42 protein-coding genes, 1 tRNA gene and 3 pseudogenes are annotated in these 57,671 nt (G+C 71.7%); 21 read left to right on the forward strand and 25 right to left on the reverse strand.

Annotation, left to right across the window (positions count from 1 at the left end):
* Positions 1-95: 95 nt before the first annotated feature.
* A complete protein-coding gene (locus tag IF67_RS0133905) occupies positions 96-866 on the reverse strand; it encodes a PaaX family transcriptional regulator C-terminal domain-containing protein (RefSeq protein WP_030992252.1) in 771 nt (256 codons plus the stop codon).
* 80 nt (positions 867-946) lie between these two features.
* Between IF67_RS0133905 and IF67_RS0133910 the strand changes: the two genes are divergently transcribed.
* The 4 genes from IF67_RS0133910 (at position 947) to IF67_RS0133925 (ending at position 6,693) form a co-directional block, all read left to right on the forward strand.
* Positions 947-2,611 carry an acyl-CoA dehydrogenase family protein gene (locus tag IF67_RS0133910; RefSeq protein ID WP_030992254.1) on the forward strand — a complete coding sequence of 555 codons (1,665 nt, stop codon included), beginning with the start codon at positions 947-949 and terminating at the stop codon, positions 2,609-2,611.
* Positions 2,611-3,387, forward strand: coding sequence for a crotonase/enoyl-CoA hydratase family protein (locus IF67_RS0133915; protein WP_030992256.1), 777 nt, complete (start codon positions 2,611-2,613; stop codon positions 3,385-3,387). Before IF67_RS0133910 ends, IF67_RS0133915 begins: the two co-directional genes overlap by 1 nt.
* Positions 3,388-3,607: 220 nt before the next feature.
* Positions 3,608-5,161 carry an AbgT family transporter gene (locus tag IF67_RS0133920; RefSeq protein ID WP_030992257.1) on the forward strand — a complete coding sequence of 518 codons (1,554 nt, stop codon included), beginning with the start codon at positions 3,608-3,610 and terminating at the stop codon, positions 5,159-5,161.
* 47 nt (positions 5,162-5,208) lie between these two features.
* Positions 5,209-6,693: an amidase gene (locus tag IF67_RS0133925; protein WP_051818899.1), complete on the forward strand. Its 1,485-nt coding sequence runs from the start codon at positions 5,209-5,211 to the stop codon at positions 6,691-6,693.
* Here IF67_RS0133925 and IF67_RS0133930 read toward each other — a convergent pair.
* Positions 6,683-7,735, reverse strand: coding sequence for an Lrp/AsnC family transcriptional regulator (locus IF67_RS0133930; protein ID WP_051818901.1), 1,053 nt, complete (start codon positions 7,733-7,735; stop codon positions 6,683-6,685). The genes IF67_RS0133925 and IF67_RS0133930 overlap by 11 nt on opposite strands.
* A 150-nt stretch (positions 7,736-7,885) precedes the next feature.
* The gene (locus tag IF67_RS0133935) at positions 7,886-8,242 is read right to left on the reverse strand and encodes a YciI family protein (RefSeq protein WP_051818903.1); all 357 of its coding nucleotides are present in this window, start codon (positions 8,240-8,242) and stop codon (positions 7,886-7,888) included.
* A 137-nt stretch (positions 8,243-8,379) separates the two neighbouring features.
* Between IF67_RS0133935 and IF67_RS0133940 the strand changes: the two genes are divergently transcribed.
* Together IF67_RS0133940 and IF67_RS0133945 are read left to right on the forward strand one after the other, a co-directional pair.
* Positions 8,380-8,886, forward strand: a complete 507-nt coding sequence (locus IF67_RS0133940) for a DUF1990 family protein (protein WP_030992265.1) — start codon at positions 8,380-8,382, stop codon at positions 8,884-8,886.
* Between the two features lie 168 nt (positions 8,887-9,054).
* On the forward strand, positions 9,055-10,278 hold the full coding sequence (locus IF67_RS0133945) for a metallophosphoesterase (RefSeq protein WP_030992267.1): 1,224 nt from the start codon (positions 9,055-9,057) through the stop codon (positions 10,276-10,278).
* A gap of 67 nt (positions 10,279-10,345) precedes the next feature.
* Here IF67_RS0133945 and IF67_RS0133950 read toward each other — a convergent pair.
* A pseudogene (locus IF67_RS0133950) lies at positions 10,346-11,800 on the reverse strand (glycoside hydrolase family 30 protein); the annotation flags it as partial.
* 469 nt (positions 11,801-12,269) lie between these two features.
* Between IF67_RS0133950 and IF67_RS0133955 the strand changes: the two are divergent.
* The gene (locus IF67_RS0133955) at positions 12,270-14,414 is read left to right on the forward strand and encodes a SpoIIE family protein phosphatase (RefSeq protein ID WP_030992271.1); all 2,145 of its coding nucleotides are present in this window, start codon (positions 12,270-12,272) and stop codon (positions 14,412-14,414) included.
* A 205-nt stretch (positions 14,415-14,619) separates the two neighbouring features.
* Here IF67_RS0133955 and IF67_RS0133960 read toward each other — a convergent pair whose 3' ends face one another.
* Positions 14,620-16,017: an NADP-dependent succinic semialdehyde dehydrogenase gene (locus IF67_RS0133960; protein WP_030992273.1), complete on the reverse strand. Its 1,398-nt coding sequence runs from the start codon at positions 16,015-16,017 to the stop codon at positions 14,620-14,622.
* A 477-nt stretch (positions 16,018-16,494) separates the two neighbouring features.
* On the opposite strand from IF67_RS0133960, the gene IF67_RS0133965 reads away from it, so the two are divergent.
* Positions 16,495-17,307, forward strand: coding sequence for a L,D-transpeptidase family protein (locus IF67_RS0133965; protein ID WP_234341509.1), 813 nt, complete (start codon positions 16,495-16,497; stop codon positions 17,305-17,307).
* On the opposite strand, the gene IF67_RS0133970 is transcribed toward IF67_RS0133965, so the two are convergent.
* Genes IF67_RS0133970 through IF67_RS0133985 form a run of 4 tightly spaced genes read right to left on the reverse strand, consistent with a single transcriptional unit; the run spans position 17,294 to position 23,066 of the window.
* Positions 17,294-19,390, reverse strand: a complete 2,097-nt coding sequence (locus tag IF67_RS0133970) for an ABC transporter ATP-binding protein (RefSeq protein WP_030992283.1) — start codon at positions 19,388-19,390, stop codon at positions 17,294-17,296. The genes IF67_RS0133965 and IF67_RS0133970 overlap by 14 nt on opposite strands.
* A gap of 36 nt (positions 19,391-19,426) precedes the next feature.
* Positions 19,427-20,323 carry an ABC transporter permease gene (locus IF67_RS0133975; RefSeq protein ID WP_030992286.1) on the reverse strand — a complete coding sequence of 299 codons (897 nt, stop codon included), beginning with the start codon at positions 20,321-20,323 and terminating at the stop codon, positions 19,427-19,429.
* Entirely contained in the window at positions 20,320-21,270 is a 951-nt protein-coding gene (locus IF67_RS0133980) for an ABC transporter permease (protein WP_030992288.1), read from the reverse strand. The genes IF67_RS0133975 and IF67_RS0133980 overlap by 4 nt, the downstream gene beginning before the upstream one ends.
* Complete coding sequence (locus IF67_RS0133985; RefSeq protein WP_030992289.1) at positions 21,267-23,066, reverse strand: peptide ABC transporter substrate-binding protein; 1,800 nt, start codon at positions 23,064-23,066, stop codon at positions 21,267-21,269. Before IF67_RS0133985 ends, IF67_RS0133980 begins: the two co-directional genes overlap by 4 nt.
* A 282-nt stretch (positions 23,067-23,348) precedes the next feature.
* Here IF67_RS0133985 and IF67_RS0133990 point away from each other — a divergent pair, with 282 nt between their 5' ends.
* The 3 genes from IF67_RS0133990 (at position 23,349) to IF67_RS0134000 (ending at position 27,711) form a co-directional block, all read left to right on the forward strand.
* Positions 23,349-24,527: an ROK family transcriptional regulator gene (locus IF67_RS0133990; RefSeq protein WP_030992292.1), complete on the forward strand. Its 1,179-nt coding sequence runs from the start codon at positions 23,349-23,351 to the stop codon at positions 24,525-24,527.
* Between the two features lie 65 nt (positions 24,528-24,592).
* On the forward strand, positions 24,593-26,116 hold the full coding sequence (locus IF67_RS0133995) for a M81 family metallopeptidase (protein WP_030992293.1): 1,524 nt from the start codon (positions 24,593-24,595) through the stop codon (positions 26,114-26,116).
* A gap of 245 nt (positions 26,117-26,361) precedes the next feature.
* Entirely contained in the window at positions 26,362-27,711 is a 1,350-nt protein-coding gene (locus tag IF67_RS0134000) for an alpha/beta fold hydrolase (RefSeq protein WP_051818905.1), read from the forward strand.
* Between the two features lie 28 nt (positions 27,712-27,739).
* On the opposite strand, the gene IF67_RS0134005 is transcribed toward IF67_RS0134000, so the two are convergent.
* From IF67_RS0134005 to IF67_RS0134020, 4 genes are all read right to left on the reverse strand, one after another.
* Positions 27,740-29,014: an MFS transporter gene (locus tag IF67_RS0134005; RefSeq protein ID WP_234341510.1), complete on the reverse strand. Its 1,275-nt coding sequence runs from the start codon at positions 29,012-29,014 to the stop codon at positions 27,740-27,742.
* A 162-nt stretch (positions 29,015-29,176) separates the two neighbouring features.
* A complete protein-coding gene (locus IF67_RS0134010) occupies positions 29,177-30,340 on the reverse strand; it encodes an amidohydrolase family protein (RefSeq protein ID WP_051818909.1) in 1,164 nt (387 codons plus the stop codon).
* Positions 30,340-31,737, reverse strand: coding sequence for a glutamine synthetase family protein (locus IF67_RS0134015; RefSeq protein WP_030992300.1), 1,398 nt, complete (start codon positions 31,735-31,737; stop codon positions 30,340-30,342). Before IF67_RS0134015 ends, IF67_RS0134010 begins: the two co-directional genes overlap by 1 nt.
* Positions 31,738-31,840: 103 nt before the next feature.
* Positions 31,841-33,904, reverse strand: coding sequence for a SpoIIE family protein phosphatase (locus IF67_RS0134020; protein WP_030992303.1), 2,064 nt, complete (start codon positions 33,902-33,904; stop codon positions 31,841-31,843).
* A gap of 205 nt (positions 33,905-34,109) precedes the next feature.
* Between IF67_RS0134020 and IF67_RS0134025 the strand changes: the two genes are divergently transcribed.
* The 6 genes from IF67_RS0134025 to IF67_RS40585 all read left to right on the forward strand — a co-directional run bounded on the left by IF67_RS0134025 (position 34,110) and on the right by IF67_RS40585 (position 38,897).
* On the forward strand, positions 34,110-34,979 hold the full coding sequence (locus IF67_RS0134025) for a TetR/AcrR family transcriptional regulator (RefSeq protein ID WP_030992305.1): 870 nt from the start codon (positions 34,110-34,112) through the stop codon (positions 34,977-34,979).
* 82 nt (positions 34,980-35,061) lie between these two features.
* Complete coding sequence (locus IF67_RS0134030; protein ID WP_030992307.1) at positions 35,062-35,949, forward strand: 3-keto-5-aminohexanoate cleavage protein; 888 nt, start codon at positions 35,062-35,064, stop codon at positions 35,947-35,949.
* 59 nt (positions 35,950-36,008) lie between these two features.
* Positions 36,009-36,980 carry a 3-hydroxyacyl-CoA dehydrogenase NAD-binding domain-containing protein gene (locus IF67_RS0134035; protein WP_030992309.1) on the forward strand — a complete coding sequence of 324 codons (972 nt, stop codon included), beginning with the start codon at positions 36,009-36,011 and terminating at the stop codon, positions 36,978-36,980.
* Positions 36,977-37,447 (forward strand): thioesterase family protein, encoded by a 471-nt coding sequence (locus IF67_RS0134040; protein ID WP_030992311.1) that lies wholly within the window; start codon positions 36,977-36,979, stop codon positions 37,445-37,447. The genes IF67_RS0134035 and IF67_RS0134040 overlap by 4 nt, the downstream gene beginning before the upstream one ends.
* A gap of 156 nt (positions 37,448-37,603) precedes the next feature.
* Positions 37,604-37,936, forward strand: a complete 333-nt coding sequence (locus IF67_RS0134045; RefSeq protein WP_030992312.1) for a DUF427 domain-containing protein — start codon at positions 37,604-37,606, stop codon at positions 37,934-37,936.
* 301 nt (positions 37,937-38,237) lie between these two features.
* On the forward strand, positions 38,238-38,897 hold the full coding sequence (locus IF67_RS40585) for a DUF309 domain-containing protein (RefSeq protein WP_078889790.1): 660 nt from the start codon (positions 38,238-38,240) through the stop codon (positions 38,895-38,897).
* A gap of 81 nt (positions 38,898-38,978) precedes the next feature.
* Here the strand turns inward: IF67_RS40585 and IF67_RS0134055 are convergent, their stop codons facing one another.
* The 6 genes from IF67_RS0134055 to IF67_RS0134080 all read right to left on the reverse strand — a co-directional run bounded on the left by IF67_RS0134055 (position 38,979) and on the right by IF67_RS0134080 (position 45,154).
* Positions 38,979-40,151: a D-alanyl-D-alanine carboxypeptidase family protein gene (locus IF67_RS0134055; protein WP_107050346.1), complete on the reverse strand. Its 1,173-nt coding sequence runs from the start codon at positions 40,149-40,151 to the stop codon at positions 38,979-38,981.
* Between the two features lie 209 nt (positions 40,152-40,360).
* Positions 40,361-41,596: a cytochrome P450 family protein gene (locus tag IF67_RS0134060; RefSeq protein ID WP_030992315.1), complete on the reverse strand. Its 1,236-nt coding sequence runs from the start codon at positions 41,594-41,596 to the stop codon at positions 40,361-40,363.
* Positions 41,597-41,755: 159 nt separating this feature from the next.
* Positions 41,756-42,976: an MAB_1171c family putative transporter gene (locus IF67_RS0134065; protein ID WP_030992316.1), complete on the reverse strand. Its 1,221-nt coding sequence runs from the start codon at positions 42,974-42,976 to the stop codon at positions 41,756-41,758.
* On the reverse strand, positions 42,969-43,655 hold the full coding sequence (locus tag IF67_RS0134070) for a hypothetical protein (RefSeq protein ID WP_030992318.1): 687 nt from the start codon (positions 43,653-43,655) through the stop codon (positions 42,969-42,971). Before IF67_RS0134070 ends, IF67_RS0134065 begins: the two co-directional genes overlap by 8 nt.
* Positions 43,656-43,659: 4 nt before the next feature.
* Positions 43,660-44,148, reverse strand: coding sequence for a helix-turn-helix domain-containing protein (locus IF67_RS0134075; RefSeq protein WP_030992320.1), 489 nt, complete (start codon positions 44,146-44,148; stop codon positions 43,660-43,662).
* A gap of 259 nt (positions 44,149-44,407) precedes the next feature.
* A complete protein-coding gene (locus tag IF67_RS0134080) occupies positions 44,408-45,154 on the reverse strand; it encodes an AraC family transcriptional regulator (protein ID WP_030992321.1) in 747 nt (248 codons plus the stop codon).
* A 53-nt stretch (positions 45,155-45,207) separates the two neighbouring features.
* Between IF67_RS0134080 and IF67_RS0134085 the strand changes: the two genes are divergently transcribed.
* Both IF67_RS0134085 and IF67_RS44030 read left to right on the forward strand, forming a co-directional pair.
* Positions 45,208-46,440 (forward strand): MFS transporter, encoded by a 1,233-nt coding sequence (locus IF67_RS0134085; RefSeq protein ID WP_030992322.1) that lies wholly within the window; start codon positions 45,208-45,210, stop codon positions 46,438-46,440.
* A gap of 290 nt (positions 46,441-46,730) precedes the next feature.
* Positions 46,731-47,054: a hypothetical protein gene (locus IF67_RS44030; protein WP_158713208.1), complete on the forward strand. Its 324-nt coding sequence runs from the start codon at positions 46,731-46,733 to the stop codon at positions 47,052-47,054.
* Between the two features lie 88 nt (positions 47,055-47,142).
* Here IF67_RS44030 and IF67_RS45395 read toward each other — a convergent pair.
* From IF67_RS45395 to IF67_RS0134115, 6 genes and pseudogenes are all read right to left on the reverse strand, one after another.
* A pseudogene (locus IF67_RS45395) lies at positions 47,143-48,354 on the reverse strand (DUF2075 domain-containing protein); the annotation flags it as partial.
* Between the two features lie 1,338 nt (positions 48,355-49,692).
* Positions 49,693-51,831 (reverse strand): annotated as a pseudogene (locus tag IF67_RS45865) (SAV_2336 N-terminal domain-related protein); the annotation flags it as partial.
* A 49-nt stretch (positions 51,832-51,880) separates the two neighbouring features.
* Positions 51,881-52,810, reverse strand: a complete 930-nt coding sequence (locus IF67_RS0134100) for an AAA family ATPase (protein ID WP_030992324.1) — start codon at positions 52,808-52,810, stop codon at positions 51,881-51,883.
* A complete protein-coding gene (locus IF67_RS0134105) occupies positions 52,807-54,879 on the reverse strand; it encodes a hypothetical protein (RefSeq protein WP_030992325.1) in 2,073 nt (690 codons plus the stop codon). The genes IF67_RS0134100 and IF67_RS0134105 overlap by 4 nt, the downstream gene beginning before the upstream one ends.
* On the reverse strand, positions 54,876-55,838 hold the full coding sequence (locus IF67_RS0134110) for a glycosyltransferase (protein WP_030992327.1): 963 nt from the start codon (positions 55,836-55,838) through the stop codon (positions 54,876-54,878). The genes IF67_RS0134105 and IF67_RS0134110 overlap by 4 nt, the downstream gene beginning before the upstream one ends.
* 446 nt (positions 55,839-56,284) lie before the next feature.
* Positions 56,285-56,358, reverse strand: a tRNA-Pro gene (locus tag IF67_RS0134115).
* A gap of 164 nt (positions 56,359-56,522) precedes the next feature.
* On the opposite strand from IF67_RS0134115, the gene IF67_RS0134120 reads away from it, so the two are divergent.
* Positions 56,523-56,816 (forward strand): YiaA/YiaB family inner membrane protein, encoded by a 294-nt coding sequence (locus IF67_RS0134120; RefSeq protein ID WP_030078864.1) that lies wholly within the window; start codon positions 56,523-56,525, stop codon positions 56,814-56,816.
* An 83-nt stretch (positions 56,817-56,899) separates the two neighbouring features.
* Positions 56,900-57,667 (forward strand): transketolase, encoded by a 768-nt coding sequence (locus IF67_RS0134125; protein ID WP_030992329.1) that lies wholly within the window; start codon positions 56,900-56,902, stop codon positions 57,665-57,667.
* The last annotated feature ends 4 nt before the right edge of the window (positions 57,668-57,671 follow it).

A 57,671-nucleotide genomic window follows, 5' to 3' on the forward strand; every position in this document is an offset into this window, starting at 1 on the left:
TCCGCCCAGGCCGGAGACTCCCCGCGTGACCCTGATCGGGCCGACCAAGACCAGGCCAACCCGCCGAAAAACAACCTAAATCACCGGTATTGCATCTAGTCGGTCAGGTACTGCCGCAGCAGATTTCGCAGTTCGGCCTCGAACTCGGCGTAGTGGGTGCGGAGTTGGGCGCCGGGCCAGTCCCCGGGGAGCAGTTCGGCGGGCAGCAGTGGATCGGAGAGGAGATGACGGAGGGCGGCGGCGGCGACCGTGAAGCGGTCGGCGGGGGTGTCGGCGCGGTCCAGGGCGGAGGTCAGGGCGCGGGCCCGGCGTGCCCAGCCGGTCAGGTCCCACAGCCGGGCGGCGAGTGCGGCCGGATCGCCTTCCGGGGTGCCGGTGAGCCAGGTGCACTGCTCGGTGACGACGGTGGGGCGGGTCCGGTCGAGGTTGGCGGGGCGCAGCCAGCTGCCCTCGCGGAGCTCGGCCAGTCGCAGCGCCGCCATGGCCTGGCGCAGCGCGGTGCGCTCGGCGGCGGGCCGGCGTTCGGCGGTGGCGACGACGGCGATCTCCCAGTCCCCGTCCCAGGGCCGTGTTGCGGGTGAGCGGCTCTCGTCCTGCCGGGCCTGGCGCGCCAGCAAGCGGGTGGTGAGCGCGTACGAGCCGTCGGCCTGCCGCAGGTCGTCGGCGGCCACCATGCGGGAGAGCGCGACCCGGACCGTTCCCTCGGCGATGCCGAACAGCTCGCCGACCCGCACCAGGACGCGTGCGGGCAGCCGGGGCGGGTGATGGCCGAGGAGGGTGCTCAGCACGATGGAGCGCGCGGTGAGCGGCCGCAACGCGAGGGCGGCGGCTTCGGTGTCGTCGGGGGTGGCGGTGTCGTCGTTCATATGTGCACGAAATTCTAGCGATGCCGACCTGCGGCATTACAGTCTTCCCACGGCTGTTCGGATTCTGTAACGTCGATGCCATGACCGTCACCCATGAAGTCGTGAATCAGGCCCCGCCGCTGACCGGGTTCAGCACGGCGGACGAGCCGGCCCTGCTGGAGGCACTGCGCCGGGACGGCGCCGAGTGGGGCACCCGGGAAGTGTCCGAGCTCGGCGCGCTGGCGGGTTCCGCCGCGGTGCAGGACCAGGCCCGCTGCGCGGAGGAGCAGCCGCCCCGGCTGCACACCCATGACCGGTTCGGACACCGCATCGACGAGGTCGAGTTCCACCCGGCCTGGCATCAGCTGATGACCGTCGCGGTGGAGCACGGTCTGCATGCCGCGCCCTGGGCCGACGACCGCGCCGGGGCGCATCTGGTGCGTGCCGCGAAGTTCTACGTCTGGTCGCAGGCCGAGGCGGGACACGGCTGCCCGATCTCGATGACGTACGCCGCCGTCCCCGCCCTGCGCGCCGCACCGGAACTCGCCACGCAGTACGAGCCGCTGCTCGCCTCCCGCAGCTACGACTTCGGGCTGCGGGCGCCACTGACCAAGTCGGGTCTGATCGCGGGCATGTCGATGACGGAGAAGCAGGGCGGCTCCGACGTACGGGCCAACACCTCCCGCGCGGTTCCGGCCGGCGACGGCAGCTACCTCCTCACCGGCCACAAGTGGTTCACCTCGGCGCCGATGAGCGATGTGTTCCTGGCGCTGGCGCAGACCGAGGAGGGCCTCGGCTGCTTCCTGGTGCCGAGGGTGCTGCCGGACGGCACGCTCAACGGGATGCGGCTGATGCGGCTCAAGGACAAGCTGGGCAACCGCTCCAACGCGTCCTCCGAGATCGAGTACGACGAGGCGGTGGCCTGGCCGGTCGGTGAGCCGGGCCGCGGGGTGCGGACCATCGTCGAGATGGTGAACATGACCCGGCTGGACTGTGTGCTGGGGTCGGCGGCCGGGATGCGGGCGGGGCTGCGGCAGGCGCTGCACCACACCGCGCACCGGCAGGCCTTCGGGCGGGAGTTGGGCCGCCAGCCGCTGATGCGCTCGGTGCTCGCCGATCTGGCGGTCGAGTCGGAGGCGGCGACGCTGCTGGGGATGCGGCTGGCGACGGCGGTGGACCGGTCGCAGGCCGGCGACGCCGGGGAGGCCGCGCTGCGCCGGCTGGCACTGGCGGCCGGGAAGTACTGGGTGTGCAAGCGGGGCAGCACCCATGCGGCGGAGGCCCTGGAGTGCCTGGGCGGCAACGGCTACGTCGAGGATTCCGGCATGCCGCGGCTCTACCGGGAGGCACCGCTGCTGTCCATCTGGGAGGGCTCGGGGAACGTCGCCGCGCTCGATGTGCTGCGGGCGCTGGGCAAGGAGCCGGCCGCACTGGACGCGTTCCTCGCGGAGGTGGAGACCGCGGCGGGTGCCGACCACCGGCTGGACGCGGCGGTGGCCGGGGTCCGCAAGATGCTCGGCGGGCTCGCCGATCCGGAGCGGGCGCAGCTGATGGCGCGGTCGCTGGCGGAGCGGCTGGCGTTGGTGCTCCAGGGTTCGCTGCTGGTGCGGTACAGCCACCCGGCGGTCGCCGACGCGTTCTGCGCCTCGCGGCTCGACGGGGAGTGGGGCAATGCCTTCGGCACCCTGCCGGCCGGGGCCGATCTGGCCTCGATCCTGGAGCGCGCCCGTCCGGCGACGGCGGATGCGGCCGGAGGCGTGGCCTGATGTCGGTACGGGTCGAGCGCGCCGGGCCGGTGACGACGGTGGTGCTGTCCCGGCCGGCGTCCCGTAACGCCGTGGACGGCGCGACGGCCGCGCAACTGGCCGCTGCCTTCCGGGAGTTCGACGAGGACGACGGCGCGCGGGTCGCGGTGCTGTGGGGCGAGGGCGGGACGTTCTGCTCCGGCGCCGACCTCAAGGCGATCGGCACCGAGCGCGGTAACCGCGTGGCCTCGGACGGGGACGGGCCGATGGGGCCGACCCGGATGCGGCTCGGCAAGCCGGTGATCGCGGCGGTCGCCGGTCATGCGGTGGCCGGCGGTCTGGAGCTGGCGCTCTGGTGCGATCTCCGGGTGGCGGAGGAGGACGCGGTCTTCGGGGTGTTCTGCCGGCGCTGGGGGGTGCCGCTCATCGACGGCGGTACGGTCCGGCTGCCGCGGCTGATCGGCGCGAGCCGGGCGATGGACCTGGTGCTGACGGGGCGGCCGGTCCCGGCCGCGGAGGCGCTGGACATCGGTCTCGTCCATCGTGTGGTGCCGGCCGGGACGGCCCGTGCGGAGGCGGAGCTGCTGGCTGCGGAGATCGCCCGCTTCCCGCAGGCGTGCCTGCGCAGCGACCGCGCCTCCCTGCTGGACCAGGAGGGCAGGGACGAACGGTCCGCGATGGCGGAGGAACTCCGTTACGGGCAGGCGGTGTTGGCCGAGTCGATGGAGGGCGCGGCGCGGTTCGCCGCGGGGGCGGGGCGGCACGGGGCGCCGGACGGGGGCGGCGGACCGGAGTGAAGGGCGGCCGCCGGATGACCGGCGGCGCGGAGGCGGCCGGCCGCGGCTCGGCGGGCGCTGCCCGTCATGGAGGTGCGCTCGACCCGGGCCGATGGCCGTTTTTCTGCGATTTACAGCCTCGGATGGACATTCCTCTTTACCTCTCCGGAGTTTTGCGCCGGGCCCCCCGATAGTGGCGCGCACGCACACCGCGCCACGCTCCGGGACGAGGTAGGTATCGATGAAGCTATGGGAACGGAACTCCCCACCGCTGGATGGATTGCTGGGACGAGTCGAGCGATGGGTCAACCGGCTCCCCCATCCGTTCGTGCTCTTCGCCGGCATCTTCTGTTTCGTCGCCGTGCTGTCGACGGTGATCGCCGGCTTCGACGGGTCGGTCCAGGTACCGGGTGAGAAGAACCCGACACCCGTGCTCGGCGCGCTGACGCCGGAGGGCCTCAGCCATCTCCTGGGCACGGCCATCGATTCCTTCATGGCCTTCCCCGCGCTCGGCCCCGTGCTGGTGATCGCCATGGGCATAGGTGTCGCGCAGGGAACCGGCGCCCTGGAATGTCTGATGCGGGTCGTTTTCCTGCGGGTGTCGAGACGCTGGGTTCCCTACCTCGTCGCCTTTGTCGCCTGCCAGGGACACGTACTGGCCGATTCCGCCTACATCCTGCTGCCGTCACTCGCCGCGATCGTCTTCAAGGCGGTGGGACGACACCCGGTGGCGGGCCTGCTCGGCGCCTTCGTCTGTGTGGGGAGCGGCTACGACGGCGGCATTCTGCTCGGCACCCTCGATGTGACCACGACCGGCATCACGCACAGCGCGGCAGATCTGCTGCCGGGCATCGACGGCTATCACATCCACATCGCCATGAACTGGTTCTTCACCGCGGCGACGGGCCTGCTCCTGCCCCTGATCGGCGGCTTCCTCATCGACCGGGTACTCGAACCCCGGCTGGCGCCCTGGAACCCGGAGCACGACCCCGCCCATTCCGCTCCGGAGGGCGAGGCCACCGGGACGACCGCGACTCCGGCACAGCGCCGGGCGCTGCTGATCAGCGGCGCGGTGACGCTGGCGGTCGCCGCTGCCGTGGTCACCGCCTGGCTGCTGCCGGGAAGCCCGCTGCGCGGAGAGGGCGGGGTGCTGGCGCCCTCCCCGTTCGTCGACAGCCTCGCCCTCGTGCTGTCCGGGCTGTTCTTCCTCTTCGGCCTCGTCTACGCCCGCTGTGGCGGGGTCGGGAAGGAAGCGCGTGCCGTCTACCCGCACATCATCGGCGCGGTGCGGGACATGTCCGGGTTCGTGGTGCTCGTCTTCGCCATCGCGCAGACCATCAATCTGCTGACGTGGAGCAACTTGGGCAAGTTCTTCGCCATCGGCCTCGCGGACGGAGCGAAGTCCGTGGGGCTCGGCGGCTTCGGGATTCTGCTCGCCGTCGTCCTGGTGACCTCGCTGCTCAACCTGGTCATCACCTCGGGCTCCGCCCTGTGGTCCATCCTGGGCACGGTCATGGTGCCGGCCGGGATGCTGCTCGGCCTCTCCCCCGCCGCCATGCATGCGGCCTTCCGAATAGGCGACTCCGTGACCGGGGCCATCACGCCCATGCAGGTCTTCCTGTACTTCGCCCTGGTCTCGGCGCAGAAGTACCAGCCCGAGCTGAGACTCGGCACGGTCATCTCCCGGCTGGTGCCGTTCGCCCTGGCCTTCGCCACGGTGTGGACCGTCATCCTCACCGGTTTCTACTTCCTCGACCTGCCGCTGGGGCCCGGCGCTCCCATCCACCTGCCGTGAGCCCGTCATCCGACACCCGACACCCGAGACAAGGACTGCTGATCTTCGTGACCGAGAATGACCTCCTGTGGCTGCCGGCCCGGGAACTGGTGGAGCTCCAGCGGCGCCGTGAGGTGTCCGCGCGCGAGATCCTCGACGCGCACCTCGCCCAGATCGACGCGGTGAACCCGAAGGTCAACGCGATCATCACGCTCGCCGAGGACCGTGCCCGTGAGCTCGCCGCCCGCGCCGACGCCGTCGCCGCACGAGGCGAACTGCTCGGCCCCCTGCACGGCCTCCCGGTCGCGCACAAGGACCTCGCCCCGACCAAGGGCATCCGTACGACCTACGGTTCGAAGCTCTACGCCGACCATGTGCCGGATCACGATGCGCTGGTCGTGGAGCAGTTGGTGCACGCGGGTGCCGTGACGGTGGGCAAGACCAATGTGCCCGAGTTCGGAGCGGGCATCCAGAGCACCAACGAACTGTTCGGCCCCACCCGCAATCCGTACGACCTGAAGCTGACGGCCGGCGGCAGCAGCGGCGGGGCGGCGGCCGCGGTCGCGACCGGCATGGTGGTCATCGCCGACGGCGGCGACACCGGAGGATCGCTGCGCAACCCGGCGACCTTCTGCAACGTCGTGGGGCTGCGGCCCTCGGTGGGCTCGATTCCGATGTGGCCGGCGAACGACCCGTTCGCGCCGCTGAGCATCCAGGGCCCGATCGGCCGTACCGTCGACGACGTCGCCCTTCAGATGAGCGTGCTGACCCGGGCCGATCCGCGGTCCCCCTGGGGCCTCGGCGACCCGTCCCGGTTCCGTGCCGGTCTGGAGTACGACTTCTCCGATGTGCCCGTGGCGTGGAGTCCGGACCTCGGCGGCCAGCTCGCGGTCGACGACGCCGTACGCACCGCGATGGGCCCGGTGTTCGACGCCCTGACCGGGATCTCCGGCAAGGTCGGCGTGGCGGCCCCTGACATGACCGGGGCCGACGAGGCGTTCCGCACCCTGCGCGGCTGGTACCGGGCGCTCAACTACGGCGACCGGTACGCCGCGCATCCGGAGTCCTTCGGCACCAGGGTCAGCCAGGACATCGAGCACGGGCTGGCGACGACCTCGGCCGGCCTCATGCGCGCGCACAGGCTCCGGGGACAGCTCTTCCAGCGGTTCGCCGCCTTCACCGGCACCTACCGCTATCTGGTGACGGTCACCACCCAGGTGCTGCCGTGGAGCGCGGATCAGCTGTGGCCGGAGCGCATCGGAGCCACCAGGAGCGAGAACTATCTCGACTGCATGCGCTCCATGTACTGGTTCACCGTGCTCGGCGTACCCGCCCTGTCGGTTCCGGCAGGGTTCACCCAGGACGGGCTTCCCGTAGGGGTGCAGATCGTCGGGCGCAGCGGCGACGACATCGGCGTACTGCGACTGGCCCGGCAGATCGAGCGGACGCTCGGCGCGGGCCTGCGGCGCCCGCCCGTCGCGGTCCCCCTTCGTGGCGGTGATACCGGCGGTATGCGTTGCGGTGGTACCGGCGGTATCCGCCTCACCGGCTGAGGCCGCTCGGACGCCAGATGTCGAGGGGGACGACGCCACGGCTTCGTCCCCACCCGTCCAGCAGATGACCGCACAGCTTGTCCTGTCGCAGCACCACGGAACGGTCCGCGATCTCCGCGTACGGGAGCGCCTGCCGTAGTTGCACCGCCCAGTCGTGCAGCGCGTCCACCGAGTGCAGGGTGACGGTGACCAGCAGGTTGCTGGCGCCGGACAGCGCCGCGCAGCTGCGGGTCTCCGGGAAGGCGCCGAGCGTACGGCCGGCTTCCTCCAGCAGTTCGTCCGGGACGTTGAGCCACAGCAGCGCCCCGGTCGGCCAGCCGGCGAGAGGCCGCGCGACATCGCAGCGCAGCAGCAGGTCGCGGTTGCCCAGCAGCCGGTTCAGCCGGCGCTGCGCGGTCCGGGGCGTGACACCGAGCCGGGTGGCGATATCGGTGTAGCGGAGCCGGCCGTCGTCGCTCAGCGCGACGATCAGGTCGCGTTCCCAGTTGCTGTACGCCACGGTCTCCGCGCCGTGCGGTTCCGGCCGGGTGCTGCGCAGGGCCCGCTCCTGGTGCTGGTTGAGCACGCCCAGGCGCCACTGCGATCCCGTACGGAAGTTGCGGGTGACCAGGTGGGAACGGACGCGGACCACCCCCTCGTGCCGAGGCAGGCCGGTGAGCAGGTAGTCGGACATCGAAGGGAAGTCCGGAGTGAAGGCGATCGCGAACAGATCGTAGGTGCCGGCGACATGCTGAATGGTGAGCAGGTGGGGCTCACGGGACAGCTCGGCCGCCACCTGCGCGGCGCCGCCCGGCTCGCAGTGGATCTCGACGAAGGCGCGGCACGTGCGGTACAGGAGGCCGGGCCCCAGCGCGGGTGTCACCCAGGCCAGCCCTTTGCTCTGGAGGCGCTCCCACCGGCGGGCCAGCGTCACCGCGTCCGGCCCGAGCACATGTCCCAGCTCGCTCCAGGTCGCGCGGGACGTGGCTTGCAGTGCGTTGGCCAGCAGCAGGTCGTCCTCGTCCAGCTGCCCGGGCCGCGGCACCTCGGGATCGATGCTCACCCGAGGAGTCTATAGAGGAGGTACTCCCCCCTCCAGGGAGGAGGCGCCTCCCTGGCCGGCCGGCGTCGGAGGAAAGGACCCGCAGCACAAGCGCCCCTTCCGCGTCGGCAACGGGATGATCCGCGTGCCGGCCCGCTGCCTGCGGGCCGGTCAGATTTCGCCCATGCCGAACGAATCGTGGACGTGCCGCACCTCGACCGCTACGACATGGCCATCGACGACGCGTTCGGCGATCGCCCGCGCCCGCTCCGGGCCCGTACAGTCGATCACGAAGTAGGCGGTCAGCTGTTCGGGGCTTCCCGTGAGCGGCCCGTCCGTCGCCGTCGGTCCCTCCCGGCGCCACCGGAGGGTCGTCGTGTCCTTCGGGTAGGCAAGCCCGGCTCCGTTGAGCATCTCGCCGGTGCCCGCCAAGTCTTGATGGAGCGCTTCGTGTCGGCGGAACACCTCGGCGCGGTCCGCGGCGGACATCGCTCCGGTCGCTGCGGGATCGGCGTACATCAGCACCATGTACTTCACGCCACCACCCTGGCACCGAACCCCGTGCGTATGCGGTCACCGCACCGGGCGAGCGTCGTTGATCGCCGGTGGTTCACCCCGTACCGTCGCCCTCCCGCGCCCCGCCCGCCCCCGAGGAGCCGCACCGCATGAGCGATCTGAACTACTCCGAGGAGGGCGGCACTCGGCGCACCCCGCTGCCGCCGGGCTACCGCCACCTCCGCGAGGAGCTGCCGATCGGCCACGGACGGGCGGTGCTGACCGCGGCGGGCGAGGCGATCACCACCTTCCGGATGCATCGCGCGGCCGGCACCCGTATCCGGGCCGACGCCCCGCGGGCCGCGCCGGGCGTGGGCGTCGAGGTCTCGCTGGGCCTCGGACCGCTGCGGCTGCGGGCGCCGTGCACGGTGGTGTGGACGGTGGCCGAGGAGGACCGCATCGGCTTCGGATACGGGGCCAGGAAGGGGCATCCGCAGTGCGGCGAGGAGGCGTTCGTCGCCGAGCTGCGTGCCGACGGCTCGGTGTGGTTCACGGTGACCGCCTTCAGCCGCCCCGCCCGGGCGGTCACCCGCCTTGGCGGCCCGCTGGTGCCCGTCTTCCAGCGGCAGTACGTCCGCCATCTCGGCCGGACCCTCCGCCGCCTCGCGAACCGGTGATCCAGCACACTCCCACCGCCTCGTCCGGCGATCCGCTCACCCCCTGATGGCCCCTGGAACACGCTTTGTTACCGACGCGTAGCGAAGCGGCCCGTGATCGCCATACGTCCACCCCCGCTTCATCATTTCGTCACCATCACCTCTGCCGACCGTGAAAGAAAACCAGTCATGTGTGAAGACGAACTGATCCCGCCGCAGGCGGACATGACCGAGCAGGAGTGGCTGCGGGCCGGCTCGGCAGCGACGGCCGGGGGGCCGCCGACGCGTACGACGGGGCGCGTTCCGCAGTGGGTGAACCGGCGGACGCTGCTGGGTGGCGCGATGGCGGGCGCGGCGCTCGCGGTGCTGCCTTCGCCGGCCCAGTCGCCCGCGTCCGCCGCGCCCCGCCTCGGGAGCCCGGGAGCCTTTCCGTTCCCGGAACACCCCAATGGCAAGGGAGAGTTCGCCGTTCTGGTCACCGGGGACGCGGGGACGGGGGACGAGGCGCAGTACGCGGTGGCGGCCGCCGCGCGCGATGTCTGCCGGGCCGAGCACATCGGCCTCGCCGTCGGTCTCGGCGACAACATTTACGAGAACGGGCCGGAGTCCGACGACGACTCGGAGTTCCAGGACAAGTTCGAGAGGCCGAACAGCGGCATCGACGTGCCCTGGCTGATGGTGCTGGGCAATCACGACTGCTCGGGCCTGATCCCCGGCAGCGGCGGCGACCCCTCGCGCGGTGACCGCGAGGTCTCCTATGCCGCCACCTCGCGGCGCTGGTACATGCCGAGCCGCTACTACAGCGTGCCGCTGCCGGCCGCCGATCCGCTGGTGGAGTTCTTCGCGATCGACACCATTCCCTGGTCGTCGTACGTCGCCCAGCTCGACCCGCACTACCGGTGGGACGGGCCGTACATGCGCGAGCAGCGGAGCTGGCTGGACGGTGCGCTCCGTGCCTCGCGGGCCCGCTGGAAGGTGGTGATCGGACACCACCCGTACCTCAACAACGGCAAGCACGGCAGCGCCGGATCCTATGACGGTTTCGAGATCGGGAACTACACCAGCGGGGTCCACCTCAAGGACATGTACGAGAAGGTGGTGTGCGGACGGGCCGATCTGATCCTGTCCGGCCACGACCACACGCTTCAGATCCTGGAGCCGACGGCCCGTACGGGCGGCACCCGGCAGGTGGTGTGCGGTGCGTCGGCCAAGACGGAGGACGGCACGGCGCACTTCGGGCACCCGGCGGCCTGGCAGAACTTCTCCGACCACGGGTTCATGGTGCTGAAGGTGTCCGGCGCACGGCTGACCATCGATGCATACACCGTCGATGTGGCGACGCGGAAGGCCACCCTGCGGCACCGGGCCCACCAGGCCCGGCCGGTCGCGGCGCCGTCGCGGGTGCACGCCTGACGGCAGGAGCCGTCCCGGAGCGGCGGCCCCGGGACGGCTCACCGGCGGCGCGGTGCTGCCGGAGCTACCACGTGAAGGTGGCCGCGGCGCCGGCCGGCAGGTCGTAGGTGACATGCCGGCCGCCCCAGTTGACGGCGGTCCGCCGGGTGCTGCCGGTGTCGTTGTAGGCGATCAGCGCCCTGGATCCGTCGGGGTTGCGCCAGGCGACGTTGGGGACGGTGGCCGAGGCGGTGGAGCCGATACGGTGGGCGCCGGGCCGCACGAACTTGGTGAGGTGGCCCATCGTGTAGTACTCGACGGTGTAATCGACCGTGCCGTGCCCTCGTCCGGCCCCGTGGTGCACGGTGATCAGTCCGGTGCAGTTGCCGCAACCGCCGTGGTGCGGGCCGCCGTTCCGGTCGACGGCGAGCGACCACTTGACCCAGCTGCGGCCCCAATTGCGGGTGTAGTCGATGAGGTTGTGCATGTCCTCCCGCTGCTGGTTGCCGATCCACCGTCCGCCGGAGTGCTCGGTGTCGTAGGCGGGCATGCCCGGGTAGCGGTCGTGCGTCCGGGTCTGCTGCCCGACGTCACCGCCGTAGCCGTGCCAGGCGATACCGCCGAAGTTGGGGTGGCGGCGGATCGCCGGGTCGTCGACGGTCTCCCGGGCGAAGGCGTCGTAGCGGTCCCAGTTCCAGTCCAGCGCGAGGACCTTGGTGGTCAGCCCGGCCTGCCGCAGGGCGGGGAGCAGGTCGTTCCTGGTGAAGTAGGCGAGCCCGGAGGCGTTCCACCGCATGGACGGATAGCCGGAGCAGCAGGTGGGCTCGTTCTGGACGGAGACATAGTCGACCGGCACCCCCCGGTCCCGGTACGCCTGGAGGTACTTCACGAAGTACCGGGCGTAGGTGGCGTAATACCTCGACCGGAGATGCCCCTGCTCCAGCTTCTCGTTGTCCTTCATCCAGGCGGGCGCGCTCCAGGGCGAGGCCATCACCTTGACGGCCGGATTGAGCCTGCGGGCCCGTGCGGTCAGCGGCAGGACGCCGGCGAGGTCGTGCGCCAGGGAGAAGTTCCTGAGGTCCGGGTCGGTCCGCCCGGCGGGCATGTCGTCGAAGGTGTAGCCGAACCGGGCGAGGTCGGAGGTGCCCATGGGGTTGCGGATGAAGCCGAGGCCGATACCCGTGGCGGGGTCGAAGAGCTTCTTCAGCGTGGCGTCGCGGGTGGCCCCGCTCAGCGCGCCGCTGCTCTTCAGCAGCCAGGCGGCGGTGTCGGTGAAGGACGCGCCGCCGCCCTCGAACCGCTGGTAGGTCTTCGACTCGTCGACGGTGATGCCGGTCGTGCCGCCCTGGATGAAGGGAAGGGGAGCCTGCTTCTCCAGCCCCTTGACGACCCGACGGCCCGCGGGGTCGGAGGTGGTGGTGAGGTAGACCTGCATCCGCTCCGGGCCGGCGGGGTAGGGGGCGGCCTCCCACAGCGGTACGAGGATGACCGCGGCGGCCCCGACCGCGGCGGTCAGGGCTCGCCGGGCTGTTCGGGATCTCATGCTGGGGGGTGCCTTCCAGTAGCAAGGGCAGGCGGACACCCACCGGACGGGCCCTGGGCCTCGGGCCCTGCGGTTCGGGTGGTGTGACTCGCGTCTTGAACGTACCGCGTCAAGAGCCCCGCCCGACGGGCGAGTTACCGGGACGCAACACCCGCACCGGGAACGTCGTCCGCCCCGCGGGCCCTCATGGGGCGGCGCGGGACAGGAGCCCGGTGCCACCGCCGGCCCTTCACCCGTCCTCCGTACCCCCGAAAGGCATCCGGAGCACCGGACATGCGGGGTGTCCGGCCCGCGCCTAGGGTGAGCGCATGGCCGCGTTCCGGTGGATATCGGCCCCGGTCAACGGCCCGCGACCGTGGGCACGAGGCAGGCTCGGCCCGGTGTCGACGGCCGCCGCCCCGATGCACCGCTGCCGTCGGCGCATGCCTGCGCACGTCCGGTGCCACGGGGCGACGAGGTGTGCGACGCCATGAGCAGCGGCCCCCTCGACCCGTTCGGCGAGGACTACGACCCCCGGCCCGGCCGGGACCGGCGCCTCGTCGAGGAGGACGCGCCCGGGGTGTCGCACCGCGAGCCCATCGGGCTGCGCGAGCGGCTCTCGCTCAACCGGATGGGCACCTTCGACTGGGATCTGGACCGCGGGTCCATGGACCTGGACTCCGGTGCCCTGGACGTCTTCGATCTGCGCCCCGACGAATACGACGGCACGCCGATGTCCCTGGTCACGCGGGTGCCGCGGGAGGAGGGCCGCCGGCTGGACGAGGCGCTCTCCCAGGCCCTGCTGGACGGCCACTCGTCCTACGGCGCCTACTTCCGGGTCCAGTGCCGCGACGGGACCCAGCGCTGGACGCATTCCCAGGGGCGGATTCTGCACACCGCGGACGGGGTGCCGTACCGGGTCATCGGCATCGTCCGGGAGGCCACCACCGAACTGGCGGACTCCGCGCTGCTGCGCTCGCTCCAGCAGGAGCGGCAGCGGCAGACCCTGATGGTGCAGCAGACCACCGCCGCGCTGGCGCGTGCCCTGTCCGTCAAGGACGTGACCCGGGTGCTCACCGGGGCCGGCGGCGCCCGGCGGTTCGGCGCGGACGGGCTGATCCTCGGCCTGGTCGAGAACGACCGGTTCGAGGTCATCGCCACCGCAGGGCTGGAGGGCGAGGTGCCCGACGACATGATGACCTCACGGCTGGACGACACCCTGCCGCTGGCCGACACGGCGCGCTCGCGCCGGCCCGTCTTCCTCAGCACCCGCGGTGAGCTGATCGCCCGCTATCCCCGGCTGCGCCCGTATACCGAGGTGCTGCCTGCGGGCAGCGCGGCGTTCCTGCCGCTGGTCGCGCAGGACACCGTCATCGGGGCGCTGGGGCTGCTCAACGCCGAGCCGTCGGTGCATTCACCGGAGGCCAGGAACCTGGCGCTGGCGCTGGCCGGTGTCGTCGCGCAGTCGGTCCAGCGGGCGACCCTCTTCGACCAGGAGCGGGAGTTCGCGACCGGCCTCCAGGCGACCATGCTGCCGCGCCGGCTGCCGCCCATCACGGGCGGGGCGGTCACCGTCCGCTATCACCCGGCGAGCGTCGGGCGGGACATCGGCGGCGACTGGTACGACGTGATCGCACTGCCCCAGGGACGGACCGGGCTGGTGGTGGGCGACGTACAGGGCCATGACACCCATGCGGCCGCCGTGATGGGTCAGCTGCGCATCGCCCTGCGCGCCTACGCCGGCGAGGGGCACTCGCCGGAGACCGTGCTGGTGCGGGCGTCCCGTTTTCTGGCGGAGCTGGACACCGAGCGGTTCGCGACGTGTACGTACATCCAGGCCGATATGGAGTCCGGGGCGCTGCACATCGCACGGGCCGGTCACCTCGGCCCGCTGATCAGCAACAGCTCCCGGCACATCGACTGGCCCGTGGTCCGCGGCGGGCTGCCGCTCGGTCTGGCCACGCACTTCGGGCACGACCACTTCCCGGAGACCCAGCTGTTCCTGGAGCCCGGCTCGACACTGCTGCTGTGCACCGACGGCCTGGTCGAACAGCCCGGCCAGGACATCTCCCTGGGCATCGACGCGTTGTCCGCCGCGGTCCGTGCCGGGCCCACGGACCTGGAGGCGCTCGCCGACCGGCTCTCGGACCATCTGTGGGCGGACCCAGGCTCGGAGGACGACATGGCCCTCCTGCTGCTGCACCGGCTGCCCGGCCCCGGGGCCGCCACCATTCCGAGGCTGCGGCTGCACGTCCATCAGGCCGACCCGTCGGGCACCGCGGAGGTCCGCTCCGCGGTGCGCCGCACGCTGGACCAGTGGCGGGCGGGCGCCGTCGTGGACAACATCGAGGTCGCCGCCTCGGAGCTGATCGCCAACGCGCTGACCCACACCGAGAGCGGCGCCCTGGTCGCCATGGAGCTGCTGCCCGGCCCCCCGCGCCGGATCCGGCTGGAGGTCGAGGACCGCTCCAGCCGGTGGCCGCGGCGGCGCAGCCCCGGCGAGACCGCCACCTCCGGCCGCGGGCTGATGCTGGTCGAGGCGCTCGCCGACGAATGGGGCGCCGAGCCGCGCGGGGCGGGCAAGGCGCTGTGGTGTGAGTTCGCGGTGCCGGACGGGCAGGACGCGGCGCATTGAATGCCTGACGGAACAGCGATAATGACGCTACGCCAACTCATGGGCCGGGCCTGACAATTGCCTCCCGCCGCTCGGCGGAAAGTGGCCGGGCCGACCAACCTGGCCGTTGGCCGGCCCGACCTGACCGGAACGTACACCCTCGCGTCCGCGACGGAAACTGCTCCGGCGCATGCGCCCACCGGGGCGGCTGTTCTCGGCGCTCGGTTCAGTCCTCCGGCCCGTACCAGAGCGTCGTCATATTGCAGAACTCCCGGATGCCGTGCCCGGAGAGCTCCCGTCCGTAGCCGGAACGCTTGGCCCCGCCGAAGGGGAGGCCCGGGTGGGAGGCGGTCATCCCGTTGAAGAAGACACCGCCGGCCTGTACGTCGCGGGCGAGGCGCTGCTGCTCCTCGGGGTCCCGGGTCCAGGCGTTGGAACTGAGCCCGAACGGGGTGTCGTTGGCGAGCCGCACCGCCTCGTCGAGGTCGGCGACGCGGTAGAGCGTGGCGACCGGGCCGAACGCCTCCTCCTGGTGGATACGCATCGCGGGGGTGATGCCGGACAGGACCGTCGGCTCGTAGAACCAGCCCGCGGGGTGCTGGGGCGGCCGCCGGCCGCCGCACAGCGCTTCGGCGCCCTGGTGGACCGCGTCGTCGACGAGTTCCTCCAGGTCGGAGCGGCCCTGTTCGCTGGAGAGCGGCCCGACATCGGTGTGCTCGTCCATCGGGTCGCCGACGGTCAGCGCGGCCATGCGGTCGGTGAACCGCTCGGCGAAGGTGTCATAGACGTCCTCGTGCACGATGAACCGCTTGGCCGCGATACACGACTGTCCGTTGTTCTGGACGCGCGCGGTGACCGCGATACGGGCCGCCTTGTCGAGGTCGGCGGAGGGCAGGACGATGAATGGGTCGCTGCCGCCGAGTTCGAGGACGGTCTTCTTGATCTCGTCGCCGGCGGTGGACGCCACCGCGCGGCCGGCCGGCTCGCTGCCGGTGAGCGTGGCGGCGGCGACCCGCGGATCGCGCAGCACGTCCTCGACAGCGCCGGACCCGATCAGCAGGGTCTGGAAACAGCCCTCGGGGAAACCGGCCCGGCGGAAGAGCTCCTCCAGATAGAGCGCGGTCTGCGGGACGTTCGAGGCGTGCTTGAGCAGCCCGGTGTTACCCGCCATCAGGGCGGGCGCGGCGAACCGGACGACCTGCCAGAGCGGGAAGTTCCAGGGCATCACCGCGAGGACGGTACCGAGCGGGCGGTAGCGCACCACGGCACGGATCGCACCGGAGTCGCTGACGTCGGCGGGGTCGGGAGGCTCGTCGGCGAGCAGCGCCTCGGCGTGCTCCGCGTACCAGCGCATGGTCTTGGCGCACTTCGCGGCCTCCGCGCGCGCCTGGGCCAGCGGTTTGCCCATCTCCGTGGTCATGGTGCGGGCGATGCCGTCCTGGTCGGCGTCGAGCAGGTCGGCGGCGGCGAGCATCCGCTCCTTGCGGTAGGCGAAGCTGCTGTTGCGGTGCTCCTGGAAGGCCTGGTCGGCCCGGACCAGGTGATCTTCGATCTCGCCCGCGTTGAGCGCGTCGAAGGTCTTCAGGGTCTCGCCGGTGGCCGGGTTGACCGTCGCGATGGCCATGATCAGCACCTCCTTGGTGGTGCGGGACGGGGCGCCCGCGGTCTACGGGGCGAAGGGTCCGGGCGGCTCCTAGGAGAGCGGCGACGGAGCCGGGGACGGCTCCGGGACCGGGTCGGGATCGGGTCCGGGCGGACGGGGTATCGGCGACGGTTCCGGCGGTATGGGATCCGGCGGCCCAGGCGGGCTCGGCGGGCCGGGAAGCGGGTCCGGGACGGGCGGCGGGCCTCCCGGATCCGGGGGCGTGGGCTGCGGATCACGGTCGAGCGTGCGCTCACTGCGCGTATGCGGTTGCCGCTGCACTGCGGGCCTCCAGACTGAGACGGCTAGTGGCACATGAGCCCCCGTACCCGAGTTTCGCCCGTCCATGGCCCCGGCGCACGGCGGATTGCCGCGGACGGGTTGCGCACGGGCCGGGTGCGACGTATATGACCCGATCGGGCGGCGCCCCGCGAGCCCGTCGCGCCCTACATTGCCGTCATGCCCATGACGCACAGGACGACGCATCCGGCGACAGACGGCACCACGACCGCGGCCGGGAGCCCGGTCAGGGCGGTCCGGGCCGGGCCCGGGGTCCGGCCCGCGGCACTGCTGTCCGCGGTCGCCGCGGTGCTGGTCGCGCTCGCCGCGCCCGCCCCGGCGGCCACCGCCTCCCCCGTCCACCGCATCCCCCTTCCCGCCCTCATGGCCGACACCGGCGGCGGCGACCAGCTCATCACCGCCCGTGCGCCCACGACGCGGGCCACGGCCGGGACCGTGCGGTGGTGGCAGCGGCACAACGGCCGCTGGCGACAGGCCGGTTCGGTGCCGGCCCGCTTCGGCGCCGGCGGGCTGACCGAGGGCAGCACCCGGGTGCAGGGCACCTCGACCACCCCGACGGGGCTGTACGACCTGCCGTTCGCCTTCGGGACCGCCCCGCCGCCGCCCGGCACGGCGAGCCCGTACCGCCGGGTCGGCGCGGACTCCTGGTGGTGCGAGGACAACGCCTCCGCCTCCTACAACCGCTGGGTGGCGCCACTGCCGCCGGACTGCGCGGCCGGTGAGTCCGAGCGGCTGGCGGACTATCCCACGCAGTACGCCCGTGCCCTGGTCATCGGCTTCAACTACCACCGCCCGGTGCACGGCCGCGGCGCCGGGATCTTCCTCCATGTCAACGGGAAGGGCGCCACGGCCGGCTGTGTGTCCGTGCCGGCCGGGGCGATGGCGCGGATCCTGGCCTGGGTGCGGCCGTCCGCACATCCGCATATCGCCATCGGTACGGCATACGGGCCGACCGCCCTCACCCGTTACTGACGGCTTCCACGGTGAGCGGGAAGTGGCAGGCCACCCGGTGCCCCGCCGTCTCCGGCTCGGCCGGCGGCGGCTCCGTGGTCGCGCACAGCGCGGTCGCGACCGGGCAGCGGGTGCGGAACCGGCAGCCGGAGGGCGGGGTGGCGGCCGACGGGGCCTCGCCGGCGAGCGGGGCGCCGGCCGGGGCGGCGTCCGGGCCGGGCGCGTTGACGGTGTCCAGCAGCCCCCGGGTGTAGGGGTGCAGCGGGCGGGCGAAGACCTGCTCGGCGGGGCCGGTTTCCACGAGCTTGCCGAGGTACATCACGCCGACCGAGTCCGCGAGATGCCGCACCACCGCCAGGTCGTGCGAGATGAAGAGATAGCCGATCCCCTTCTCCCGCTGGAGCTCGCGCAGGAGGTTGAGGATCTGAGCCTGGACGGAGACGTCGAGCGCGGAGACCGGTTCGTCGGCGACGACCAGGGACGGGGCCAGCGCCAGGGCGCGGGCCAGGCCCAGGCGCTGGCGCTGGCCGCCGGAGAACTCGTGCGGATAGCGGTCCACCGCGCCGCGCGGCAGCCCCACGTCGTCCAGCAGTCCGGCGATCCGCCGCCGCTGCTCGGCCCGGTCGCCGATGCCCTGGATGACCAGCGGTTCGCGCAGCACGGCGCCCACCCGCATCCGGGGGTCCATGGACGCGTACGAGTCCTGGAACATCAGCTGGACCTCACGCCGGTGGGCGCGCAGCTCCCTCCTGTTCAGGGTGCTGATATCGCGGCCGGCGAAGTGGACGGTGCCGGTGGTGGGCGCCTCCAGACCGACGGCTATCCGGCCGAGGGTGGACTTGCCGCAGCCGGACTCCCCCACGATGCCGAAGGTCTCGCCGCGCCGGACGGTGAGGGAGACGCCGGCCACCGCGCTGACCTCGGCGCCCCGCCCGCCCGGCTTCCGGCGGGTGAAGGGGCCGCCGTGCAGCGGGTAGCTCTTGCCGACGTCGGTGAGCCGCAGCAGCGGTTCGTCCGTCCGTACCGGGGGCGCGGCGGGCGCGGGCGGGCGCAGTTCGGCGGCCGGGTCGGCGCCGGGGGCCGGTCCTGCGGGGTGGAAGCAGGCGAAGGCGTGGGCGGTGGCGGCGGGCGCGGTGCCGTCGGGGCCGTCGGTGAGCTCCGGCTCGGCGACGCGGCAGAGGTCGGTGACGAAGCCGCAGCGCGGGGCGAAGCGGCAGCCGGTGGTGCGGGTGACGAGGGACGGCGGCAGGCCGGGGATGGTGGCCAGCGGCCTGCCGCCGTCGGCAGGGGGTGCGCCCCCGCCCGGCGGGAGCCGGGGGAGGTCGGGGAGGGCCGCGAAAAGCGCCTGGGTGTAGCGGTGCCGCGGGGTGGCGAACAGCGGGCGCACCGAGGCCCGTTCGGCGATCCGGCCGCCGTACATCACCGCGACCCGGTCGACCCGGCGGGCGATCACGCCGAGGTCGTGGGTGACCAGGATCAGCGCCATGCCGAGGCGGGCACGCAGCTCGTCGATGAGTTCGAGGATCTGGTGCTGAGTGGTGGCGTCGAGGGCGGTGGTCGGTTCGTCGGCGATCAGCAGCCGGGGCTCGCAGACCAGCGCCATGGCGATCGCCACGCGTTGCCGCATCCCTCCGCTGAGCTGGTGGGGGTAGCTCGTCAGCCGTTCGGCGGGACGCGGCATGCCGACCAGCCGCAGGGTCTCCTCGGCCCTGCCCCAGGCGTCGGCCTTGGTCAACTGCCGGTGCAGCAGCAGGGGTTCGGCGACCTGGGCGCCGATGGTGAGGGTGGGGTTGAGGGAGGTCAGCGGGTCCTGGAAGACCATGCCGACGGTGTTCCCGCGGACCTTTCGCAGGGCGGGCTCCGGGGCGGCGGCGAGGTCGGTGCCCCCGAGCAGGATCCGGCCTTGGGTGATCCTCCCGCCGGGCGGCAGCAGGCCGAGGACGGACAGCGCCGTCATGGTCTTGCCGCAGCCGGATTCGCCGACGATGCCGAGCGCCTCCCCCGGGGCGAGGTCGAGGTCGATGCCGTCCAGGGCCCGGACGGTGCGGCCGCGGCCGGCGATCTCGACATGCAGGTCCTCGATCCGCAGGAGCGAGTCGGTCATGGTGTGGGTCCTCGCTTCAGGTCTTCCGAAACCGCGTCAGTTCTTCTTCAGCCGCACGTCGAAGGCGTCCCGCAGCCCGTCCCCGATGCAGTGGAAGGCGGCGACGACCAGCACGATCGCCAGGCCCGGCGGGAAGATCAGCCACCAGTGGCCGACCTGGGTGTAGGTGATGCCGGCGGAGAGCAGGGAGCCCCAGTCGGCGGCGGGCGGCGGGATGGACAGGCCCAGGAAGGACAGATAGGCGACGTAGAGGATGGCGTCGGCCACCTGGAAGGTGGCGTTGACGACGACGGTGCCGACGGCGTTGGGGACGATGTGCCGGAAGACGGCCCGCCCTCCGCCGCCGCCCATCAGCCGCATCGCATGGATGTAGTCGCGGCTGCGCAGCGCCAGCGCCTCGCCGCGGATGAGCCGGGCCGGGGAGAGCCAGGCGACGGAGGCGATGAGGAGGATGAGGACGGGCTTGCCGGGAGTGACGATGGCGGCGACCACGACGAGCAGGAAGAGCGCCGGGATGGCGAGCGCGGCGTCGGTGATCCGCATCATCACGGCGTCCGTCCATCCGCCGAAGTAGCCCGCCACGGAGCCGTAGAGCGTCCCGAAGCACGTCGCCAACAGCCCTGCCGCCAGGCCGACTTCGAGGGAGGTGCGGCCGCCGTACATCAGCCGGCCGAGCAGGTCGTAGCCGAGGTCGGTGGTGCCCAGGAGGTGGCCTGCGCCGGGGGCGCGGTTGGCCTGGGAGAGGTCGGTGTGGATCTGGTCGGTGGGGTGGACCAGCGGTCCGAGGAAGCAGAAGGCCAGCAGGGCGAGCAGCACCAGAGCGCCGGTGAGGGCGAGCTTGTTGCGGGCGAAGACGGCGAGGGTACGACGGGTCAGGCCGGGTGTGGCCAGGGCCGCGTCCGGCTGCGTGGCGTCGAGGGCGGTGGTCGTCACGTCACGCTCCTGATGCGCGGGTCGAGGACGGCATAGGCGATATCGGTGAGCAGGGAGCCGAGGACGGTGGCGACGCCGACGACGAGCGTGACGCCGAGCAGGACGGGGAAGTCCGAGCTCTGGGCGGCGTTCCAGAACAGCAGCCCCATGCCCGGGTAGTTGAACATCGACTCGACGACGAGGGTGCCGCTGAAGAGGGTCGGGAGGTAGAGGCCGAGGAGGGTGGCCAGCGGGATGAGGGCGTTGCGCAGCACGTGCCGGGCCAGGAGGCGGGCGTTCGACTGGCCCTTGGCGCGTGCGGTGCGTACGTAGTCCTCGCCTAGGTTGTCGAGGACGGCGGAGCGCATATAGCGGCTGAAGGCGGCGATGATGCCGAGCGCGGCGGTCAGCACGGGCAGGACGAGCGCGGCCGGGGCGGCGAGGATGCCGCCGACCGTGTCGGCCTGGGGCGCCTCGGCCGGCAGCAGGGGCAGTTGCTGGCTGAAGACGAGGATGAGGACCAGACCGAGGAAGAACACCGGGGTGGCGTAGGCCAGGAAGGCCGCACCGGTCAGAACGTAGTCGGCGGCCTTGCCGCGCTGCACGGCCTGGAGGACGCCGAGCGGGACGGCCGGCAGCACGGCGAGACCGAGGGCGAGACCGGCCAGCAGGGCGGTCTTGGGCAGCCGCTCGGCGAGCAGGGCGGCGACGCTCTGGTTGAGCTTGTAGGACTCGCCGAGGTCGCCGGTGAGCAGTCGTCCCATATATCGCACGTACTGCTCGGGCAGTGAACGGTCGTACCCCTGCTGGTGGTTGAAGTGGGCGACGGACTCCGGGGTGGCCTGGACGCCGAGGATGGCGCGGGCCGGTCCGCCGGGGAGCAGGTGCAGCAGGACGAAGACGATGACGGAGACCAGCAGCAGCACGACGAGGGCCTGCGCGAGGCGCTTGGTCAGGAATCGGATCACCGGCGGGCCCCGCCCTTCTTCACGAAGTACCAGTTCTGCGGTGCGAGGGACAGCGTCGGGTTCTGGTCGACGCCCCGCAGATCGTTGCGGATGACGGAGACCTGGTAGGCGGGGTTGGGGGTCCACAGGACCGGGAGCCGGCGGGCCACCTCACGGCCGTAGGTGCGCATCGCGGCCGGGGCGTCGGAGTACTCGGTGGCCCGGATGAGCCGGTCGGTGCGCGGATCGGACCAGTTGCCCATGTTGGAAGGGGCATGGGTGGCGAAGAGCTTCTCGCCGCTGGGGTCGGGCGGGAAGTACCAGCTGCCCTGGGTGCCGAAGAAGCCGAGCTGCCATTGCGCGCACAGGGGCTCGGTCCGCTTGCAGGGGACGGTGGTGCCCAGGACGGTGTTCAGCGGCTGCTGCCGGATGTCGAGGGTGATGCCGGCCATGCCGAATGCGGACTTGACGGCCTGCATCGTGTTGGAGGTCTCGGTCGAGCCGGACTGGGAGAGCAGCGTGAGGTGCAGCTCCTGGCCGTCCTCGATGCCCGCGCCGCACTCCCCCGCGCCGTCCCCGGGCCGGGTGCAGCGCAGCGTGCCGTCCCGGCCGGTCCAGCCGTGCCCGGCGAGCAGCGCCTTCGCCCGCCGGGGGTCGTACGGATACGGGTCGCGGTCGAGCAGACCGGCGGGGATCGGGCCGAGGGTGGGGGCGGCGCTGCCGTGCCAGATCACCCGGGAGATCGACTTCTGGTCGATCAGATGCTGGAGGGCCTGGCGCAGATAGGCCTGGCGCAGCAGCGGTCCGGCGGTGGGGTGCTGGAAGTTGAGGACGATATAGGTGACCGCCCAGCCTTCCCACGGGTCGATGCGATAGCCCCGCTCCTTGAACTTCGCGGACTGCGCCATGACGGAGGGCGGGATATAGCCGTAGTCGACGCCGCCGGCGCGCAGCACATTGAATTCGGAGTCGGCGGTGGTGAAGGGCTTGAGAACCACGCGGTCGAGATGGGGTCTGCCGGGCCCGCGGTATTTCCGGTTGGGGACCAGGGAGACCTGTCCCGACGTGGTCCATTTCTCGATGCGCCAGGGCCCGTTGACGGTCTTCCACAACGGGTCCGTGGCGAACTTCGAGAACTGCCTGGCGTGCCGCATCAGCCGGGCGAAGGCCCGCTCGGGGCTCTGGTGGCCGGGGTTCCAGGCGTGTACGGGCAGGGCGACGAAGTCCTGGAGCTCGTTGGCGGTGAACCATGCCGGGTTGTAGGCGCGGTCCAGCCGGAGGCGGAAGGTGTGGTCGTCGACGGTTTCGAAGGCCTTGACGTCGTCCGGCAGCAGCTTCGGCGCATATCCCGCCCAGTCCTGCTTGTTGTGCTTGATCAGATCGAACCAGAACTTCACGTCGCGGGTGGTGACGGGCTTGCCGTCGGACCACTCGTACCCCTTCTTCAGCGTGATGCTGACGGTTTGGTTGCCGTCGCTGTAGCGGGGCATTTCGGCGAGGCCGCGCGGCGAGTCCATGGTCAGCGCGGCACCCTTCGGCTCGGGTGTGTACAGCGGCAGGTACAGCAGGCTCTGGATGGCGCTGTTGTACGTGGCCAGGTAGCCGGGGGCGCCGATGGGGAAGATCCAGTTGGGGGTGGCGGCGGGCGGCAGGGCCATGGTGGCGGTGCCGCCCTCGACGGGTGTGCCGCCGGTGGCGCCCAGGTCGGTGACAACGTTGCCAGAGAGGTCGCAGCCGGTGAGCGCGGAGGTACCGAGCAGGACGGCGGCCGCCAGACGCCCCAGGGGCCCGCGTAGGCGTGGACTGCGCAGACCCATACTGCCTCCGGATGTCGACCGGTCGAAGAGTGCGAGCAAAGTACGGAGGGCCGAGAAAAGAAGTCAAGACCTTGGCGAAACAACGCCGACTGCGTTCTACTGGCGGCGAGTTGGTTCCCGCACTTCCTTCGACCGACGAAGCAAGTTCCGCTGCGGCACACCTCCCCTCGCTGCCACACGGCGGCCCTCCTGCCGCCCGCCCTGCCCCGTGTCCCGTCACCCCCATCCGCCACCCGCCACCCGCCACCCGCCCGCCATCCGCCCCGAGCCGAAAGGCGCCCCATGACCGCCTCCGAGGAGCAGCCCGGCTCCGCCGCGCATGTCCTCGCACTCGTCGCGAACGGCTCCGCGGCCTCCCGCGCCGACCTCGTACGCGAACTCGGGCTCGCCGCGTCGACCGTCTCCCTCCGCGTCCAGGAACTCGTCGAGGCCGGGCTGCTGACCGAATCCGGCGAGGGCGCCTCGCGCGGCGGCCGGCGCCCGAGGCTGCTGCGGGTCGCGGACAACGGAGCCGTCGCGCTCGCCGCCGACCTGGGCAGCCATCACATCCGCACCGGCGCGGTAGGGCTGACCGGCGAGGTTTTCGACCTCGACGAGCACGCCTTCGATCTGACCGCCGGGCCCGAACCCGCTCTGGACGTACTCGCCGAGCGGCTGACGGCACTGGCCGGGCGACAGCGTGCGGCCGGCCGTACGGTCCGCGGTGCCGGCATCGGCTTCCCCGGCCCGGTCGATGCGGGCGGCGTCCGGATCATCGCCCCGTCCCGGATGCCCGGCTGGCATCTGTTCCCGCTGCGCGACCGGCTGGCGGACCGCCTCGGTCTGCCGGTGCTGCTCGACAACGACGCCAACATGATGGCGCTGGGCGAGCATCGCGCCGCGCACCCCACCCGACGCCATCTGGTCGTCGTCAAGGCGGGCCGTGGCATCGGCTCGGGTGTCATCAGCGACGGCCGGCTGCACCGCGGGGCGCGCGGTTCGGCCGGCGACATCAGCCATGTCCGGGTGGACGAGGCCGCCGAACTCCCGTGTTCCTGCGGCAACATCGGCTGCCTGGAGACCGTGGCGAGCGGCGCCGCGATCGCCGCCGCACTGCGCGGCAAAGGCCTGGCCGCCGACTCGGCGACCGACATCCTCCGGCTGGTCGAGAACGGCGAACCGCATGCCACCACTCTGGTGCGCCAGGCCGGCCGGGACATCGGCGCGGTGCTCGCCGTCGTCGTGAACTTCTTCAACCCCGGGGCGGTGATCCTCGGCGGGGCGCTCTCCGGCGCCCAGCCGCTGGTCGCGGCCGTACGCGGCATGCTCTATGAGCGCTGTCTGCCGATGGCCACCAGCGAACTCACCATCAACGCCGCCGTCTGCGGCCCGGACGCGGGGCTGCTGGGCGCCGGCCACGCCGTACTGCGCCGCCCGGCCGCCGCGGACGGACCGCCCGCCCCCGCAGCCGGGCGCGGCTGACCGCCGCCCCGGAGCCGCGCCCCGGAACCCGCCCGCCCGCCCGCCACCCACGGAAGGTGCGCCCCATGCCCTCACCGACCAGCCGCCGCCTCCGCATCGGCATCGGCGGAATGGCCATCGAATCCAGCCAGTTCTGCCCGCACCGCTCGGCCTACGACGACTTCCGCGTCACCCGGGGACGTGCCCTGCTGGACCGCTACACCTGGACCCGGCCGGACGGCGACCTGGCCGAGCGGGTCGAGTGGGTGCCGCTGGTGCATGCCGTCGCGGTGCCCGGCGGGCCGGTCGAGCGCGCCACCTACGACCGCCTCAAGGGCGAACTGACCGACCGCATCAGGGAGTCGGGTCCGCTGGACGGGCTGGTCTACGACATCCACGGCGCCATGAGCGTGGTCGGGCTGGACGACGCCGAGGCCGATCTGACCGACGCGGTACGGGCCGCGACCGGCCCCGGCACCCTGATCTCGGCCGCCATGGATCTGCACGGCAATGTCTCGCGCCGCTTCGCCACGCAGCTCGATCTGCTCACCGCGCACCGTATGGCGCCGCACGAGGACGCCTGGGAGACGCGGGAGCGGGCCGCCCGCAAGCTCGTGGAGCGACTGGTCCGCGGGACGGGCCGCCCACACCGGGCCTGGGTGCAGATTCCGGTCCTCCTGCCCGGCGAGAAGACCAGCACCCGGCTGGAGCCGGCCAGATCGCTGTACGGGCGGCTGGCCTCGGTCGAGGCGCTCGACGGGGTCGTGGACGCGGCACTCTGGGTCGGGTACGCCTGGGCCGACGAGGAGCGCTGCCGGGCGGCGGCGGTGGTCACCGCGGACGATTCCCACCTCGCCCTGGCCCAGGCCGGGTCACTGGCCCGCGCGTACTGGGATGCCCGCCGGGACTTCGTCTTCGTCGGCCCGACCGGGGACGCGGACACCTGTATCGCCCGCGCCGTCGCCTCCCCCGCCCGCCCGTTCCTGATCAGCGACTCCGGCGACAACCCCACCGCGGGCGGGGCCGGCGACCTCGCGTACATGCTCGGCCGGCTGCTGGCCGACGAGGAGTTGGCGAGCGGCCGGGTCACCGCACTGCACCCGGGCCTCACCGACCCGGAGGCCGTCGCCGTCTGCTTCGACGCCGGGGTGGGCGGTGAGGTCACGCTCGCCGTGGGCGGCCGGTTCAGCGCGGGCACCGGCCCCCACACGGAGCCCTACGAACTCACCGGCACGGTCACCGCCCTGGAGGACCCGGCCGGCCCCGGCTCCGCCGGCCCGCAGGAGAATCCGGCCTACGACAGGGGCGGCCGGTCCGCGGCCGTCACCCGCGGCGGGGTGACGGTGGTACTGACCGAGCGCCGCCGTCCGTTCCACACCCGCGCGGACTTCGGGTCACTGGACCCGCTGTCCTACGACCTGGTGGTCGTCAAGATCGGTTACCTGGAGCCCGAACTCCACGCGATGGCGGCGGACTGGCTGCTCGCACTCACCCCGGGCGGGGTGGACCAGAATCTCCTGCGACTCGGACACCACAAGGTCAAGCGCCCCCTCTATCCCTTCGACGACAAGGGATTCGAGGAGCCGGACCTGACGCCGACGCTGCTCTAGCGGGGCGGTCGTGTGGCGTCCATCGAACGCCCGGCGCCCGTCGATCGCGGGGCGCCCGCCGGCCGCCGACCGCCGCACAGAGCAGGGCGACTTCGTGGCGGGCCAGGACAGCTCCCTGTCGAGCCGGGGCAGATCCCTCCTGCTCCAAAGAAGCTCCCTTCCGGGCCTCGGATGCGCCCTCATCTGCCGGCGTCGCCTCAAAAAATCATTGCGCTGTCGAGGCGTGAAAGCCCAAGGATGACGACATGACTACGTCCCGCCGATGCGGCATGGTGCACGTCGACCACACCTTCTCTGTTCCCCTCGACCACCAGCGGCCCGCAAGCCGGCAGATCCAGGTGTATGCGCGCGAGATACACGCCGCAGATCAGGCCGGCCGCGATCTCCCTTGGCTGTTGTTCCTGGGCGGCGGCCCCGGATCGGCCGGCCCTCGCCCGATGGGCGGTGAAGGCTGGTTGAACTACGCCCTTCGGAACTTCCGCGTGCTCATATTGGATCAGCGTGGCACCGGCCGTTCCACTCCTGTCGACCGCCGTCTTCTGGCTCAGCTCCGGGATCCCGGCGCACAGGCCGCGTACCTGTCGCACTTCCGCGCGGACGCGATCGTGCGTGATGCCGAGATGATCCGCCGGACTCTCATAGGGGACCGGCCCGGGAGCGTACTGGGCCAGAGCTTCGGCGGCCTGTGCACGATCACCTACCTGTCCTTGGCTCCGCACGGGCTCGCCGAAGCGTTCATCACCGGCGGACTTCCTGGCGTGCGAGCGACCGCGGATGAGGTCTACCGTGCCTTGTATCCCAGGGTCACCATCAAGAACACCGACCACTACGACCGGTTTCCAGGCGACGTGGACCAAGCCCGGGCCATCGCCCGCTACCTGCGCGACCAGCGGGTGATCCTGCCGAGCGGCAGACCGCTGACCATCGAAACCTTCCAGGCTCTGGGCAACATACTCGGCGGCACCGATGGAAGCCTTCGCCTGCACTATCTTCTCGAAGACCCCTTCGCCGGCGGAACCGAACCGTCAGATGCGTTCTTGTTCCAGGTCGACCGCGAACTGGCCGACGTAGCCGGCGGACCGCTGTACTACCTGCTGCACGAGGCCACTTACGCACAGGGGACGCAAGCCACACTCTGGTCAGCTCAGCGCATCCGCGGCGAGTTCCCCGCCTTCGACGCCGCGGCCGCGCTCGACTCGGGCGCGCCCGTCCTGTTCACCGGGGAAATGATCTACCCCTGGATGTTCGATACCGACCCGGTGCTGCACCCGTTCCGCCAGGCTGCCCACCTGATCGCCGAGCGCCCGGCCTGGCCGGCCCTCTACGACATCGATCGGCTGCAAGGCAATACTGTTCCCGTCGTCGCCGCCATCTACCACGACGATATGTACCTCGATCGTGACCTGTCGCTCAGCACGGCCCAGATCATCCACGGCCTGAGACCCTGGCTCACCGACGAGTACCCACACGACGGCCTGCGCACCAGCAACGGGGCCGTGTGGGAACATCTCCTCGCGCTGATGGACGAGCACCCGTGGGGCTCATCTCACCCGCGCCCACCGCGTCCGCTCCGCTCAGCCGAGCGACCTGCTTGAGTGTGTCCAGATCATGCTGTCAGGAGTTCTAAGGCTGCGGATCCCGCGCGTCATAGCGGGCGAAGGCGCGGCGGCCGAGACCCAGGCCGGTCACCACCAGGACGCAGGCCAGGCCGCCGCCGAGCACCGCGGTGGACGGGGAGGTCAGGTCGGCGGCGGAGCCGGCGAGGAAGTCGCCCAGCCGCGGTCCGCCGGCGACCACGACGATGAAGACGCCCTGGAGACGGCCGCGCATCGCGTCCGGCGTCGCGGCCTGGAGCATGGTGCTGCGGAACACCATCGAGACGGTGTCCGCGCAGCCGGCCACGGCCAGGAAGAACAGACCGAGCCACAGGTTCCTGGAGAGTCCGAAGCAGGCGATGGCGGCGCCCCAGGCGGCCACCGCGATCAGGATGGCCAGGCCGTGGCGGCGGACCCCGCCGAGCCAGCCGGAGAACAGCCCGCCCAGGACGGCGCCCACCGCGGGCGCGGCGACCAGCAGGCCCACGGTCTTGGCGTCACCGCCGAACCAGAGCACCGCGACCGCGGGGAACAGTGCGCGCGGCTGGGCGAGCACCATCGCCGCCAGGTCCGAGAAGAACGTCATCCGCAGATTAGGCCGGGTGGCGAGAAAGCGCAGGCCGTCCAGTACGGAGGCCCGCCGCCGCGGCCCCTCCCCCTGGTCGGGCCGCATGGACGGCAGCCGCCACATCGCGTAGAGCGAGCCGCTGAAGGCCACCACATCGATCAGATACGCGGCCTGGAAGCCCCACAGACCGACGATGACACCGCCCAGCATCGGCCCGCCCATCAGGCCGAGGTTGCTGGTCAGGGAGTTGAGAGCGTTGGCGGCCGGCAGTTGTTCGGCGGGCAGCAGGCGCGGGATCATCGACGAGCGGGCCGGTGAGTTCATCGCGAAGCAGACGGCCTGGAAGGCGACGACGGTGTAGAGCAGCCAGACCCGGTGGTATCCGGCCAGCGCGGCGGTGGCCAGGGTGAGGGACATGACGGTCGCGCCCGCGGCGCTGTAGAGGCCCAGTTTGCGGCGGTCGACGGTGTCGGCAATGGCGCCGCCGTACAGCCCGAAGACGACCAGCGGGACCAGTGAGCACAGGCCCACCAGACCGACCGCGAAGGTGGAGCGGGTGAGGGTGTAGACCTGTAGGGAGACCGCGAGCGCGGTCATCTGCTGGCCCATCCAGGAGACGGTGTTGCCGCACCACAGTCGGCGGTAGTCCGGGGAGAGGCGTAGCGGGGTCAGATCGGCGAATATCCGGGAACGCGGGGGTATTTCGCTCTTCTCGGGGGTCGTTGTAGGGGCCACCCGGCGCAGTAAAGCACGCCGCGGGGGCGCGGCGGGCAGCAGGGCGGGAAGTGGCGCTCGCGGCCGTCGCCCCTTACGCGTGCGGCCTCCGGTGCGCTCGGCTCGTACGGCCGTGGCCGGCCCGCCCGTTATCCGCGCGTACGGCCGTGCCCGGCCCGCCCGTTACCCGCAGGTGCGATCCGCCCGGCTGTCCGGAAGGCCGTACACCCTGCGGGCGTTGTCCGCGGCGATCATCGCGCCGACCCGCCGGGCGTCCTCGGCCGACCATGCCCCGGAGGCCGTCCAGTCGCCGAGCACGGTCGCCAGCGCGGTCCGGAACAGTGCGCTGCCGACGACATACAGCTCCGGGAGGCCGTAGGCGTCGGTGGAGAAGAGCAGTTTGCCGAACGGGGCGAGCTCCAGGAATTCGGCGAGCACGGCCGCCGCCCGCGGGCCGGTGTGGGTGAGCGTCAGCCCGATGTCGGCGTAGACGTGCGGGAAGACGCTCGCCAGGTAGGCGGCTTGGCGGTGGTACGGGTAACAGTGCAGCAGCACCAGGTCCGTTCCGGTGTCGGCGGTGGCCCGGACCAGGTCGGTCAGCAGCGCCGGGTCGGCGTGGTCGAGCCGGAGGTCGGGGTCACCGAAGCCGGTGTGGAGCTGGAGGGGACGGCCGGTGGCGACGGCCAGCTGGACGAGATGCCGCAGCAGGACCGGGTCGGTGAGCCGGGGCGCGCCCGCGGCCAGCCAGGAGCGGGCGGCGGTGTGCACGGCGCCGGGGGCGGGCGGCGCGGGGTCCAGGGCGAGACCGTGGCGGTAGGCGGCGACGGTTTTGAAGGCGACGGCGGTGCGTGCGGCGTCCCGGACCGCGCGGGCGAGGGTGTCGGTGAACTCCTCGGCGTCGCGGACACCGGCCGCGGTGCGCTCGGCCAGCGTCTCCAGCCGTACGACCTCGAAGCCGGCGCCGCCACCGTCCTCGGCGGTCTCGGTGGGGCCCGTGAGGTCGCCGGGCAGCCCGGTGTCGAGGAGGTAGGTGCCGATGCCGGTGGCGCGCAGCAGACGGCGCCGGGTCTCGTCCGGGCCCAGTTCGCGGCGGCGGGCGAGGTAGCGGTCGGGCGGGCAGTGCACGGGCAGGTCGAGCAGCGGCGGGCACCAGCGGCGTACGGCGAAACCGGCCTGGGTGTCGAAGAAGGTGGTGCCCGCCGCGGGCGGCCGGTCCGATTCGGTGAGGTACGCGGCGAACGTCCCGGGGTCCGGTGCGTGCCGGAGCACTCCGTGGCAGTGGTGGTCGACCAGCGGCGGCAGACCGTCGCCGGATCCGGGGCCGGTTCCCGGGACGTCCTCGGGCATCACCAGCGCCAGCGGGTGGCGGCGGCGATCGCGTCGTCCTCGCTCTCGGCGAAGTGGGCCTCCTCCGCGCGCCGGACGGCGAGCACCGCGCCGTGCAGCACCTCGCCCATCGCCTCGTACAGCGGGGCCGACTTCTCCAGCCGGTCGGCCGCCTCGGTGAGGGTGGCGGGCAGCCGGACGATGCCGCGCCGGGCGCGCTCCCGGACGCCGAGCACGCCCGGGTCGCCGGTCTGCGGTTCCGGCAGCCGCGTGGCGGACTCGATGCCGTGCAGTCCGGCGGCGAGGACCGCGCCGACCGCGAGGTAGGGGTTGGCGGCGGCGTCGAAGGTCTTGACCTCGGCATGGCCGCCGTCCGGGTCGTCGGGGGCACCGGTGATCAGACGCAGCGCCGCCTCCCGGTTCTCCACGCCCCAGCACTGGTAGACGCCGGCCCAGTGGGAGGGCTGTAGCCGCAGATAGCTGGCGGGTGAGGGGCAGCCGATCGCGAGCAGGGCGGGCAGGGCGGCGAGGATGCCTCCGAGGAAGGCCGACGCGTCCGGCGCCAGGCTCCATTGGGCGTCGGGGGTGCGGTGCAGGCTCGTGCCGTCGCGGTACAGGCTGAGGTGGAGGTGGCAGCCGTTGCCGACCTGTCCGGCGACGACCGACGGGGCGAAGGAGGCCCGCAGGCCGTGCCGGACGGAGACGGCGCGGATGGTCTCGCGGACCAGCACCACGTCGTCGGCGGCGCGGACCGGGTCGCCCGGGGCGGTGGTGACCTCGAACTGGCCCGGGGCGTATTCGGGGTGGAGCTGGAGGACGTCGATGCCCTGGACGCTCAGCGCCTCGGTGACGTCGCGGAGGTAGTCGGAGAGTTCGACGACGCGGGTCATGCCGTACGCGGGGCCCGTGCAGGGGTAGTCGAGCGGTTCGTCCGCACCGGTGGCGGCCGGGTGGCCCGCCGGGGCGCGGGTGACCACCCACTCGGTTTCGAAGCCCATCCGCAGCTCCAGCCCGGCCGCGGCGGCCCGCTCCGTCATGCGCCGGGCGAACTGCCGCTGGCAGGCGGGGTGCGGCAGGCCGAGCTGGTCGTAGCGGTCCGCCGGCGCCCAGGCCCAGCCGGGCTGGGCGGCGAGCGTGGTGACCCGCTCCAGGTCGGGGAAGAGCCGCAGGTCGCCGTCGGGCCCGCCGAGGTGGTCGGATGCCGTGATGGCGTCGTCGGAGGTGAACACGTCGAAGACGGGAGACATCCCGACTCCGCGTTCCGCCGCGGCGGCGAGCCGCTCGGCCGGGACGGTCTTGACGCGGGCGATGCCCGCATTGTCCACCCAGGTCAGCGCCACGTTCCGGACGCCTTCCGCCGACAGACGGGCCGCCAACTGGCGGGCCTCCTGGCGCTGTTCCGCAGCCCGCGATCCCATAGAGCCGTCCGTCCTCACTGACCGTGCCGATACGTACCGTGCCGACGCCTCGGCGCCCGTTGCCGCTGTGTGCCCCTTGCCGGTCCGGCTCGACGCCTCCCGGTCAGGAGCAGTTGAACTCGCACCATACGCACTTTCCGCTGCCGCGCGGTTCCACACCCCAGACATCGGCCAGGCGGTCCACGAGGAGCAGCCCGCGACCGGAGACGCCGGCCTCGCCCGGTTCGCGGCGCCGCGGCAGGCTGCTGGAGTGGTCCTCGACCTCCAGCCGCAGCAGCCGTCCGACGCTGTGCGGCATACGGATGTTGACGACGGCCTCGCCGTCGGTGTGCAGCAGCGCATTGGTGATCAGCTCGTCGGCGACCAGCTCGATCTCCTCGGCCCGCTCCGCCGCGCCCCAGGCACGCACCGCGGCCCGGATCATGTGCCGGGCGGCGGAGAGGCCCTCGGGGTCGGCGGGAGCGATGTGCTGGCGGAACCGTCCGACGATGTCGTGCTCCGGGGCACCGAGGCGGCGCAGCAGCAGGAGCGCCATATCGTCCTCGCCGGTCCGCTCGTCCGCCGACTCGCAGAGCCGGTCGGCGAGTTGCTGGACGTCCTGGGGGCCCTGGCGGACCTCGCGGGCCAGCTGCCGCATCCCGTCGTCGATGTCGGTGCCGGGCTGTTCGACGATGCCGTCGGTGCACAGCACCAGGGTGTCGCCGGGGGCGAGCAGGACGGTGGTGACCGGGTAGTCGAGCCGCCGGAATTCGGAGGAGATGCCGAGCGGCAGCCCGCCGGCCACCGGCAGCCTGCGGCAGATGCCCTCGGCGTGCCGGAGCAGCGGGTCGATATGGCCGGCCCGGACGATCCGGGCCGCGCCGGTGCTCAGGTCGGCGTCGACGTAGGTGCAGGTCGCGAAGCGGTCGGTGTCGAGCTCGTTGAGGAAGGCGGAGGCGCGGGCCATGACGGTGGCCGGGGCATGCCCTTCGGAGGCGTAGGCGCGCAGCACGATCCGCAGCTGGCCCATGAGCGCCGCGGCCTGGGTGTCGTGGCCCTGGACGTCGCCGATGACGGCGGCGACCCGGCCGTCGGGCAGCGGGATCACGTCGTACCAGTCGCCGCCGATGTCCCGGCCCATCCGGGCGGAGCGGTAGCGGACGGCGATCTGCGCACCGGCGACACCGGGGATCCGGCGCGGCAGCATGGCCTGCTGGAGGCCCGCGGCGAGATCGTGTTCCTGGTCGTAGAGCATGGCGCGGGCCAGGCTCTGCGCGATGCTGCTGCCGAGCGCGACCAGGACATTGCGCTCCTGGTCGCGGAAGTCGCTCTCCCGCTCGAAGAAGAGGCCGATCACACCGATCGGGCGGCCCTGCGCGATCAGCGGCAGATAGGCGGCGGAGTGGACGTGGAGCGGCTCGATGGCCGGCCACAGCCGGGGGTAGTCGCGCTTGAATTCCGCGCGGCTGCCCACATATCGCGGAGTGAGGGTACGGACCACCTCGCTCATCGGGAATTCGTCCCCCACCCGCGTGTATTCGAGATCCGGCACAAAACTCCCCGCCTTGCCCTCGGAGATCAGCCGGATACGTCCCGCCTCGACGAGCCCGAGGATCACGTTCTCCGCGCCCAGGCGGCTCAGTCCCTGCTCGTCGGCGAGCACCGCGATGACTTCGCCGACCGTCCGGGCGTGTGCCAGGGCGGCGGTGGTGCGCTCGACGACGCTGGTGTGCCGGCGGCGCTCCTCATCGACGGCGAGCCGCTCCGCCGCGTGGGTGTATTCGTGGCTGGCGTCGCGGACCACGCCGATGATGCGGCGGGGCCTGCCGGTGCTGTCCCGGCGGATGCTGCCCTGGCTGTGGGTCCAGCGCAGCTCCCCGTCGCGCAGCCGCACCCGGAAGTACGCGCCGTAGGAGTCGCTGCCGTCCTTGAGCGCCCGCGCGACCAGGGCGTCCAGACGGGCCGCCTCATGGGCCGGGACGCGGCAGCCGAGCGTGGCCGGACGGTCGTCGTACTCGTCCGGCAGCATGTCGAACACCTCGAGGGCGGGCGGGTCCATGTGCATCAGCCCGCTGTCGAGGTCCCAGTCGAAGCCGCCCATGCCGTTGAGGGCCAGGGTCAGGTCCGGGTGGGCGGGCCAGTCGTCCGGCACCGACACGGTGGGCCGCTTCGCTCCCCGGTCAGCCATGCCGTCACTTTGCCACATTCACCCGGATTGCGGCGTGTCCAGCCCGTCCCTCCCTCCACCCCGGGCTTCCTCCACCGCAATACTGACTCGCTCATCAGCAACCTCATCACGACACCCTCCACATCCCACGAGAACAGGCCCTGTGCCACTTCGCCCCTGGCCAGCCCGTTGCGATGTTCTCAACACGCTGTTACGGTCCGGGACCATGAAGGACGCCACCGGAGCCCGGATCACCGATGACGCCGGAGATGTGACGGTCCGTGTCCGCGAGGTGATCGAGCGGCTCGGCTGTAGCCACCGCGAGTTCGCCCGCCGGATCGTGATGGACCCCTCGAAACTGTCCAGATCACTGGGCGGCACCCGGCGTTTCACCCTGGCCGAGATCGTGCGTATCGCCGATATCGGCGAGGTCGACACGGGCTGGCTGCTCGGCGCCCCCGAGCGGCCCGCGACACCGCCCGACCGCGAGCCGGCGGCCGTCCCCGAGGGCGGCCGGCCGCTCCAGATCGTGCGGGAAACCGTCCGGCTGATCGCCGAGCACGGCTTCCACGGCGTACGGGTCGCCGATATCGCAGCCGCCTGCGGTACCAGCCCCGCGGCCGTGCACTACCACTTCCCCGGGCGCGACGAGCTGCTCGAAGCGGCCGTGCGCTGGTGCATGGACGAGGACACCGAACGCCGCGCAGCGGGCCTGGCCGCGGCGCCCGATGCCCGCGCCGAGCTGCTGCATCTGATCGCGCTCCAGACCCCGCGCACCGAGCAGCAGCGCCGCCAGTGGCTGGTCTGGCTCGACCTGTGGGCCCAGGCCGCCCGCTCCACCGCCGTGGGGCGGCTGCACGAGCACTACTACCGGCAGTGGCGCACCACCGTCGCCGATGTCGTACGCCGCGGCGTCGGCCAGGGCGTCTTTCGCACCGTCGATCCGGAGTTCGCCGCGCTGCGGCTGACCGCCCTGATCGACGGCCTGGCCACACAGGTGCTCGCCACCGCGCCGGACAGCACCGGCCCGGACACGATGCACTCCGCGCTGCTGGCCTTTGTGGAGAGCGAACTCACCGCCGCCCCCGCCGGCTGAGGCCGCCGCTCCGCCGCCGCCTCCTCGTACCGAGCCCCGAGCCCCGAGCCCCGAGGCACCACACCCCACCGAAGGGACCCCCGTGAACAACGAGGTCATCGTCACCTGTGCGCTCACCGGCGCCGGCGACACCGTCCGCCGCTCCCCGCACGTCCCCGTGACGCCCGAGCAGATCGCCGCGTCCGCCGTCGAGGCGGCGTCCGCGGGTGCCGCGGTCGTGCACATCCACGTACGCGATCCCGGGACCGGCGACCCCTCGCGCGATCCGCGGCTCTACGCCGAGGTCGTGGACCGCATCAGGCAGACCGGCACGGACGTCGTCATCAACCTCACCGCCGGCATGGGCGGCGACCTGGTGATCGACCCCGACGAGCCGCTCCGGCACCTGCCGGGCACGGACCTGGTGAGCGGCCTGGAGCGGCTCCCGCACGTCGAGGAACTGCTGCCCGACATCTGCACCCTGGACTGCGGTTCCCTCAACTTCGGCGACGGCTCCAACCTCTATGTCTCCACCCCCGACATGCTGCGGGCGGGCGCCCGGCGCATCCAGGAGCTCGGGGTACGGCCCGAGTTGGAGATCTTCGACACCGGCCAGCTGTGGTTCGCCAAGCAGCTGCTGGCCGAGGGGCTGCTGGACGATCCGACGGTCTTCCAGCTGTGCATGGGCGTCCCGTGGGGCGCGCCGGCCGACCCGGGCGTACTCCAGTCGATGGTGAACATGCTGCCCGAGGGCGCCCAGTGGGCGAGCTTCGCGCTCGGCCGGATGCAGATGCCGTGGGTCGCCCAGTCGATCCTCCTCGGCGGCAATGTGCGGGTCGGCCTGGAGGACAACCTCTACCTCAGCAAGGGCGTCAAGGCCACCAACGGCGGCCTCGTCGAACGTGCCGTGCAGATCACCGAGTTGCTCGGCGCCACGGTCGCCACCCCCGACCAGGCACGGGCCCGGCTGGGCCTGAAGCCGCGCGGCTGAACCCCGCCTCCGCTCCCCCGCTCTCCCCCATGCCTCCCTCCACCAGGAGCCGCTCTCCCATGCCTGAAACCACCCCTGCCCCCTGTGCCCCCGAGGACGTACGCCACATCGCCTGTATCGGCGCCGGAGTGATCGGCGGCGGCTGGGCCGCTCACTTCCTCGCCCGCGGCTACGACGTCACCGCCTGGGACCCGGCCGCCGACGCCGAGGAGAAGCTCCGCCGCCTGGTGGCCGCCGCCTGGCCCGCGCTGGAGCAGATAGGCCTGGCCGACGGCGCCTCGCAGGACCGGCTGACGGTCGCCCCCACCCTCGCCGAGGCTGTCGCCGACGCCGACTTCGTCCAGGAAAGCGCCCCCGAGAAGCTGGAGTTGAAGCGCTCCCTGCTCGCCGAGCTCGCCGCCGCGACCCGTCCGGGCGTGGTCATCGCCTCCTCCACCTCCGGCTACCCGATGACCGATATGCAGACGGCGGCCGAGGACGCCGGCCGGCTGGTCGTCGGCCATCCCTTCAACCCGCCGTACCTCATCCCGCTGGTGGAGGTCGTCGGCGGCGAGAAGACGGACCGCGAGGCCGTCACCTGGGCCTCGCGCTTCTACGACGTGGCGGGCAAGTCCGTGATCACCATGGACCGTGAGCTGCCCGGCTTCATCGCCAACCGCCTCCAGGAAGCCCTCTGGCGCGAGGCGCTGCACATGGTCGCGAACGGCGAGGCCTCGGTCGAGGACATCGACGCCTCGATCACCGAGGGACCCGGGCTGCGCTGGGCCTTCATGGGCCCCTGCCTGACCTTCGCGCTGGCCGGCGGCGAGGGCGGTATGGCCCATATGCTCGACCACTTCGGCCCGTCCCTGAAGTCGCCGTGGACCCGGCTGGCGGCGCCCGAGCTGGACCATGAGCTGCGCGACGCCATGGTCGACGGCTGCGCGGCCGCCGCGGGCGACCGCACGTACGCGGATCTGGTCGCCGAACGCGACCAGGGCGTCATCGACGTCCTCCGCGCCACGGGCCGGCTGGGGAGCGCCCGCCGATGACCGCTCACCCGCCGGGCGGTCTGCCCGTCTTCCACCAGACCGTCCAGGATGACTGGATCGACTACAACGGCCACCTCAGCGAGGCCTACTACGTCCTGATCTTCGGCTTCGCCACCGACGCCCTGATGGACGCGGCCGGCCTCGACGCGGCCTACCGCGACCGCACCGGCTGCTCCCTGTACACGGTCGAGGCCCACGTCCGCTATCTGCACGAGGTCGCCCGCGGCAGCGAACTCACCGTCCGTACGACCGTGTTGGGCGTCGGCGGCAAGAAACTGCGCCTCCTCCACGAGATGTTCGTCGGCGCTGCGTCCGGCGCACCGGTGGCCACCGAGGAACTGTTCACCCTGCATGTCGACCAGTCGGCCGGGCGCGCGGCACCCCTGCCCGACGCGAGCCGCGCGTACTTCGCGGGCGTGCTCGCTCCGGCGCCCCCGTGGGCGGGCCAGGGCATCCGCGCGGTGTAGTCACACGTGAGGGCGGTGGAAGGCACGGCCGGGTGGTCCCGCACCCGGCTCCCGGCCATGCCTCGTGCCGGTCGGGCCGGACGCCTCGCCCCGGTGCCATCCTGGAAGGAGCGAGGATCTTCACCACTCACCGAGACTCACCGAGGGGAAGCCACCATGACCGCCACCAAGGGCCATCACATCGAGGTCGAGCAGGGCACCGACCACATCCGCGTCACGATCGACGGCCGGCTGGTGGCCGACACCCACCGCCCGCTCCTCCTCCACGAGACCGGCTACCCCGTGCGCTACTACCTCCCGCCCGAGGACGTACGCACCGATCTGCTGACGCCGTCCGAGACCCACACCGTCTGCCCCTTCAAGGGCACCGCCTCCTACTGGTCGCTTCCCGGCGGCCCGGAGGACGTCGCGTGGGCCTACCCCGAACCGCGCCCCGACGTGGCACGGATCAAAGATCACTTCTGCTTCTACGAGGTCGACTCGGACTGACCCGGGAGCACTGGGCGCGCGTGTCACCGGCCGCGCGCGTCCGCGAGCGCGCGTCTCCAAGGCAGCGGACCCGCGGAGCCGTGGGCCTGGAGCCCCATGGGCAGGGAAGTGCCCCCGTACAGAGGCATGCACCCCTCCGGCGACGCGGGACGCCCCCGCAGCGCACAATCGAAGGGTGAACGAAGCGGAGCACTCCCCCGACGAGCCCGGCGCCTCCCGCGAGACCGGCACGCCCCCCGCACACGACGAGGGCGGCGACCCGGCCTGCTGGCTGGACCAGGTGTGCGAGGCCTGCGGCCGGATCCGCGAGCGGCCCCGCAGTGCGGTCTGCGAGCACTGCGGCGCCGGGCCGGCGGAGACCGCGGCCGAGGAAGCGCCGAGCGTCCCCCGCTCACCTGCCGCCGGCCGGCCCGCCCCGCGCCGGGACCGCGACGAGGAGGGCCGGGCCCGTAACGCCCGTCCGCGCGATGGTCTCGGCCGGCCGCTGCCGTACGGCTCGTCGGGGGTGGCCCGGCAGCCCGAGGGGGTCCCCCGGACGCCCGCCCAGTCGCTGGCCGAAGCGCAGCGGCTGCTCGACGACGGGATGCCGTTCCATGCCCATGAGGTGCTGGAGGACGCCTGGAAGGCGGCGCCGGAGGCGGAGCGGGAGCTGTGGCGGGGGCTTGCCCAGCTCGCCGTGGGGCTCACCCATGCGGCGCGCGGCAACGCCGTGGGCGGTACGGCGCTGCTCGACCGGGGTGCGGCGGCCATCGCCCCGTATGCGGACGCCGCCCCGCACGGGATCGATATCGCGGGGCTGACGTCCTGGGCCGGGGACCTGACCGGCCGTCTGACCGGCTCCGGGGCCGTACCGGCGGCGGACACCGCGCCCCGGCTGCGGGCCACGGGGGACAAAGCCGGGGACAAGGCCGGGGACCAAGCCGGGGACCCGGCCGGGGACGGGCCGACGGCCGACGGATGACGCCGGGCTCCGCCGGGACGAGCGGAGCCGGCCGCCCTTCTCGTACGCACCAGGGGCCGCAGGGACCACCGGCCCGGGTGCCTACGCCGCGCCTCCCCTCTGCCCGCCGCGTCCGCGTGCCTGCCGCCACCGGGCGAGCAGGGCACCCAGCCCGACTGCCGCGACGCCGGCGCCACCCGCCCCCAGGACGAGGGTGGAGCGCCGGGGGGAGCCGCCGCGTGCTTCGGCACCGGTGACGTGGGCGGCCACCGGGCGGAACTGGCCGCCACCGTGGTAGGCGGTGCGTACGGCGTGCAGCGTGCCCACCGGCTGGGCGTTGCCGGCGGTGCCGAAGCCCCAGTCCAGCAGCGAGGCGGCTTCCTTGTAGACGGCGTTGTACTCGGTCGACTGCGGGTTGAGGACGGTGACCAGCAGAGTGCGGCCGTTCTGACGGGCGGCGGCGACCAGGGTGTTGCCGGCCTTGGTGGTGTAGCCGTTCTTCACGCCGATCATGCCGGGGTAGCGGGACAGCCCGTGCGAGCCCACCAGCAGGCGGTTGGTGTTCTCGATCCGGGTGGCGGTGCCGCCCGCGCCGGGGAACGTGGCGCGGGGGGTGGAGCAGTAGCGGGCGAAGTCGTCGTGGGCGAGTCCGGCGCGGGCGAAGACGGTCAGGTCGTGGGCGGAGGACACCTGGCCGGGCGCGTCATAACCGTCCGGGGACTTGACGGTGGTGTCGCGTGCGCCGAGTTTGCGGGCGGTTTCCTGCATCTCCTGCGCGGTGGTCCGCCAGCCGCCGTTCATCGCGGCCAGCACATGCACCGCGTCGTTGCCGGAGCGGAGGAAGACCCCGCGCCACAGGTCGGCGACGGTGTAGCGGCGGCCCTGCTGGATACCGACGAGGCTGCTGCCGGCCCCGATGCCCGCCAGATCCGCGGAGCTGACCTGGCGTACGGTGCCCGCCGAGAACTTCGGCAGGACCGTGACCGCGAACAGCGTCTTGAGGGTGCTGGCCGGGGCGAGCCTGCGGTGCGGGCTCTTCGCGGCCAGCACGCTGCCGGTGTCCGCGTCGGCCACCATCCAGGACAGGGCGCTCAGACCGCTGGGCAGCCTCGGTATACCGGGAGCGCCGGCGACCTGCACCCCGGCACCGGCCGTGGCGGACTGACGGGCCGTCGCGTCGTGGGCGGCGGCAGGTATGGACGTCAGCGACACACCGGAGACGGCGATCAGCGTCATCGCCGCTGCCTTCTTGGACACACGCGCGTCAATTGCCATGCCGTCACGCTAAGAAGCGGCGCGGCAACCCGCAGCGCAGTTGAGCCAGACGGACCACGCCGGGTGCCGCACACCCGGCGTGTCGCAACTGCAACGGGTGCAAAGAAGGACCCGCCCGGTGCGACGGGGGATGCACACCGGGCGGGTCTCAGGAACCTTTCTACCGCATGAGCGAACGGTTATGCCTCAAAAACTTGTTCGTTCGCCGCTTACCAAGCGACGGGGAGCGAAATCAGGCCACGTGACCGCAGCGTCCTGCGGTGCCGCAAATCACCACGCGGGACGTCCAGTCGCAGCCCCGGGAAGCGGCCGAGGAGCGCGTCGAGCGCGATGACGGCCTCCATACGGGCCAGCGAGGCGCCGAGGCAGTAGTGGATGCCGTGGCCCAGCGCCAGGTGCCCTGAGAGGTCCCTGGCGCGGTCGAAAGTGTCCGGATCGGAGAAGCGCGCCGGATCGCGGTTCGCGGACGCTATCGACAGCAGCACGCTCTCCCCGGCCGCGATCCGTACGCCGCCGATCTCCAGGTCCTCCTTGGGGAAGCGACGGATCGACACCGGGGACGGGCCGTCGAAGCGGAGGAACTCCTCCACGGCCGCCGGCAGTTCGGCCGGATTCTGCTGCACCTGGCGGAGCTGGTCGGGACGGTCGAGCAGACCGAGCACGGCGTTGCCGATGAGGTGGACGGTGTTCTCGTATCCGCCGAAGAGGAGGAGGAAGGCGAGCGAGGTCAGTTCGTCCTCGGTGAGCCGCTCGCCGCCCGCCCCGTCGCCCGCACCACCCCCCTGGTCGTCGCGTACCGCGATCAGGTCCGAGAGCAGATCGTCGCCCGGCTCCGCACGCTTGGCCGCGATCAGGCCGGTGTAGAACTCCAGCATCGCCCCGATCGCCTCCTTCATCAGCTCCGGCCGGCTCGGATCCGGGGTGATGAGCGCGTTCGACCAGGCCAGGAAGTCGCGGCGGTCGCTGTGCGGGATGCCGAGCAGATCGCAGATCACGGTGATCGGCAGCGGACCCGCGTACGCAGTCATCAGATCCGCACGGCCGCGCTCCGCCATCGCGTCCAGCAGCTCGTCGGCGGTCTTCCGTACGGGCGCCCGCAGCGCCTCGACCCGGCCCGGGGTGAAGGCCTTGACCACCAGGCGGCGGATCCGTGTGTGGTCCGGTGGGTCCATGTTCAGCAGATTGGCGTCCAGCGCGGGCGGCAGCGCGAAGCCGCGGTAGCCGCCGGGCGCGGCATGTTTCTTGTCCAGGGAGAGCCGCGGGTCGGCGAGGGCGCGACGGACGTCGTCGTAGCGGGTGACGAGCCAGGCGGGGTGCCCGTCGGCGCCGGTGATCCGGTGCACCGGACCGGCCTCGCGCAGCGCGGCGCAGGCGGCGTACGGGTCGTCGAGGAGAGGCGTCACGTCGATGGGGGCGTCGGAGCCGGTATCGGCGGTGTTCTGCATGATCCCGACTTTAGGGGGCGCCTCCCGCGGCCCCGGCCAAGTCCCGTCCGGCACAGGCCGTCTGACGACAGCGGCACCGGTCCCCCGGGACCGGTGCCGCCTTTCAGGTCGGGCGGCCCGGACCCCCGTGCCGGGCCACCCCGTCTTTGTGGTGGTGCCTCAGCCGCGCGCCATCGAGCTGCGCTGGCGCAGCTCGGTGAGCACGGTCTCGATCAACGGCGAGTGGTAGACGTCCGCCACCAGCGCCAAGTGTTCGTACTCCGCGGCGAGTTCGGCCGGTGCGGTGCCGCTGGAGACCACCACACTGTCGGCCCCGTGGGCAGGAACATGGCCCACCGCACGGTTTTCCAGGCCGCGACGGAGCGCGGCGGCCTCCGCGACGGCCGCCAGCTGCCGGTCGTCGAGGGCGACCGCACGGGCCCGCTCACGGGCGATGTCGACGGCGTCGGACTCGACATGGCGGCGGATACCGCGCTGGACGTCCCGGATCTCGGCCATCTGCCGGTTGGCCCGCCACTCCAGATCGGCGAACGGCCACCGTACGGCCCATGCCGAGGCCTCCATCGTGACCTCCGGGGAGCGGGCGGTGACGGTCCGCCAGAGCGGCGAGAGACGGCGCAGCCGGCGCCAGGCGGCGACCCGGGGGCCGGCCGCCGGCAGCGCGAAGCCGGCGAGGACCATGAGCGCCGCGACCGAGGCGCTCATCGGCGCCACGCCGTTGGAGAGCCACAGCGCCGGGTGGCCCGTCCAGGACAGGACGAAGCCGATGACCTTGCAGGCGCAGTAGCCCAGGCCGAGCCAGCAGCCCGCGGCCAGCAACCGCAGACCGCGCGCCAGATACGTCGTGCCGAGCCGGGCGGCGAGCCGCGGGCACAGCGTCCCCAGGGCCGCCGAACTCATGCCGAAAATGGCCAAATACAGCACCAGGAAGAGCATGACTCCGGGCGAGTCGGTGTAGGCGGTGCTGAAGTCGCGGGGGTGCTCGACGGCATCCGGCCTGCCGACCACGAACCCGGTGATCGCCACCGCCCACAGCGCGGCCACTCCCCCGACGGCGACGCGCGCCCTGGTCCGTGCACGGGCCCGCGCGGCCGCGCTCTCGCCCGCCGTCCAGCGCAACAGCAACACCAGCGCCCCCGCGGCGAACACCACGACGGAGGAGTAGAGGAAGACCATGGCGAGGTTGGCCACGCCGGTCAGCCGGTCGAAGGCGCGGTAGATGCTCGGCGCGGAGAAGAGGAAGACCGTGGCCACGCCACCGGTCATCACACAGGCCAGCCCCAGGTCCGCATTGCTGCGGTCGCGGAACCAGGCGACGGACTTGTACCCGACGATCGCCCAGGCGGCGACGCCGAACGACAGATAGATGACATCAAACACGCGGGCCCCCGTCCTCCACGGCGTCCGCACCGATCCCGTCGGAACCGTGGCCGCCGGACGGCGTCCCCTGCCGGCGCCGGAGGTGCTGGAGCGCGGGCCCGAGCGCCGCCACCAGCTCGGCCGCCTGTCCCTCCAGGGGGAGTTCACGCTCGGCCGCGGACGGCGCCACCCGCTCCATCAGCAGCGTGCCGAGCACTTCGGTCTCCCGCTCGGCGAGGTTGTCATAGCCGTGGTGCCGGGCAAATCCCATGGTCAGACCCATGCGCCGCATGGCCGTGGCGACATCGACCGAGGGCGTCCACAGCTTCAGCGCGTCCTCGGTGACCGCCGGGTCCTGGCCGTGGCCCAGCAGGAGATGACTCAGTTCGTGCAGCACGATGTGGGCCTGGTGCCAGGGTGAGGTCTTGAGCTCGTAGAAGACCCAGTAGCCGTCGTCGGTGACGGCCGTCATCCCCGAGACCACTCCGCCCAGGCTCATCGGCACCAGATGGACGGGCCGCGCCACACGTGCGGCGACGATGTCGCACATCCCGCGCAGATCGGTTGCGGCGGGCAGCGCCAGCTCCTTGATGAGCCGCTTGCACCGCCTGCGTATCTGCCCCACTCGCATGCTCGTCCCGTCCTCGTGCCCGGCCCGCTGCCAGGAAGCGAAAATCTGGCCGCGCTCAGCGGTCCGCATCAGGTCACTCACCGCTCCGGTCACCGCCCGGCTCCGGCGGGTCGGCCGGCAGATTCATCTGCTGCCGGAACTGGGAGATGATCGTCGTCAGACTGTCCTGCACCTCCGGCGGCAGCCCGACGGAGCGCAGCGCGATGGCACGCACCCGCTGGTCCCGCATGGCGGCGAGGAAGCGGACCTCTTCCTCCACCCGCTCGGCCTGCGGCTGCGAGAGATCCCCCAGCAGATAACCGCCCGGTACGGCAAAGAACTTGGCCAGCGCGCGCAGCAGTTCCGGGCTGGGATTCGTACGCCGTCCGTTGCGCAGCATCGACAGATACTGCTCGGTGACCTTGACCCCGCCGTACTCCTCGTCCCCGGCGCTGATCTCCTCGGCCACCAAGGCGTTGGTGTACGGCGCCCCGGGCGGATGCATGTTCGCGAAGAGATGGTTGAGCCGCTCCGCGAGCGTGCTGCCCGTCCCGTCGGACCCGCCGTCGCCCCCCACGCCCATGCCCACCGTCCCCCCATCGATCGACCCCAACGAACAGTTAAGGCACCTGAATCGGCGGCCTCATCCTGTCACGGAGGGAACACGGTGCACCAGTCCACTTACAGACAGTAGGGATCGCCCGGCTTAACCGGGAGTTGAGTGCCGGGGTCCGCCGGGGCGTGCACGCTCTCCCCGGGCAGCTCCTGGGGGCGCGACGAGGACATGGCACGCCGTTCCGCGAGGAGCGGCGTCAGGGCCGCCCCCGCCGCCACCCGCCCCGCTACCCGCGGCGGTTGTGGGCGCCCGGGGTGTATCCGTAGGCACGGCGGAAGACGTCGATGAAGGCGCTGGTGGAGGACCAGCCGCAGCGGTGGGCGCCAGCGGTGACGGGAGCGCCGTCGGCCAGCATCTTCAGGGCGTGATAGAGGCGCAGTTGGGTGCGCCACTGGGGGAAGGTCATCCCGAGTTCGGAGCGGAAGAGGCGGCTGAGGGTGCGCTCCCCGGTATGTGTGTGGGCGCCGAGCTCGGCGAGGGTGCGGGGGGCGGCGGGGTTGTCGTGCAGGAGGGCGCAGGCGGCGGCCAGACGCGGATCGGTGGGCGCGGGCAGCTGCACGGGCTGCTGAGGCGAGGCACGGAGCTGGTCGAGGAGGACCGCGCTCAGGCGGTGGCGTTCGGGGCTGTTGTCGGCGGGGTCGCGGGTGTAGGCGAGGATCAGCTCACGCAGGAGGGAACTGACGGCCAGGACGGTGGGCGCGTCCAGCCGCAGCGGGTTGTCGCCGACGGGCAGCCCGAGGGTGTGCAGGTCGAGGTGGCCGTAGGCACGGTGGGCGTGGACGGTTCCGGCAGGGACCCAGATGGCGCGGGTACCGGGGGCGAACCATGTTCCGGCATCGGTGGTGACGGCCAGGACACCGGAGCCCGCATAGACGATCTGGTGGTTGTCATGACGGTGGGCCTCGATGCGTTCGCCGGCCGCCAGGGCCAGCGTGTGGGTCGGCGCGGCAGGGGTGTGGCGGATATTCGGCACACCTTGGCACCTTATCGGAAGCGAGACACCTGGGCGGCGTTGACGATCGAGAGGTGTCGACCAACCAGCCCCCAGCTCCGTCCACCGGAAAATCCCTCAGGCTGCTGTCCCTGGGGCACGCCTGCGTGGACATCTATCAGGGCGCCGTGGCCGCCCTCGTGCCCTTCTTCCTCGCCGAGCGGGCCTATTCCTACGCCGCGGCCTCCGGCATCGTGCTCGCCGCGTCCCTGCTCTCCTCGGTGGCACAGCCGCTGTTCGGCGCGCTGACCGACAAGTGGTCCATGCCCTGGCTGCTGCCGGTGAGCACCCTGGCGGGAGGCGTCGGCGTCGCACTCAGCGGCCTCAGCGGTTCCTATGCGCTGACCCTGGCCGTCGTCGCCGTCTCCGGGATCGGGGTGGCCGCCTACCACCCCGAGGCCGCCCGGATCGCCCGGATCGCGAGCCGCGGCAGCCACAACGCGATGGGCCTGTTCTCCCTCGGCGGCAACATCGGCTTCGCGGCCGCCCCCCTGATGGTCTCCGCCGTCATCGCCACCGGCGGGCTGCGCGCCTCCCCGCTGCTGGTCGTCCCGGCCCTGGCCGGCGCCGCCCTGTGTGCGGCCGCGCTGCGGACCGTCAACGGCACCGGCACGGCCGCAGCCACCGCGTCGGCCGCGGCCCGCCGGGCGGGCAAGGACGACTGGCGGGCCTTCCTCACGATGTCCGGAGCCATCGTGTGCCGCTCGATCGTCTTCGTCGGGCTGAGCGCCTTCATCTCCCTGTACGCCCGCCAGCGCACCGGAGGCGGCGACGTCGCGGGCACCGCGGCCCTGTTCGTGCTCTACCTGGGCGGCGCGGTCGGCACCGTCGCCGGAGGACGGCTCGCCACCCGCTACGGCCGGATCGCGGTGGTGCGCTGGTCCTACGCCCTGACCCTTCCCGCCGTCGCCGGCACGATCCTGGTCCCCGGCCCGCTCCTGTACCTGTTCATCGCCCTGACCTCGGCCGGCCTGTACGTGCCCTTCCCCTTGCATGTCACCCTCGGCCAGGACTATCTGCCCCGCCACGTCGGCACCGCCGGCGGCGTCACCCTGGGCCTGACCGTCAGCGTCGGCGGCCTCGCCAGCCCCCTCATCGGCGCCGCCGCCGACGCCACCTCCCTCCAGACCGCGCTCACCCCGCTCATCGTCTTCCCCGCCCTGGGATGGCTGCTGGTCCGCACCCTGCACGAACCCGAGATGCCCGAAACCAAGACGGCCCCCGCCCCCGCCCCCCAACACGCCATTGCACCCACCTCAAACCCTTGAGCCGAACAGGCCCGGCCGCCACTTCCCATAGCCGTGGCGGCGCACCCCGGGCACGGCGCCCCCTCTCCACCTCGGGGCCGAACAACCCTCACTCCACGGGGATTTCGACCCCGTCGCCCTGCCCGCCCGCACACCTCATCGATCGACGCACACGGAGCTGGAAACCACCGCCGCCGTCCCCCCCCCCGCAACGATGCCGCAAATCCAAGGCCACGCTCCGCCCTCCCTGCCTACGCTGCGCATCATCTGCCCGTAGATCACAGGGAGTTGAGCCGACGGTGCCGGAACCCATGAACGTCAAGCCCTCGGAGCTGCGACCGCCGCGCACGCCGCCGACCCTCTCGCCGACGACAACGACAGCGCCCGAATTCCCGGACAGCAGCTCGGAAAGACACCCGACCGCGGCCCGTACTACAACGACGGGGTCGATCAAGTGGCCCCCGGACGGCACCAACCCTCTCGTGGCCAAGCCGGCGGTTCTGCTGGACATGACGAACGACCGCACGGCATACGCGGTCTCCGCGGAGACCGCGGTCGACTCCGCACAGCACATGGTGCTGCGGGTGAACCTGCCCTGCCATCTCCCGCCCGGCGCCGCACAACAGCAGTTCTGAGCGGCCGTGCCGGCACGTGGGGAGGCAAGAGGCCGGGGTGCCCGAGCATCCAAAGACGAATCAGGGGCCAGGACATCAGAGAAGGCGATCACCTGTGGTGGGCCTCTTGCGCAGGCCGCGGCGTCCCGGCCCCGCCCGCCAACTCATGCAGTTTCGCGCGCGTCTCGGCATCCGTCGAGTAGACGACTGTGCCGACCATGCCGCGCGTCAACAGCACCTTGTACCTGTTCCGAATGAACCGGTCCACTTCCGCGTCCGCCGTGACCCTGGTGAACACCGGGTCCTTCGAAGCCCTACGGTCCGTGACCCACTTTTCGCCACGCCACACCAGATCAGGACCGATGATCACGCCGCCCCAGTCATACTCGAAACCCTGTGCCGCATACACAGTGCCCACCTGGCCGAAGCCCGCCGGGTCGGTCGCCCACAGCGCTCCCGGCGGAGCACCGGCCACCCTACGGTCCCCGGAGACATTCCAGGGGCGCGCCCACTCGCCGATCCGCACGTCGAGCGGGAGCAAATCCCCGGACTCGATCGTTGTTGTCCACCTCCAGCAGAACCCGGCGGTCATCCGGGCTGCGTATCCCTGAGCACGGCAACCCTCCAGGTACGCCTCCAGCTCCCACGGCGAATCCGCCACGGCCAGCTGCATCTTGCCGTCCGGCTCCCACTCCACGGGCCCGTCGCCCTCCAGCCCGAGCAGCCGTGCCACCCACCGCAGGTATGCCTCGCTGCTGCCGCAGCGGAACTGGCCATCCAGCGACACCATCCGCGACTTCAGCCCCTTGGCCGCCGCAGCCGCCCTGATGTTCTCGACTGTCCCTACCTCGCCCGGCCGGACGAGTTGGTGCTCATCGAGCAGGAAGACCGGGACCCTTGCTGCGTCGATCAGCTCGTCGATCTGCCGCTTGCCGGTCCGCTGCGAAGCCGGGGTAAAGCGAGTTACGGAACTCTCGCGGATCCCATGCGCCTCGTCGCAGATGAGTACATCCAGGCCGTTGCTCTCGGCGGACGCGAAGCTGTTGAAGTACCTGAAGAGGTTTCGGACTTCCCGTTTGTGGGCGCCGGCCACCGTGCGCATCGTCGTGGTCACAGCACGGGACCCGGTCGCATGCAGCACCGGGATTCCCTGCCGATAGAGGTCACCGAGCAAGGAGAGCGCGATCACGCTCTTCCCTGACCCCGGGCCACCGGTGACCACGACCACTTCCTTGCCATCCGCGCGTCGCGCCTGACGGACCGCGTCGCGCACCGACTCGTACGCCACTCGCTGCTCGTCCAGCAGCACGAACTGTTCCCGGGGGGTACCGCCCCCCTGGCTCAATGCAGCAATGGCATGGCCAAGTACGGGCTGACGGCGACCTGTTGGACCGTTCGCGTCGGTCAGGTCACGACCTTCCCGGGCAGCGTCGCGTGGCTGCACGGCGCTGCTCGCAGCCCGCGTGCTCTCTGCCCTCCGCGGCAGAGTCAAGCCCTGCCGGCCCCGGCTGCCGGTAGCTTGGGACAACCGCAGGGAATTCTCGCGGCTCTCGGCTGCCCGCTGGTGGTCCCCGAGGTCGTGCCACGCCTTGCCGATCAGGTGGTGCAGGTGGGCGGCCATCGATGACGCGCCCAGTTCTTGGCACATCACGAGGGCGCGCTCGGCCGTGCCGATCGCATCGTTGACTGACCGGGCCTCCAGTTGAAGCAGCGCGAGGCTGTGGAGCGCCGAAGCCTCCGCGAAGAGGTCTGATTCTTCCCGGGCAATGGAGCGAGCCCGTGAGAAGTGCTCCATCGCGGAATCCGCTGCACCTCGTTGCTGGGCGAGGTCCCCCCGCAGCTGCTCGACGAGGCCCAGGGTCGCGTGGTCCGGCAACACGTCATACGGCGCGTCTTCCAACTCCCGCTCTGCCTCGTCCAAAAGCCCGGCGGCGAAGTGACTGTGGGCGAGAGCCACGCGGGCGCGGGCCAGGCTCAATGTCGCGTATGCCGCGGTGGCCGACTCGATGACGGCTCGGGTCGCTTCGCGGTACTGCGACGCGTGCTGAGGAGATCCGGCAAGGTCCCTGAGAAGCAGAAGCACGCCGGCCCGGGTGATGTTGTCCCAAGCATGCCCGTGCTCTGACGCCAGCTCGAACAGCAGATTCGGGGACTGCTCCAGGAGCCCTTCCATGTCCGTGCCGGGCGGTCCGACGGACTCGGATGCGCTCAGCCCCAGCCGCTGGGCGAGCCGGTCACCCGGGCGGGCAGCAGCATAGGCACTCACGGCGGCCCTGCTGTAGTGGTCGAGGAGCCGTGCCATGGCGTCCGACCGCACTTGTGCCGTGGCCTGCACACGTGCGAAGCAACGCACCGCGTCATGAAATCCAAAGTGGCTCCGACCCACATCCGGGTGCTCCAGCAGACCACGCCTGACCAGCACCTCCACCGATCCGACGGCCGCGTCGGCGCTGGTGCCCAGGAGCGCCGTGATCTCCTGGATGGTGAGGTATCCGGCATCGGGCTGGGCGAGACGGAGCAGGTCCGAGTGGAGGCCGGGCTCCAAACGGCTGAAACAGAGTTGGAGGACGGTGTCCAACGCCGAGATCTCCGGGTCCTTGCCTCGCAATCGCAGCGCTATCCGGTTCCCCGGAGGCGTGTCTCCCAGAGCGATCCACTTGGCGATCAGGGCAATGGGGAGCGGCCATCCGTCACAGCCTCGGACCAGCTCCAGAGCCTCGTCGGGCGCGAGGAGGCTCCCCGCTCTCCCTGCCACGTACCGCAGCAGTTCCACCCCGTCGGCGTCATCCAGCGGGCCCAATTGCAGCGCATGGGTCTGGACGCGCGTCAGTGCACTCCTGCTGGTGATGAGCACCGCACAGCCATCAGAATCTGGCAACAACGGACCGACTTGGTGTGCGTCGTGGGCGTTGTCCAAAAGAATCAGCAAACGTCGGCCGGCGACGGTGGCACGGTAGAGCTCCGACCGCTCGCCCCCGCTCGCCGGAATGGATTCCGGCGGAACGCCCAGCGCCCGCAGGAAGCCTGCCAGCACGGACGATGGTGCAAGCGGCCGGGCACTGGCCCCCCGCAGATCCACGAAGAGCCGGCCGTCCGGAAAGTGCTCCGCCAGCGCGTGGGCGGTATGCACCGCCAACGTGGTTTTCCCTGCCCCTGCTTGCCCGCCACGTGCCGCCACCGACACCACGGGTGAGCCCGGCGACGTGAGGAACCGCACCAGTTCCCTGTGCGACCGTTCGCGCCCCACCAAGAGAGGAACAGCCGCGGGGAGTTGCGCGGGAACGCCCCTCCCTGCCTCAGCCGGCTGAAGCGTCGAGGCCTCGTCCGCAGCCAGCCCCAGCAATTCCAGCGTCCTGCGGGACGCCTGCCCGAACGCCTGACGCTCCGCCAGCAGCTCGGCCGTGCTCTCCGGGGCATACGCCACCGAGGGCAGCTGCCCCCCTCTGTCCCCCCGCGAGGACACATGGCGGCTGATCGCTCTGTTGATCCGCCACAGCTCGTGCTCCGCCAGTTCGTGCCGCAGCCGACGCTGTACGGCCTCGGCCAAGTCCAGCTCGACCGTGCCTCCCGCGTCGGTACCGAGCGAGAAGAGTCCGCTGGTGAGGAGTTCGGCGACATCGGCTGTCGTGGCTTCCGGCACCAGCTCCTGGCGGATGAGACGCAACAGGCGCATGCCGAGCCGGTCGAAGGCCGAGCACAGCACAGCGAGTCGCGCAGCAGCGGGCGTGGCCGTCCTGAGGAAGGCCTCGACGCGTGCGTCGGCTCCCGAGGAACGGGAAGGCCGCCGCAACCGGCCACTGGTCCGCCCGCTCGGCGGAACCAGCACAGCGCCACACCCTTCCGGCGCCGCCCGCATCACCGCGCGTGACCAGCGGTCCAGAGAGTGGGGGGACAGCGACAGCACGGGAATCGGATACCACTCGCCACCCACGCTTTCCCGATCAACCGGCAGCAACGGCGGTGTGTCGAACGTCAGATTCGAGTTCCCCGAGCCGGGCGAACGGGGAAAAACCCGTACCGTCGGCAGATCCAGGCCGGTCCTGCGCCAGAGCTTCGTCGGCAGCGGATTCAGCAGCGCGACCGGCGTCGTCACGGACCACTCCCGTAGCTGCCGCCAGACCGCAGGCCCGCGCCACCCCGGAGCGGCACAATCGGACACGACGACTACCAGACGACGACCACCCGGCGCCCGCAACTCTCCGGGCCCCGTCAGCCTGCCCTGCGGATCCCGCAGTTCCAGGCCGCGGTCCACAGTGAGATCGCGCACCTGAAGCGTACGGAACGCCCCCAGCCGATCCAGTACAGCCGTGAAGTCGGCAATGGTCTCCTGCCACACCTGCATCGCGGGGGAACGGTCCACGATGAGCACCAGATCGAACCACCGCTCCGGGGCCGCGGTGAACGCAGGGATGAGCTCTCCGCTGCGCGCATAGCCTTCCACGGTGGCTTCGATGTCCAGCGCATGTCGGCGGCCCTGACGCCACGGTCGCTTCCACGGCCGCAGTGCTCGGGTCACCTCCAGAGACAGCGGAAGACCCGCGGCCCGGGGCACAGCCACCGCATCACCCCGAATCCGCGAGGCTCCCCCCGCCAGGCGCTCGTGCAGCGCACGCGTGCCGGTCTCCGCCCTGGTCTCAGCAGGCGGCGACGCGGTCTCCGCCGCAGGCTGGGGAGCAGGCTCAGGTGTGGCCGGCGGCTCCGGTGGCACGAGCAGTGATTCGGACGCCTCACCGGTCCGGTCGTCGCTCGCCATCCTCGAGGCGAGCCACAGCGCCTCTGCCAACGCGGTGCCATCCATCTCCGGGACCGCGGCCTTCAGGGCGGCCACCGCTCGCTCCAGCAGCTCCTCAGGCACGGGACAGCTCGCGCAGCACGAGGTCCATGACCTCCCGCTCGTCCTCTCCGGCAGGGGCTCCGCCGCCGGTCAGCAGATGAACGGCGTTGAGCAGCTGGTCGATCGCCAGGCTCTCCCCTGCCGAGATCCGGTCAACGAAACCAGCAATCAACGCATCGATCTCGCCGGAGCCATCGTTGGCAGTCCGCAGATGCGAGTCGACGATCCGGCGCAGCGCGTCGATCGTCGGCTTCGGCATCGTGTAGCGGATGCAACGCCGCAGAAAGGCGGCCGGAAAGTCCCGTTCACCATTGCTGGTCATCACGATGAACGGGAACACGTCGCACTGCACCCGACCGCGGGTCACCGGACGTCGCTCGTCGCCGCTCCATTGGCGCACGTGGACGGTCTCGCTCTTGTACCGGGCGAGTTCGGGAATCTCGAACTCGCCACGTTCCAACACATCGAGCAAGTCGCTCGGCAGATCCAGATCGCTCTTGTCGATCTCGTCGATCAGCAACGCACGGGGACGCTCCGTCGGCAGCAGCGCCGTCCCCAGCGGTCCCATCTGCAGGAACGGCGCGATGTCGTCGCCCCCCGTGGGCCCGTCCAGCCGCTGCGCATGGATGCGGCCCAGGGCGTCGTACCGGTACAGCGCCTCGGTCAGCGTACTGCGGGAGGTGATGTGCCAGCGAAGCACGTCACCCAGTTTCAACTCGGCCGCAACCTGCTCGATCACCGTGGACTTTCCAGAGCCCGCCGAGCCGGTCACCAGCAGCGGCCGACGCAGCGCCAGCGCGGCGTTGACCGCCTTGATCAGACCCGGCGGCGGCTCGAATTCCTTGTGCAGGGTCTGACGGGGGAAACTGCGCCACGGCGGTGGTTTTCCGAGATCGACATCACGAGGAACACCGTCCCCTCGGTAGTAGGGCTGCCAGGTCATGCGAAGTTCTCCCCATCCATTGCGCACTGCTCGAACCAGTCGCAGAAGTCGAGCCATTCCGGGTCGTGCCATACCGATCTCAGCTCCGCCAGATGCTCCCGGCCATCGGCCTGTGCCGGTGGCTTCGGTCCCCAGCTGCGCCGGTAGGCCTCACTGAACTCGGTGGGCAGCAAATGCCAGAACCGGTCCAGGCTGTTGCGGTACCTGTCCGGCACACCGCGGTCGCCGCCCGGCCACAGGACGATCGGGGCATGCGCCAGCAGTACCTCCATCACCTGTTCGAACCGCGGCGGCCGGTGCCCGAGAGCGACCGCCCGCTGGTACGCACCGTGCCGCAGCCGCTCACTGAGCTCCTGGGTCCGAACGGTCTCGGGCTCGCCGAGCCAGTCCACAGGCGCGCCGGTGCCGCCTTCGCTCATCGCCTCGAGCCTCTCCCGAGCACGATCGTTGATCCACCACAAGTGGTCCGGCGGGCACAGACGCTCGCTCCAGCGCAGTACGACGTCATGTGCGACTCCCAGCCGCTCCCCAAAATCAATTTCCTCCGGCCGCCACCGCAGCAGCAATGCGGCGGAGGCCGCGATCTCGACCCGTTGCAGCGGGGCGCCCACCTCCTTGGCCCGCCGGGACGCCCACCTCAGCGCTCCGGCCAGTCGCTGTTCGACTCCGGCCTGGTCCGGGGAGCAGTCGAACGACTGGTGCGCATGAACCTCTCCGCGGTCCAGCAGCCACGTCTCCAGTGTCTCGGGCCAGTCGTCGGCGACGGCAGAGTGCAGGCTGACGACCAGGCGCAGCCTCGATCTGGTGTGCTGCTGTCGCTGTGCGTCGAAAGCGTCGCTGAGTTCGACGGCCGCGCGGACGGAGTGCGCCCAGGCGGTGAGCCGCGCATCGTCCCGGGCAAGCTGGTCCTCGGCAGCCAGCGCCGCGACAAACCTTGCCAAGGGAGTTGTGCCCGTCTCCCCGACCCGTGGGGCACGCATTCGCAGGTATTCCACTGCGTCCCGCAACAGCTCGGTGCCGGCAGTGTCGGGCAGCGGTGTGCCGGACCGGCCGCTCCCCACGGCCGTCGCGCGCCGGAGACGTTCGGATGTCAGTGGCCGGCCGGGCCAGGACATGAGCAATTCGATCGTCCGCAGGCAGTCCAGCAGACCGTCCAGGACGCGCAGGGCCCACGATTGCTCCGAGGGGCAGGCGGAAGAGGTAGCACGCAGAGTGCCGCGCAGCCGCTCCAGTACGTCCGGGCCGGTGACGGACCCGGTCAGCAGCTCCGCACCGCCCAGCGGTTGCAGCGCCCGGTCCAGCTCTTCGGTCCCCGTCGGCCCGAGCACCGACCCGCACCGGTCGTGACGCAACGCGTTGCGCGCCAGCCACAGGCGCTCGCCGAACAACGCGCCGTCATACTCCACGAGTCGGGCGTCCTGTCCCGGGGCGGCGGTCCTCACCGCATCGAGGACCGACGAGGGCCGCAGGAACTCTCCTGCCCCGCTGACACCCTGCGTGAGCACCTGCACGAGGCCGCGCGTGAACGCCAGCCCGTGCGCGTCCTGCCTGGCCCCGACAGACATCAGCAAGGACAGCCGCGTCGCGCCCTGTTGCACTCCGGCGTCCACTGCTTTGAGGTCCGGGGTGGCGCCACCGGCACGGCAGGTGTCGACGAGCGCGAGCACGCCGGGAAGACCCGGCGTCTCCAGAACCTCGGTCAACAGCCGGCCGACGTTCACCGCAGTCGCGATCACATCGGCCCGCGAGTCACCCGCCATCAGATAGAGCGTCGGGTTCTGGCCCGGTGTGATGCCATGCCCCAGCAGCGCCAGCACCAGGACCGCTCCCGCTTCCCCCGCCCGCCGCGCGGCGTCGCGGATCGCGGCCTCGATCTGCGCCTGGCAGACGGAAGATCCGCTGAGCACCGCGGACCCGGCAGCGGGGGCGCCGGCACAGGCTCCTGTCCAGTGGTCGGTGAGCAATCCGTACAAGGAGTGTGCCAGGCCCTCCAGCCCCTCGAGCAGACCGAGTTCGGCGCATTGGGGAGCGATGACCAGACAATGGCGGGGAGGAGTCGGCACGGTCATCCGCCCGTTGCTGCCTCGATCGCCTCGACCACTGGACCGGCGACAGCCGGCTGCGCGAGATATTTGGCGGCGGGGTGCACCCACACACCATCCGAGTCGACCCGTGCGCTGACTGGAAGCACGGAGCGGTCGCTGGGACGCACGAACTTCTCCAGCCTCGGCCGCCCGGCGATGAAGTCGTCCCGGTCCCAGAAGTTGAGCCAGCGGTCCACCGAGCCGGGTACCTGGAGCGGTTGCGGACGCATCTTCGGTTGCACCGCCGTACGCATGCCCATCGGCGAACCGAGCGTGACCAGCAGCGGTATACGGCCCTGGAAAGTATGCAGGGTCTCCACGGAGACGACAGTGCCGAGTGAGTGGCAAACGACGATCGTGGGCCCGTCGGGGTCGAGCTCCTGCTCTACGCGCCGTCGGATCCGGGCGTCGAGCGTCAGGCCTTCTTCGTCATGCTCCGCGCGGCGTAGATAGCGGGCCACCTGGCGTAGATGGCCGACCATCAGCTCGGCGCTGGCCCAGCCACCCAAGGTCCGCACCCCGGGCAGGGACAGAAGCGTGTTGACCGCGTTGAGGACGTGGCGGCCACCGCCTCCGAGACCCTGAGACTGCCCCTCCGGGGCGAGCTGGGCACGGGCATGACGCAGCAGGCACACCTCATCGTCCGAATCCGGCTCGTCCAACCGCTCGTCGAGCGCTTCGAGGAGCCACTCGCCCACCAGTCGCGTGTCCTCGTCCGCTCCGGGCGGCAGCGCGGGCGCCCCCTGCGCCGGAGCGCCGCCGAAGAGATCGCCGTAGTACGCGAAGCGGCTGTCGGCCGCCCAGCCCTGCACCAGATCCAGTACCCGGCCGGCATGGCCGGCGGCCCGGGCGCCCTCGGCCAGCGCACGCAGCCACGCGTCCAATTCGGCAGCGGCGTCCCGCGGACCGCCGATGCCGTGCACGAAGACCAGACGCGGCTTCATCAATTCCCCCGGAAAGACACCGCCCAGGGGTTCCGGGCGAACCTCGAGAGTATCAAGTGCCCTGCTGGAGCAGGGTGTCTCAGCGTGTGGGGCTCCAGACTATGGACGTCGAGACGATCGCTTGCACGAGTGAGTGCAGGACGCTTCACCCGAACCGCTGGACGCGGCTCCAGCTCCACCCACGTCGCCCGCTGGCCTGCCTCGCTCCGCAGTCGAACGGGCTGCTGCTCCAACGGCCGGCAGACGCGTCATCGAGGTTCATGCAGATCGTGCCGCGCGCCTGTCCCCACCGAACCCCTTCGGAGTTGCATGGACATGCCAAGACCTTCCCTGTGGGCCGCCGGCCGGAAGCGCCCGAGCCTGGGGCCCGTACGAACGCCGGCCAGAACGCGAAAAACGAAAAAGGGCCTCCGCAGGCTATTCACCCACGAAGACCCTTCACACCGTCGGGACGACAGGATTTGAACCTGCGACCCCTTGACCCCCAGTCAAGTGCGCTACCAAGCTGCGCCACGTCCCGGTGCCCGTTTCGGCCGGGAATTCCCGGCTGACCGCGCACGAGAACAATACCGCATGTCAGAGGGTGGGTGCTGCCATATTCCCGCGTCGGCGCGCGTACGGCCGACGGGAGAGATGAGTACCCGTACTCATGCACCGCCGTCACCGTGCCGCCACGCTACGCGCATGACTACTCCATCGATTCAGCGGCCGACGACCACGGCCTTCTTCGTGCAGGCCGCGATCTCCTTCGGGCTGTCGCTGGCGGCGCTGGTGATCGGGATCATCAAGCTGCCGGTGGGGCCCTGGGAGCGCGGTTTCCTCGCCATCGGTCTGGTCTTCGTGGTGTCCTCGGCGTTCACGCTGGCCAAGTGCATCCGTGACCGCCAGGAGGTCGAGGAGGTGACGAACCGGGTGGACAAGGCCCGGATCGACAAGATCCTCATTGAGCAGGACGTCTTCAAGCCGGGGCAGGTCTGATCTCGGCATCCCGGGCCGCGGATCTCCCGGTCCGCGGCCCGACGCTTGACCTCAAGCGCGCTTGAGGTTGCAGGCTCGGTCGTATGACGCACATGACGACGGAACCGACGAAGGGCAAGGCGGCAGGGCCTGCGGCGGGAGTCCCGGCGGAGCGCACGCCGCACACCGGCGGCATCGGGTTCGATGAACTGCCGCATCTGATGAGCCTGATGACGGGCGATGAGAAGCACGGCCCGGCGGCCACCTCCACGCTGGACGCCCTCTGGGTGCTCTACGACCGGGTGCTGCGGGTGTCCCCCGGCACCGCCCAGGACCCCGGCCGGGACCGCTTTCTGCTCTCCAAGGGGCACGGCCCGATGGCCTACTACGCGGTGCTGGCCGCCAAGGGCTTCTTCCCCACCGCATGGCTGCCGGGCTTCGGCGCGTTCGACTCCCCGCTCGGGCATCACCCCGACCGGCTGCTGGTGCCCGGCGCGGAGATCGGCAGCGGTTCGCTCGGGCACGGGCTGCCGCTGGCCGTCGGCACCGCCCTCGGGCTGCGGGCGCAGGGCCGGACGGAGCCGGCCGTATGGGTGCTGATCGGCGACGCCGAACTGGACGAGGGCAGCAACCACGAGGCGCTGGCCTACGCGGGCGCCGCGGGGCTGGACCGGCTGCACACCCTGGTCGTCGACAACTCCTCCGCCACCCACGGCTGGCACGGCGGGATCGCCTCCCGCTTCGAGGCCGCAGGCTGGTGCGCCGCCAGCGTCGACGGCCGCGACCACCAGGCCCTTCACGAGGCCTTCAGCGCGCCGCACCCGGGCCGCCCGCGCGCGGTGATCGCCCGTGTCGAGCCCAAGGGCGACTGAGCGG

The organism is Streptomyces sp. NRRL S-1813 (assembly GCF_000719605.1).
Classification (GTDB): domain Bacteria; phylum Actinomycetota; class Actinomycetes; order Streptomycetales; family Streptomycetaceae; genus Streptomyces; species Streptomyces decoyicus.

Coding starts and splice junctions, on each gene's coding strand:
- IF67_RS0134000 (WP_051818905.1), top strand. CDS start 26,362: ATGACTACGTCCCGCCGATGCGGCATGGTGCACGTCGACCACACCTTC.
- IF67_RS0134020 (WP_030992303.1), bottom strand. CDS start 33,904: ATGGCTGACCGGGGAGCGAAGCGGCCCACCGTGTCGGTGCCGGACGAC.
- IF67_RS0134060 (WP_030992315.1), bottom strand. CDS start 41,596: ATGCAGAACACCGCCGATACCGGCTCCGACGCCCCCATCGACGTGACG.
- IF67_RS0134125 (WP_030992329.1), top strand. CDS start 56,900: ATGACGCACATGACGACGGAACCGACGAAGGGCAAGGCGGCAGGGCCT.
- IF67_RS0133945 (WP_030992267.1), top strand. CDS start 9,055: ATGTGTGAAGACGAACTGATCCCGCCGCAGGCGGACATGACCGAGCAG.
- IF67_RS0134110 (WP_030992327.1), bottom strand. CDS start 55,838: ATGAAGCCGCGTCTGGTCTTCGTGCACGGCATCGGCGGTCCGCGGGAC.
- IF67_RS0133905 (WP_030992252.1), bottom strand. CDS start 866: ATGAACGACGACACCGCCACCCCCGACGACACCGAAGCCGCCGCCCTC.
- IF67_RS44030 (WP_158713208.1), top strand. CDS start 46,731: ATGAACGTCAAGCCCTCGGAGCTGCGACCGCCGCGCACGCCGCCGACC.
- IF67_RS0134040 (WP_030992311.1), top strand. CDS start 36,977: ATGACCGCTCACCCGCCGGGCGGTCTGCCCGTCTTCCACCAGACCGTC.
- IF67_RS0133915 (WP_030992256.1), top strand. CDS start 2,611: ATGTCGGTACGGGTCGAGCGCGCCGGGCCGGTGACGACGGTGGTGCTG.
- IF67_RS0134075 (WP_030992320.1), bottom strand. CDS start 44,148: ATGGGCGTGGGGGGCGACGGCGGGTCCGACGGGACGGGCAGCACGCTC.
- IF67_RS0133955 (WP_030992271.1), top strand. CDS start 12,270: ATGAGCAGCGGCCCCCTCGACCCGTTCGGCGAGGACTACGACCCCCGG.
- IF67_RS0134010 (WP_051818909.1), bottom strand. CDS start 30,340: ATGCCCGAGGACGTCCCGGGAACCGGCCCCGGATCCGGCGACGGTCTG.
- IF67_RS0133910 (WP_030992254.1), top strand. CDS start 947: ATGACCGTCACCCATGAAGTCGTGAATCAGGCCCCGCCGCTGACCGGG.
- IF67_RS0134070 (WP_030992318.1), bottom strand. CDS start 43,655: ATGCGGACCGCTGAGCGCGGCCAGATTTTCGCTTCCTGGCAGCGGGCC.
- IF67_RS0134100 (WP_030992324.1), bottom strand. CDS start 52,810: ATGACCTGGCAGCCCTACTACCGAGGGGACGGTGTTCCTCGTGATGTC.
- IF67_RS0133960 (WP_030992273.1), bottom strand. CDS start 16,017: ATGGCCATCGCGACGGTCAACCCGGCCACCGGCGAGACCCTGAAGACC.
- IF67_RS0133990 (WP_030992292.1), top strand. CDS start 23,349: ATGACCGCCTCCGAGGAGCAGCCCGGCTCCGCCGCGCATGTCCTCGCA.
- IF67_RS0134105 (WP_030992325.1), bottom strand. CDS start 54,879: ATGACCGTGCCGACTCCTCCCCGCCATTGTCTGGTCATCGCTCCCCAA.
- IF67_RS0133965 (WP_234341509.1), top strand. CDS start 16,495: ATGCCCATGACGCACAGGACGACGCATCCGGCGACAGACGGCACCACG.
- IF67_RS0133995 (WP_030992293.1), top strand. CDS start 24,593: ATGCCCTCACCGACCAGCCGCCGCCTCCGCATCGGCATCGGCGGAATG.
- IF67_RS0134015 (WP_030992300.1), bottom strand. CDS start 31,737: ATGGGATCGCGGGCTGCGGAACAGCGCCAGGAGGCCCGCCAGTTGGCG.
- IF67_RS0134045 (WP_030992312.1), top strand. CDS start 37,604: ATGACCGCCACCAAGGGCCATCACATCGAGGTCGAGCAGGGCACCGAC.
- IF67_RS0133935 (WP_051818903.1), bottom strand. CDS start 8,242: ATGGTGCTGATGTACGCCGATCCCGCAGCGACCGGAGCGATGTCCGCC.
- IF67_RS0133940 (WP_030992265.1), top strand. CDS start 8,380: ATGAGCGATCTGAACTACTCCGAGGAGGGCGGCACTCGGCGCACCCCG.
- IF67_RS0133970 (WP_030992283.1), bottom strand. CDS start 19,390: ATGACCGACTCGCTCCTGCGGATCGAGGACCTGCATGTCGAGATCGCC.
- IF67_RS0134025 (WP_030992305.1), top strand. CDS start 34,110: ATGAAGGACGCCACCGGAGCCCGGATCACCGATGACGCCGGAGATGTG.
- IF67_RS0133985 (WP_030992289.1), bottom strand. CDS start 23,066: ATGGGTCTGCGCAGTCCACGCCTACGCGGGCCCCTGGGGCGTCTGGCG.
- IF67_RS0134035 (WP_030992309.1), top strand. CDS start 36,009: ATGCCTGAAACCACCCCTGCCCCCTGTGCCCCCGAGGACGTACGCCAC.
- IF67_RS0134120 (WP_030078864.1), top strand. CDS start 56,523: ATGACTACTCCATCGATTCAGCGGCCGACGACCACGGCCTTCTTCGTG.
- IF67_RS0133920 (WP_030992257.1), top strand. CDS start 3,608: ATGAAGCTATGGGAACGGAACTCCCCACCGCTGGATGGATTGCTGGGA.
- IF67_RS0134055 (WP_107050346.1), bottom strand. CDS start 40,151: ATGGCAATTGACGCGCGTGTGTCCAAGAAGGCAGCGGCGATGACGCTG.